A 57,207-nucleotide genomic window follows, 5' to 3' on the forward strand; every position below is an offset into this window, starting at 1 on the left:
GTTCCCGTGCCACGTCAGCCGACCGTTGAAAATCGCGGCATCGGCAATGGTCAACCGATTCGTTCGGTGCCGAGCAATCCGCCAACCTTCATTCCCAACCCGCCCCCACGGGGCACCGGCAGCAACCGTTGAACGGCAGGACTGATGTTCTGTCAGCCTTTCACACGAACAAAAGGAATCGTGCATGTTGCGTAAAACCCTACTAGCCACCTGCTGCGCCGCCGCGCTGATCAGTGCCCCGGCGTTCGCCGCCGCGCCCAAAGAGCTGAAAAGCGAGCAGGGCATTCTTGAAGTCACCACCATTGCCCAAGGCCTGGAACATCCCTGGGCACTGGCGTTTCTGCCTGATCAGAAGGGCATGCTGGTGACCGAACGTCCGGGTCATCTGCGTGTTGTGAGCAAGGACGGCAAACTGTCGGAGCCGATCAGTGGCGTGCCGCAAGTCTGGGCCAAAGGGCAGGGCGGCTTGCTCGATGTGGCGCTGTCGCCGGACTTCAAGCAGGACCGCATGGTCTATCTGTCGTACGCAGAAGGCGGCGGTGAGGGCGGCAAGGCTGGCACGGCGGTAGGGCGCGGACGGCTTTCCGATGACCTGAAGACGTTGAAGGACTTCAACGTGATCTTCCGTCAGGAACCGAAACTGTCAGTGAGCAACCATTTCGGTTCACGGCTGGTATTCGATCGCGACGGGTATCTGTTCATCACCCTGGGCGAAAACAACGATCGGCCGACTGCGCAGGACCTCGACAAGTTGCAAGGCAAAGTCGTACGCATCTTCCCGGATGGCAAGGTGCCGGACGATAACCCTTTTGTTGGCCAATCCGGTGTCAGGCCTGAAATCTGGTCCTACGGCCTGCGTAACCCGCAAGGCGCGGCGCTCAATCCGTGGACCGGCACGCTGTGGGAGAACGAGCACGGGCCACGTGGCGGCGACGAAGTGAACATCATCGAACGTGGCAAGAACTACGGCTGGCCGTTGGCGACCCATGGCATCAATTACTCGATGCAGCCGATTCCTGAGGCGAAGGGCAAAACCGCTGAAGGCACCGTGGCGCCGCACCATGTCTGGGAAAAATCCCCCGGGGTTACCGGCATGGCCTTCTATGATGCCGATCGCTTCACGCCGTGGCAGCACAACGCGTTTATCGGCGCACTGGTGTCCCAGGAACTGATTCGTCTGCAGTTCGATGGTGACAAGGTGGTCCATGAGGAGCGTTTGCTGGGTGAGTTGAATCAGCGTATCCGTGACGTGCGCCAAGGACCGGATGGCTATCTGTATGTGCTGACAGATGAAGAGAATGGCTCGCTTTACAGGCTGGGGCTGAAATAATTGCGTGCGTTGAATGATCCGACGCCTTCGCGAGCAGGCTCGCTCCCACATTGAAATGCAGTCTCCCTGTGGGAGCGAGCCTGCTCGCGAAGAGGCCCGCGCATCTTGCGCAGACTTCGGGCAGTCCCGCATTTGGCCGAACCGCCGCCCCCTTGCCTTGTTATAGTTCGAGGCTTATTTCCCAGCCCGGTAAAGGATCACTGCCATGACTCAATACTCCGCCTTCAGCGTCGAACTGGCCGACAACATCGCCCATGTGCAGATCAATCGCCCGGAAAAGATCAACGCAATGAACGCGGCGTTCTGGAGCGAGATTGTCGAGATATTCCAATGGATCGACGATACCGACGAAGTCCGCGTGGTAGTCCTCAGCGGTAACGGCAAGCATTTTTCATCGGGCATCGACCTGATGATGCTCGCCGGTGTCGCCAATGAACTGGGCAAGGACGTGGGCCGTAATGCGCGCCTGTTGCGGCGCAAGATTCTCAATCTGCAAGCCTCGTTCAACGCCGTCGACAACTGCCGCAAACCGGTACTCGCTGCGATTCAGGGCTATTGCCTGGGCGGGGCGATCGATCTGATCTCGGCTTGTGACATGCGTTATGCCGCCGAGGACGCGCAATTTTCCATCAAGGAAATTGACATCGGCATGGCCGCTGACGTCGGTACGCTGCAACGGTTGCCGCGAATCATCGGAGACGGCATGCTGCGTGAACTGGCTTACACCGGTCGCACCTTTGGCGCCGAGGAAGCACGCAGCATGGGCCTGGTCAATCGCGTCTACGGCGATAAGGACACGCTGCTCGAAGGCGTGTTCGACATTGCCCGTGACATCGCTGCGAAGTCGCCGATCGCCGTGACCGGTACCAAGGAAATGATCAGCTACATGCGCGACCATCGCATCGACGATGGTCTTGAATACGTTGCCACCTGGAACGCCGCCATGTTGCAATCCACCGATCTGCGCGTGGCCATGGCCGCCCACATGAGCAAACAGAAACCCGAATTTCTGGATTGAGTTAACCATGATCTCTCGCTGGACCACTGCAGTACTCGACACCGATCAACCCGGCGGCTGGGCCGTAGCGCGCAGCCCCGAAGGCTTCCTGTTCGATGACAACGGCGCACTGTTCCCGCGCGAGTGGCTCAAGCGCCAGGACCTTTCAGTCCTCGCTGAGCACGGGATTGGTCATCTCGACGGCGAACCGGTCTATCTGCTTGAGTTGCACAGCGTCAGCGATGTGCCCGGTTGCGGCTGGAAGGGGCTGCGAGCGTTCATGCTCGAAGGCGATCACACGCTGTACAAAGTGCTCGGTTATGCCGCGCAGATTGGCACTTGGGCACGAGAGCATCGCTTCTGCGGCAACTGCGGCCAGCCGATGACGCAAGTCCCGCGCGAACGAGCGATGTATTGCCAGCCGTGCGATCTGCGCAGTTATCCGCGCATTTCACCAAGCATGATCGTGCTGATCACCCGTGGCGACGAAATCCTTCTGGCGCGCTCGCCGCGTTTCGTCACCGGGGTTTACAGCACGCTGGCCGGTTTCGCCGAGCCGGGGGAATCGGCCGAGGATTGCCTGATTCGCGAAGTGCGTGAAGAAGTGCAGATCGAAGTGAAGAACATTCATTACATCGGCAGCCAGTGCTGGCCGTTCCCGCATTCGATGATGCTCGGCTTCCATGCCGAATATGCCGGTGGCGAAATTGTCTGTCAGGAAGACGAGATCGAGGACGCCCAGTGGTTCAACGTGCATGACTTGCCGCCGTTGCCGGCGTCGCGTTCGATTGCCCGTTACCTGATTGACGTCTATGTGGCGCGGCGCTTAGGCCACGCTGAACCAGTGTTGCCAGGCTAGACGCACGGTCAAGCCGAGCACGACGGTGATGAACACCGGACGAATGAATTTGGCGCCGCCGCTGATCGCGGTGCGCGCGCCAAAGAAAGCCCCGACCATCACCGACAGGCCCATGCACAGGCCAATGATCCAGTCGACCTGTCCGGAGAAGATGAACACCGACAGCGCCGCGATGTTGCTGACAAAGTTCATGCTCCGCGCCACGCCGCTGGCCTTGACCAGGTCGATCGGGTACAGCAGCAGACTGCTCACGGTCCAGAATGCGCCCGTGCCGGGGCCGGCCACGCCATCGTAGAAGCCGAGGCTGAAGCCCTGGGTCGATTGCCATTTCTTTTTGATCGGCGCGTCGCTGTCCAGCGGCGCTTTCGGCGTGCCGCCAAACAGCAAATACAGGCCACAGGCGAAAACGATCACCGGCAGCATCTTGTTCAGCCACTCGGCCGGCAGGTAATGCGCAACCACCGCGCCAGTGAGCGCGCCGACCAGGGTGCCGACAATCGCGTGGGTCCACTGGCGTGGATGAAACAGTTTGCGTTTGTAGAAGGTGAAGCTGGCGGTCGCCGAACCGAAGGTCGAGCTCAGCTTGTTGGTGCCCAGCACCAGATGCGGCGGCAGGCCCGCCGTCAGCAGCGCCGGCGTGGTCAACAGACCGCCACCGCCAGCGATGGCATCGATGAAACCGGCAAGGAAAGCAACAGCAGCCAGAATGGCCAGGGTGGTGAGGTCAACGCTGAGTTCGAAAGGCATGGAGTCGGCTTATTCGGCAAGGCGCAGAACGTGGGCTGCGGGGAGGGCGGTTATGTTACTCATTTCCAGGTATTGCGGCGAGCTATCGCTTTACCCGGATCGCGTCATTGAAATACCTGTTTAGCAGCGGTGGCTAGTTCGAATCAATATAAAAACCTGTCAGGTTTCACAGGTGCCAGATTTTGTATAGAAGGCCAGCATTGACCCTTCTCGCTGTTGTGCGAGTGAAAACGTACTTAAAGGAGAATGGGTGATGGAGATCATTGTTGACCTGCACGGAACTGATGAAACCGAACAAGACGCTCGGGACAAAACCATCAAAAACCGAACTGTAGCTGGAAAAATCCTGGTGATTACGAAGGTTCAGATGCGCCCGGCATCACACTCGGCAACGGTTACCTACGAGTATGAGACGGATCCGAATTTTGATTGGGAGGAAAAAACTGCGGAATATTAAGGCGAGGACAGGGAACTCTACCGGTAACCGGTCAGGAGAACTGATAGGAACAGGCCTGCTGGCGATGCCGATCGGTTATTCAACACATTCATCGAATGACGATCCGCTATCGCTAGCAGGCTAACTGCTCTCCCAGGGGATTTATGTGAATTTAGAGACCGAGTTCACTCAGCCCCGGATGATCATCCGGCCGGCGGCCCAGCGGCCAATGGAATTTGCGCTCGCTTTCCTTGATCGGCATGTCGTTGATGCAGGCATAGCGCTGGAACATCAGGCCGTTGTCATCGAACTCCCAGTTCTCGTTGCCGTACGAGCGGAACCAGTTGCCCGAATCGTCGTGCCATTCATAGGCATAACGTACCGCGATACGCGTATCGGAGTAGGCCCAGAGTTCTTTGATCAAGCGATAATCCAGTTCCTTCGCCCATTTGCGCGTCAGAAACGCCTTGGCCTCTTCGCGGTTGTTGGCAAACTCGGCGCGATTGCGCCATTTGGTGTCGAGGGTATAAGCGAGCGACACCTTTTCCGGATCGCGGGTGTTCCAGCCATCTTCGGCCAGACGCACCTTCTCGATCGCTGACGCATGGTTGAATGGCGGCAATGGCGGACGTACCTGGGCTGCAGTCGACATGTTCAATCTCCTGTTTCATTTAATGTATGAACAACAAGTCCGGCTTGTTGAGAGTTACAGGCCCAATAACTTTCGCGCCATGCATTGCGCATTATCGGCGGCACTGTGATCACCCATCACAAGCGCTACGGTAATGGCGCCTTCAATCAGGATCAGCAACTGTCTGGCCAATAGTTGCGGATCCTCGGCGCCATATTCGGTACATAGCTCGCTCACGTAGTCGAGCAGCTTCTGTTTGTGTTCTTTGGCCACCAGCCGCACTGGATCCTGTGGATCGCCGGTTTCGCCGCTGGTGTTGATAAAGGCGCAGCCGCGAAAGCCTTCCGAGTCGAACCAGCCCTTGAGCACGGTAAACAGGTTGAGCAGGCGATCGGCCGGGGTTTCGGCCTGGTGGACAGCACTTGTGAACCAGTGCATCCAGCGAACATCGCGTCGCTGAAGGGCTGCGACAACCAGTGTGTCCTTGTCGGCAAAGTAACGGTAAATGCTTTTTCTGGAGACGCCGGCGGTCTTCACCAGAAGATCCATGCTGGTGGCAGCGATGCCACTTTTGTAGATCAACTTTTCGGTGACATCCAGAATGATGTTGCGTGTGTCATTGCTGATTGATTCGCTCATGTGGCGAACAGTAGAACGACTGTTCTCCTTGGTCAAGCGAATTTCTTCGGCGTGTGTGAAAACGCTTTCGCGAGCAGGCTCGCTCCCACAGGGGAATGCATTTTAACGGTGGGAGCGAGCCTGCTCGCGAAGGGGCCATTACTGACACTGACAAGACCCGGCGCAGACGATGGTGTAAGCTCTCAAACTCTTCGGAATCGAACCTTGCGAGCCTTATGCCGTTGCTTTTCAAACGTTCTCTGCTGCCCAAACTGCGCAGCTTCGCGCTGACCGCCGAGGCGGTGAGCATTCTGTCCAGTGCTGCCGAATTCCGACGCTGCCTGCTCGAGCAAATCGCCGCAGCGACGCAGCGCATCTACATCGTCGCGCTGTATCTGCAGCAGGACGAAGCCGGTCAGGAAATCCTCGATGCCCTGCACGCAGCCAAGCTCAAGCGTCCCGAGCTGGAAATCGCCGTGGTGGTCGACTGGTTGCGTGCCCAGCGCGGTCTGATCGGCGCGGGCAAGCAGCCGGGCAACGCCGCCTGGTATCAGGACATGACCCGCACGCATCAGAGCGAAGTGCCGATCTACGGCGTGCCGGTGCAGACCCGCGAGCTGTTCGGCGTGCTGCACCTCAAAGGCTTCGTGATCGACGACAAGGTGGTCTACAGCGGCGCGAGCCTGAACAACGTCTACCTGCACAAACTCGACAAGTACCGTTTCGACCGTTACCACGTGCTGCACAGTCGCGAGCTGGCGGATTCGATGCATCACCTGGTCAAGCATGGCCTGATCGAATCGAAAGCCGTGCACCGCCTCGACCTGCCGAACCTGCCGACTACCCGCAGCCTGCGCAACGACATCGGCGACCTGCGCAGTCGCCTCAAGTATGCGACCTACGACACCGGCGCCGGCAGCACCAGCAGAGATGGGCTGTCGGTCACGCCACTGCTCGGCGTCGGCAAGAACAACCCGCTGAACCGGGCGATTCTCGAACTGATTGCCAGCGCGCAAAAGCAGCTGACCATCTGTACGCCATACTTCAACCTGCCACTGGGCGTGATCCGTGAGATCAACCGCGCGCTGGTCCGGGGCGTGAAGATCGACATTGTGGTTGGCGACAAGACCGCCAACGATTTTTACATTCCGCCGAGCGAGCCGTTCAAGGTGATCGCTGCGCTGCCGTATCTGTACGAGATCAGCCTGCGCCGCTTCGCCAAACGCCATCAGCACAGCATCGACAGCGGCCAGTTGAACCTGCACTTGTGGCGCGACGGTGACAACACCTATCACCTTAAAGGCATGTGGATCGATCAGCGCTACACCTTGCTGACTGGCAACAACCTCAATCCGCGCGCGTTTCGCCTCGACCTCGAAAACGCGCTGCTGATCGAAGACCCGAAAGGCGAGTGGCTGGAGCCACGGGCGAAAGAGCTGGAAAACATCTTCCGCCATACCACGCGGATCGATAACTTCCAGTCGCTTGAAACGCTGCCGGATTACCCGGCAGGGGTCGCGAAGTTTCTCAAGCGGGTGAGTCGGGTGAGGATTGAGCGGTTGCTGTACAGGATTCTCTAGAGCGTCCGGAATTGCTTTCGCGAGCAGGCTCGCTCCCACAGGGACATGCATTCCAACTGTGGGAGCGAGCCTGCTCGCGAAGGGGCCAGACCAGAGGCTAAAAAATCAGTTCAGACCCAACTTCCCGCGCATCATCGAAAGATCCTCCGCCAGCGTATTCACCGGCCCGACCAGCGCTTTGCGGTCGTTGTCCTTGACTTTGTCGTAGGTCTCAAAGCCGCCATCCGCCGTTTTGTACTTGGCGAGGATCTTGTCGACCGTGGCGAAGTTCTTGTCGACCTTGGCAACAAACGCCTTGTCCTGCTGTTCGATCTGCGGACGGAACAGATCAACGATCTTCTTCGCCCCGTCGATGTTGCCCTGGAAGTCGTACAGGTCGGTGTGGCTGTACCGATCTTCCTCGCCGGAAATCTTCGTCGCCGCGACTTCTTCCAACAGCGCAGCAGCGCCGCCGACGACCTTCTCTGGCGGGAAGGTCAGACCGGCCACACGGGTTTGCAGGTCCTGCACGTCTTTGTTCAAACCGTCGGCCAATGCATCCAGACCCTTGGTGGTTTTTTCCGCGAACAACGAATATTCGATGCGATGGAAGCCGGTGAAGTCTTCAGCCTGTACGCCTTTTTCGTGGTCATCGACGCGCGAGTCGATGGACGCATCGAGATCGCTGAACAGCTCGGCAATCGGCTCGATCGACTCGTAATAAACCCGCGTCGGCGCGTAGAGCTTCTGCGCGGTGGCGAGATCGCCTTTCTTCACCGCGTCGGTGAACTGCTGGGTGTGGCTGGCCAGCTCATCGAGTTTCTCGGTGACGTAAATCTTGTAGTCCGACACCGGCCCCACCAGATCCAGCGGCGCGGTCGCGGCGTACGCCGACAGCGGGGTGTTGAGCAAACCAAGGGTCAGCAATAACGCGAGTGGCGTCTTTTTCATGGGGCGGCTCCAGTGTCGGTTGGGTGTCATGCGGTTTTGTTTTGGGAGGTGGCAGCGAGTAACGAGCGACCGATGAAGTCGTCATCGCCGGTAGCGCCGGGCAGGGTGAAGAAGTAACCGCCGCCGACCGGTTTGAGGTATTCCTCGAGCGGTTCACCGTTGAGGCGGGTCTGCACGGTGATGAAGCCTTGTTCCAGGTCAGCCTGGTAACAGATGAACAGCAGGCCCATGTCGAGCTGGCCGTTCTTGTTGACGCCGTTGGAGTAGTTGAACGGCCGGCGCAGGATCAGATTGGCCTGAGTCGCGGCGGTGCGCGGATTGGCCAGGCGGATGTGCGCGTCGAGCCTGGTCAGCTTGCCGGCGGGGTCCTTGCTGTAATCCGGCACTTCGCTTTCGCTGTGGCCGCCGATGGGCGCGCCGCTGCTCTTGACCCGGCCGAGAATGCTTTCCTGCTCCTGCAACGGCGTGCGATCCCAGCGTTCGACGAAGTTGCGGATGATGCGCACCGCTTGATAACTGCCGTGGGCAGCCCAGTCCGGTTCGTCACTGTCCGGTTGTACCCAGACAATCCGCTCCATGGCCTTGGCGTCGTTGGAATCGGGGTTGGCCGAACCGTCGCGAAAACCGAGAAAATTGCGCGCCGACTGCGCCGGTACGCCGGGTTTGGCCGGGGCTTGCGGCGGGACGCTGCCTTCCTGTTTCCAGCGCACCAGCAGCAGGTCAGGCAGGTTCTTGACGATGTCGCGCAGGGCGTGAATGTTGGTGTCGGCGGTGTTGGCGCAGAACTGCAGGCTCAGGTCGCCATGGCAGCAATCGGCGTCCAGCGCGTCGTTGGGAAAGCCGACCATGCGTTGCAGACGCTTGGGCTTTGCCGCCGCGAGACCGAAGCGCTCGTCGAACAGCGAATCGCCGACGGAAACGGTGATGGTCAGATTGTCCGGGGTGACCACCGGGCCGAGGATGCCGGAGTCCAGCGGCGGCAGTTTCGGGTCGATCTGCGCGACCGGGCCGCCCTTCATCAAAAACGCGATGCGTTCGTTGAGAGTGCGGAACAGCCGCTCAAGGTCTTCGCGATCACTGGCCAGCACATCGAACGCCACCAGCATCCCGGAGGCCGGGCGCGGGGTGACGATGCCGGCCTGGTGCAAGCCGTGGAAATCGTGGCGGTCTTCGGTCTTGTCGCTGCTCGGCGCTTCGGTAACTTGCGCAGGCAGCGCGGCCATGGCCGGGCAACTCAGCGCCGATCCGGCAAGGGCGACACCGGCGGCGCCCATGCCCATCAGCACGCGGCGCCGTTGCAGGTTGAGAGGTTCTGAATCGTTCATCTGTCGTGGTCTTCTGCTTACAGGCCGGAAAGGCCGAGGGCGGGGTCGATGCCATCCAGTGCCGCGGCCAGAGCCTTGGCTTTGGCCGCGATCTGCTGGCGTTGCGCGGCGGTCACGGCGTCGTAACTGACGTAGCCATCGGCGGATTTGAAGGCGTTGAGCTGGCTGTCGAAATCGTCCAGCGCCTGGTCGATCTTCGGCAACAGCTCAGCAGCGGATTTGCTCAGCATCGGGCGCAACAGGTCGACGACCTTGCGCGCAGTCTGCGCGTTGGCGGCGAAACCGTTGAGGTCGCTGTGGCTGTAGCGTTCTTCTTCGCCGCTGCCGGCGCGCACATCGGCGAGGCTGTTGAGGTTGCGCACGACGATACTCACCAGTTGCTCCGGTGGCAGCGACTGCGCGAGCAACTGCTGCTTGAGGGTCGTGACGTCAGCGAGCAAGCGCTGGGCAATCGGCGCAACGTTGTCGAGATTGCGCTGCTGGAACAGCGCGTATTCGAGGCGATGGAAACCGACGAACGCCGGATCCTGCTCGCGCTTTTCAAAATAATCGGCGCGGGCATTGATCTGATTGTCCAGCTCGGCCAGGCGCTGCGCCGCCGGCGCCAGACGCTGATAAGCGGCACGTGCCGGCAGGTACAACGCTTGCGCCTGCGCCAGATCACCACTGGCGATCGCCTGGTTCAGCGCCGTCACCGCTTTGATCAACGCGCTGCCCTGAACGGCCAGATACACGCGAAACTCCGACAACGGCCCGACGAAGGCCACCATCGACGGCTTGGCCTTGGCCGCGGCATCCGAGGCTGCCGTCGGCGTCACGTGCAAGGTGCCGCGCGGGTTGCTGAGCAAGCCGCAGGTGATCGCATAGTCGCCCGGTTGCAGGTTGGCATTGATCACCTGGCTCAGGCCCGGCGCGATGTTTTCCCGCTCTTCGACCACCAGCACGCCGTCGAGAATTTCCCACTCGACCGCCCGCTCGGAGCGGTTGACGATGCGAAAACTGGCGCGGCCGGCGGGCACCGTCAGTGTGTTCGGCTCGCAACTGTGCGGATGGATGTTGACGACGATTTCGTCGTGGTTGTGCTGACGCTTGGCGGCGGCCATGTTCGAGGCGTACCAGAACAACCCGCCGGCGGCGATCATCAGCAGCACCGAGCCGGCCAGCGCCCAACGCAGGGCCGGAGGGGTTTGGGTAGTAGACATGAAGGGCCTTATTGGCTGGAAACGGAAGTGGTTGGCGTCGCCTGTCGAGGCGCGGGCATGAAGAACATCACCAGTGCCAGCAGCAGATAAATCAGGTACGCGCCCAAGGTGCTGACGGTCGGCGCATCCTGATAGCCGAACATGCCGGCCAGCACCGAGCCCAGCGGGCCGTCCATCGGCAGCGTCGCGCTGAAGTCGAACAGCACCGTTTGCAGGTGATTCCACAGCCCGGCTTCATGCAGCGCCTGCACCGAGTTGGCGAGGATCCCGGCAGCGACCACGAGGATGAACAATCCGGTCCACTTGAAGAATGCCGACAGATTCAGGCGCATGCTGCCGCTGTAGATCAGGAAACCGACAATCACCGCCAGGATCAGGCCGAGCAGGGCGCCGATCGGCGCGCCCGGGCCTTCGCTTTGCTGGAACACGGCGAGCAGGAAGAATACGGTTTCCAGGCCTTCGCGAGCGACGGCGAAAAACACCATGGCGATCAGTGCAATCACTTGATGCCTGGATTGCGTCAGCGCTTGATCCAGAGAGGCTTGCAGCGAGTGCTTGATCGACCGCGCGACCTTGCGCATCCAGAACACCATCGAACTGAGAATACCCACGGCGACCAGACCGACGACGCCTTCGAACAACTCCTGCTGCTTTTGTGGGAATTCAGCGCTCACCAACTCCAGGCCACCGCCGACCAGCAGGGCAAGGGCAGCAGCGAGGAAGACGCCGATCCACACCGCTGGCATCCATTGGCCACGGCCGGTCTGCTGCAAATAACTGGCAATGATGCCGACGATGAGCGCGGCCTCGATGCCTTCGCGCAACATGATCAAAAAGGGAACGAGCATTGGCGAGCCACAGCGATTTAGATAGGAGGCTAAGTTGTAACATAATGACACTCATTCCCAAATGGCATTCATTGACATTTAGCTGAACGTTAGCTGAACAACTGTGATTCCTGTGGGAGCGAGCCTGCTCGCGAATGCGGTATGCCTGTGACATTTGTTTATCTGACACATCGCGTTCGCGAGCAGGCTCGCTCCCACATTGGCCCTGCGGTGAAATCAGCAGCTGGGTTAAGATGCCCACCACCCAAAAAACAACAAGGTTCACCTCGCTCCATGGCGGAAAAAGACACCATTGCCATTCAACTGGTGCGCGAAGCGTTGCTGCAAAGCTGTGCCCCGGGCGCGGCGACGGATGAGGCGTTGACCAAGGTCGGCATCGATCCGGCTTTGTTAGCGGCCGATGAGGGCAGGGTGCCGGCCTCGCAATACGCCAGACTCTGGCGCCTGCTGGCACGACGCTGTGATGACGAGTTCTTCGGCATGGACCCGCGCCCGCTCAAATCCGGCAGCCTGGCGTTTTTGTGTCGCAGCGCCATGGCGCAACCGACGCTGGCGGCGGCGCTGGATACCGGTCTGACGTTCCTTTCGCTGATGCTGGAAAAACTGCCGGCGCAACTGGTGCATCAGCAGAGCCTGGCGGAAATCGTCCTGCTCGAAGACGACGCCGAACCGCGCCGCGCCTTTACCTATTTCACCTACTGGATGATCGTGCACGGCGTCGCGTGCTGGCTGGCCGGGCGGCGGATTCCGATTCTGGCGATTGAACTGCGCTGCGCCGAACCGGATTTCACTGACGACTATCGCGTGATGTTCTCGGAGAACCTGCGGTTTGAGCGCCCACGTACGCGGATGATTTTTTCCGCCGATTGCCTCGATCTGCCGATCAAACGCAGCGCCGAAGAACTCAGGCGCTTTCTCGCCCAGGCGCCGGCCAACATTCTGGTCAAGTACCGCGACCCCGACAGCCTGGCCAGCCGGATCAAGCAGGATCTGCGGCAAGTGCCCGCCGAGCATTGGCCGGAAACCGAGGCGCTGGCCCAGCAACTGTGCATGTCCGCCTCGACCCTGCGCCGGCGTCTGGCCGAGGAAGGGCAGACCTATCAGGGCCTCAAGGACAGTGTGCGCAAGGAGCTGGCAATCACCTGGCTGGCGGAGCCTTCGATCAGTTTTGTCGAGATTGCTGCACGGCTGGGCTTTGCTGATGCCAGTTCGTTCTACAAAGCGTTTCGCAAGTGGTCGGGGTCGAACCCGGGGCATTACCGGACGCTGATCCTCAATGAGGTGGTCTGACCCGACGCCTTCGAGAGCAGGCTCGCTCCCTCATTTTGGAAATGCGGTCCCCTGTAGGAGCTGCCGAAGGCTGCGATCTTTTGATCTTGTACTTGATGGTAAAAATCAAGATCAAAAGATCGCAGCCTCGTTGCACTCGTCAGCTCCTACAGGGCATGCGGCCGCAACCTCTTGGCCAAACCAGTCAACCACGTTGATAACTTTGACCATTGCCCCAAGCCCCGCGCGGCGCGACTATCCCTGTGTTGTTTACGGTTCCCAGCCTAATAAAAACACCGAGGGATTCTGGCAATGCGCGATTACTTGTCTGCCACCGAACAGTTCAACTATCAGCACACCGTCGATGCGTCGCTCAGCGGCACGCTGGCGGCACTCAACGCCTGCGTTGAATGTTGCGACCGCCATGCCTTGCCCGGGCGCATTGCGTTGTTCTGGGAAGGTCGCGACGGCTCAAGTGCGACTTACACCTTCACTGATCTGCAAGACAAAGCCGCGCGTTTCGCCAATTTCCTCCTCGCCCAGGGCGTGCAGAAGGGCGACAAGGTCGCCGGCCTGCTGCCGCGCAACATCGAATTGCTCATCACCGTGCTCGCCACCTGGCGCATCGGCGCGGTGTATCAGCCGCTGTTTACCGCATTCGGGCCGAAAGCTCTCGAACATCGCCTGAACAGCTCGGGGGCTAAAATCGTGGTCACCGACGCGGTCAACCGACCCAAGCTCAATGAAGTCAGCGCATGCCCGACCATCGTCACCGTTGGTGGCGCCAAAGGTCAGGGCATTGTTCGCGGTGATTTCAGTTTCTGGGCTGAGCTGGCCAACTATTCCAATGTCTGCGAGCCGGTATTGCTGACCGGCGAAGACCCGTTCCTGCTGATGTTCACCTCGGGCACCACTGGCCCTGCGAAAGCACTGTCAGTGCCGCTCAAAGCCATCGTCGCTTTCCAGAGTTACACCCGCGATGCGGTGGACCTGCGCCCTGAAGATGCGTTCTGGAATGTCGCCGATCCGGGCTGGGCCTATGGCATCTATTTCGGCGTCACCGGGCCGTTGGCGTTGGGGCACCCGATTACCTTCTACGATGGCCCGTTCACCCTCGAAAGCACCTGCCGGGTGATCAACAAATACGGCATTACCAATCTCACCGGCTCGCCCACTGCCTATCGTTTGCTGATTGCCGGTGGCGAGGAGTTCGCCAGATCGATCAAGGGCAAACTGCGCATCGTCAGCAGCGCCGGTGAGCCGCTGAACCCGGAAGTGATCCGCTGGTTCGCCGATAACCTCGACGTGGTCATTCACGATCATTACGGCCAGACCGAACTGGGCATGGTGCTGTGCAACCACCACGGCCTCGAGCACCCGGTGCATGTCGGCGCCGCTGGTTTCGCTTCGCCGGGCCATCGCATTGTCGTGCTCGATGAGCAGTACAACGAACTCGGCGTCGGTCAGCCGGGCATTCTTGCCATCGACCGCCCGCAGTCGCCGATGTGCTGGTTCGGCGGTTACGAAGGCGCGCCGACCAAGGCCTTCGTCGGCAACTACTACCTGAGCGGCGACACCGTGGAGTGGAATCCGGACGGCAGCATCAGCTTCGTCGGCCGCAGTGATGATGTGATCACCACTTCGGGCTACCGCGTCGGCCCGTTCGACGTGGAAAGTGCCCTGATCGAACACCCGGCCGTGGTCGAGGCGGCGGTCGTCGGCAAACCCGATCCGGAACGCACCGAACTGGTCAAAGCCTTTGTTGTGCTGAGCGCGCAGTACCGCGCCGCGCCGGAGTTGGCCGAAGAACTGCGCCAACACGTACGCAAGCGTCTGGCCGCGCATTCGTACCCGCGTGAAATCGAATTTGTCAGCGAGTTGCCCAAAACCCCGAGTGGCAAATTGCAGCGCTTTATCTTGCGCAACCAGGAAATCGCCAAGGCTCAAGAGGCCGCGGCGCACAGAGTTTCAGCTTGAATCCAAGGAAACACCGTCATGCAGATCGAGAACAAAGTTTTTATTGTCACCGGCGGCGCGTCAGGCCTCGGTGCCGCCAGCGCTGAATTGCTGGTCAGTGCCGGCGCCAAAGTCATGCTGGTCGACATGAACGCCGAAGCCGTCGCCGCTCAGGCGCAGCGCCTGGGTGCGCAAAGCGTGGTTGCCGACATCAGCAATGAAGCCGCCGCCGAAGCCGCTGTGCAGGCGACCGTTGCCGCATTTGGCAGCCTCAACGGCCTGATCAACTGCGCCGGCATCGTTCGCGGCGAGAAAATTCTCGGCAAGAACGGCCCGCACGCCCTGAGCAGTTTTGCTCAAGTGATCAACGTCAACCTGATCGGCAGTTTCAACATGCTGCGCCTGGCTGCGGCGGCGATCGCCGAGAGCGAAGCCAATGCTGACGGCGAGCGTGGAGTGATCATCAACACCGCCTCGGTCGCAGCGTTCGACGGCCAGATTGGCCAGGCTGCGTACTCGGCTTCGAAAGGCGCGATCGCCAGCCTGACCCTGCCGGCCGCCCGCGAGCTGGCGCGCTTCGGCATCCGCGTGATGACCATCGCACCGGGCATTTTCGAAACGCCGATGATGGCCGGCATGACCCCGGAAGTGCGCGACTCGCTGGCCGCCGGCGTGCCATTCCCGCCGCGTCTGGGCAAGCCTGCCGAATACGCCGCGCTCGTGCGCCACATCATCGAAAACAGCATGCTCAACGGCGAGGTGATCCGTCTCGACGGCGCCTTGCGCATGGCCGCCAAGTAAGGAGGATTAGTCATGACTATGTCCAATGATCCGATTGTTATCGTCAGCGCTGTCCGCACACCGATGGGCGGTTTTCAGGGCGAGTTGAAAAGCCTCACCGCACCGCAACTCGGCGCGGCGGCGATCAAGGCTGCGGTCGAACGCGCCGGTGTCGCCAGCGACGCGGTTGATGAACTGCTGTTTGGGTGCGTACTGCCCGCCGGCCTCGGTCAGGCGCCGGCACGTCAGGCTGCGCTGGGCGCCGGGCTGGATAAATCGACGCGCTGCACCACGGTGAACAAGATGTGCGGCTCGGGCATGCAGACCACCATCATGGCTCACGACATGCTGCTTGCCGGAAGTGCCGACGTGGTGATCGCCGGCGGCATGGAAAGCATGTCCAACTCGCCGTACCTGCTCGATCGTGCCCGCGCCGGCTATCGCATGGGCCATGGCCGCGTGCTCGATTCGATGTTCCTCGACGGCCTCGAAGATGCCTACGACAAGGGCCGCCTGATGGGCACCTTCGCCGAGGATTGCGCCGAGGCCAACGGCTTCAGCCGCGAGGCGCAGGACGCTTTCGCCATTGCCTCGACTACGCGCGCGCAACAGGCGATCAAGGACGGCAGCTTCAAGGACGAAATCGTCCCGCTGACGGTGACCGTCGGCAAAGAGCAGGTGGTGATCAGCAACGATGAGCAGCCGCCAAAAGCCAAACTCGACAAGGTTGCCTCGCTGAAACCGGCGTTCCGCGAGGGCGGCACGGTCACCGCAGCCAACTCCAGCTCGATTTCCGACGGCGCGGCGGCGCTGGTGCTGGTGCGCCAGTCCCACGCGCAGCAACTGGGCATCAAGCCGCTGGCGGTGATTCATGGGCATGCTGCGTTCGCTGATACCCCGGGCCTGTTTCCCACCGCGCCAATTGGCGCGATCAAGAAACTGGTGAACAAGACCGGTTGGGCGCTGGATCAGGTGGATCTGTTTGAAGTCAACGAAGCGTTTGCCGTGGTCGGCATGGCGGCGATGACGCACCTGGAGATTCCCCACGACAAGCTCAATGTGCACGGCGGCGCCTGCGCGCTGGGCCATCCGATCGGCGCCTCGGGAGCGAGGATTCTGGTGACGTTGCTCGCGGCACTGCGGCAGAAACAGCTCAAGCGCGGCATTGCAGCGATCTGCATTGGCGGCGGCGAAGCCACGGCCATGGCTGTGGAATGCGTTTACTGAACCAAACATCTCGCTGTAGGAGCTGACGAGTGCAACGAGGCTGCGATCTCTTGATCTTGTTTTCACAATCAGGATCAAGATCAAAAGATCGCAGCCTTCGGCAGCTCCTACAGCTGACTGTTGTGCGACTGACATTCAAGGACTCACCATGATCCCCAACGAAGACCAGACCCAGATCCGCGGCATGGCCCGGCAGTTTGCCGAGGAACGGCTCAAGCCGTTCGCCGCCGATTGGGATCGCGAGCACCGTTTCCCCAGGGAAGCCATCGCCGAGATGGCTGAGCTGGGCTTCTTCGGCATGCTCGTGCCGGAGCAGTGGGGCGGCTGTGACACCGGCTACCTCGCGTACGCCATGGCTTTGGAAGAAATCGCCGCCGGCGACGGTGCCTGCTCGACGATCATGAGCGTGCACAACTCGGTCGGCTGCGTGCCGATTCTCAAGTTCGGCAATGACGATCAGCGCGAGCGCTTCCTCAAACCGCTGGCCAGCGGCGCGATGCTCGGCGCCTTCGCGCTGACCGAACCGCAGGCCGGTTCCGATGCCAGCAGCCTGAAAACCCGCGCCCGGCTGGACGGCGATCACTACGTGCTCAACGGTTGCAAACAGTTCATCACCTCCGGGCAGAACGCCGGCATCGTGATCGTGTTTGCCGTGACCGACCCGAGCGCCGGCAAGCGCGGGATCAGCGCCTTTATCGTGCCGACCGACTCCCCAGGCTACAAGGTCGCGCGGGTTGAAGACAAACTCGGCCAGCACGCGTCCGACACCTGCCAGATTCTTTTTGAAGATGTGAAAGTGCCGGTGGCCAATCGGCTGGGCGAGGAGGGCGAGGGCTACAAGATTGCCTTGGCCAACCTTGAAGGCGGCCGCGTCGGTATCGCCTCGCAAGCCGTCGGCATGGCCCGCGCCGCGTTCGAAGCCGCCCGTGATTACGCCCGCGAGCGTGACACCTTCGGCAAGCCGATCATCGAGCATCAGGCCGTAGCGTTTCGCCTGGCGGACATGGCCACGCAAATTGCCGTCGCCCGGCAAATGGTGCATTACGCCGCAGCCTTGCGTGACAGCGGCCAACCGGCGCTGGTCGAGGCGTCGATGGCCAAGCTGTTCGCCTCGGAAATGGCTGAAAAGGTCTGCTCCATGGCCTTGCAAACCCTTGGCGGTTACGGTTACCTCAACGACTTTCCGCTGGAACGCATCTACCGCGACGTGCGCGTTTGCCAGATCTACGAAGGCACCAGCGACATTCAGCGCATGGTCATTTCGCGCAATCTCTGACAAGGAATTTTATTCATGACATACGAAACGATTCTGCTGGAAACCCGCGACCGCGTCGGCCTGATCACCCTCAACCGGCCACAGGCATTGAACGCGCTGAACGCGCAACTGGTCAGCGAAGTGAACCACGCCCTCGATACGCTGGAAGCCGATGCGCACATTGGCTGCATCGTCCTCACCGGTTCGAAAAAAGCTTTCGCCGCTGGCGCCGACATCAAGGAAATGGCTGAGCTGACCTATCCGCAGATCTACATGGACGATCTGTTCAGCGACAGCGATCGCGTGGCCAACCGGCGCAAGCCGATCATCGCCGCGGTCAATGGTTTTGCCCTCGGCGGCGGCTGTGAACTGGCGCTGATGTGCGACTTCATTCTGGCTGGCGACAACGCCAAATTCGGCCAGCCGGAAATCAACCTCGGCGTGCTGCCGGGCATGGGCGGCACCCAGCGCCTGACCCGCGCCGTGGGCAAAGCCAAAGCCATGGAAATGTGCCTGAGCGGGCGCATGATCGACGCGGTGGAAGCCGAGCGTTGCGGCATCGTCGCGCGCATCGTGCCGAGCGATGAGCTGCTTGATGAAGCGCTGAAAGTCGCTGCGGTGATTGCCGGCAAGTCACTGCCGATTGCGATGATGATCAAGGAGAGCGTCAACCGCGCGTTCGAGGTCAACCTGACCGAGGGCGTGCGTTTCGAGCGGCGGGTGTTTCATGCCGCGTTTGCGACGCAGGATCAGAAGGAAGGGATGGCGGCGTTTATTGCCAAGCGTGAGGCTGAATTCCAAGGCAAATAGATGCGGTGCCTCAGCTGACGCTTTCTCGAGCAGGCTCGCTCCCACAGGGATGTCTACCGTCCAATGTGGGAGCGAGCCTGCTCACGAAGCTTTTACAACTGATAGTTCTTCAAATCCCGCGCAATCACCATCCGCTGTATCTCGCTCGACCCTTCATAGATCTGGGTAATCCGCGCATCGCGGTAGTACTTCTCGACCGGGTAGTCCTCCAGATAGCCATAGCCGCCATGAATCTGGATCGCCGACGAACACACCTTCTCGGCCATTTCCGATGCGAACAGCTTGGCCTGCGAAGCCTCGGACAAGCATGGTTTACCCGCCGTCCTCAGCCGCGCCGCATGGAGGATCAGCAACCGCGCGGCGTTGATCTGCATGTGCATGTCAGCCAGCAGATTGGCGATGCTCTGGTGCTCGATGATCGGCTTGTCGAATTGCACCCGGTCTTTCGAGTAGGCCAGCGCCGCTTCAAAAGCCGCCCGGGCGATACCCAATGCCTGCGCGGCGATGCCGATGCGTCCGCCTTCAAGGTTGGACAGGGCAATCGCAAGGCCCTTGCCGCGTTCGCCGAGCAGATTGGCCTCGGGGATGCTGCAGTTGTTCAGCGTCACCGCGCAGGTGTCGGAGGCGCGGATGCCCATCTTGTGTTCGGTGCGATCGACGATGAAACCCGGTGTGTCGGTCGGCACCAGAAACGCTGACAGGCCTTTTTTGCCGAGATCCGGATCGGTTACCGCGAAGACGATCGCCAGTTTCGCCCGCTTGCCATTGCTGACAAATTGCTTGGCACCATTGATCACCCATTGGCCGTCGCGCAGTTCGGCGCGGGTGCGCAGGTTGTGTGCTTCGGAGCCGGCCTGGGGTTCGGTCAGACAGAAGCAACCGATGGTCTGCCCACTGGCCAGATCGGCCAGCCAGGTCTGTTTCTGTTCGTCGCTGCCGTAGTTGAGCACCGGGCCGCAGCCGACCGAGTTGTGAATGCTCATGAACGCGCCGGTCGCGCCATCACCGGCAGAGATTTCCTCAACCGCCAGCGCGTAGGCAACGTAATCGACGTAAGTGCCGCCCCATTCTTCCGGCACAACCATGCCGAGCAAGCCCAACTCGCCCATCTTCGCCACCAGGGCGTCGTCGATCCAGCCAGCCTTTTCCCAGGCCTGGGCGTGGGGCGCGATTTCGCCACGGGCAAAATCCCGGGCCATGTCGCGGATCATCACTTGTTCTTCAGTCAGTTCGAGATCGTGCATGGCTCAGCTCCCGCTCTCATCAAAACCATGGAAGTAACTCGCCACCTGCGCAGCGTCCAGCTCGGCAACGGTCGGCGGGTTCCAGCGCGGTGACTTGTCCTTGTCGATCAGCAGGGCGCGCACGCCTTCGATCAGGTCGCCTCGGGCAAACCACTGGCGGTCCAGATGCAGCTCCAGAGCAAAGCAATTCTCCAGACTCAAATGTCTGCCGCGACGGAGCATTTCCAGGGTCACGGCCATGGCCAGCGGTGAGCGGGTTTCCAGCAGATCCGCCGTGGTGACCGCCCATTCATGGCTGTCGGCGACAGTGACGGCGCGCAATTGCTCGATCATGCTCGGCACGTCGGGCAGGGCAAAGAAATGGTCGATGGCCGGGCGCAACACTTGGAGGGGTGCATTGGGCAGAGTTTGCACGGCGTGCTTGGCCAGCAGGTTCTGCAGCGACTTGAGCGGCGTGTCCTGCCACTCCATCTGGTCGAGCTTGTCGTCGAGCAGCGCCAGTTTGCTGCTGTCCAGATACCAGTCGGCGAGGCCGCAGTACAGCGCATCGGCGGCGCGAATCTGCACGCCGCTGACGCCCAGATAAATGCCCAGCTCACCGGGGATGCGCGGCAGGAAGTAACTGCCGCCGACATCAGGGAAATAACCGATGGCCACTTCCGGCATCGCCAGACGGCTCTTTTCGGTGACCACACGCAGATCGGCGCCTTGCACCAGGCCCATGCCACCGCCGAGGACGAAACCGTCCATCAGGGCCAGCACCGGTTTGCGGTAGTGATGAATGGTCAGGTCGAGGGCGTATTCCTCGGCGAAGAAATCTTCGTGCAGCGTGTCGCCGCTCTTGTAGCTGTCGTACAGCGAACGAATATCGCCACCGGCGCAGAAAGCCTTTTCACCGGCACCGCGCAATACCACGGCGTGAACATCGGCATCAGACGCCCAGGCATCGAGCTGCTGTTGCAGCAGACGCACCATGTCGAGGGTGATCGCATTGAGGCCCGCAGGGCGGTTGAGGGTCAGGTGGCCGATATGGTTGCGCACCTCGGCCATCACGTCGTTTTGCATGGCATCCATGGACGGGGTCCGCCGGGATGAAGCCTGAGCTGTCATCAGTAACTCCCTGCTTTTATTGTCTTTATTCGAAAAGCCCGCGCGCGGGCGTTAGCGGATCGTAACAGTGCAAATTTGTCGTGTACAACGGGGATATGTGCAGGGGGAATCTGCGTTTTTCTCTTAGCGCCGCTGTCCGTGTAGGAGCTGACGAGTGCAACGAGGCTGCGATCTTTTGATCTTGTTTTTTGAAATCAACAGATCGCAGCCTCGTTGCACTCGTCAGCTCCTACAAAGGGATCATCTGAACGTTTCGGTAATGCTGCGGCGCTTGGCGTGCAGTTCGCTGGCGTGAATAAGGCGTTCGAGGTCTTCGGGGGTGACGTCGATGAAGGCTTCCATGTCGGCCAGCGCCAGTTTCAAGTCTTCGGCGGTGATCGCCTGGCGGTCGACCGGGACCACTGGCGGAGCCGGGTCAGCAGCGCGTTTCGGATAACGGATGCGGGTCAGGTTGTTATAGGCCAGCGCGCTGACGAGCATGCACAGCGCGCCGAGCATCACCGGCTCCATGGCTTTCCAGTCCATGGCGATGGTGGCCGGGTCGGCCAGCACCAGCGTCAACGCCAAGGCGCCGGCCGGTGGGTGCAGGCAACGCAGCCAGCACATGAGAATCACCGCCATGCCGGCAGCAAGGCAGGCGCTGCCCAGCGTACGGCCAAGCACATGGGCGACCAGCAAGGCGACCACGCCAGCACACAGGTAGCCGCCGAGAATCGACCATGGCTGGGCGAGGGCGCCCGAGGACACGGCGAACAGCAGCACCGCCGAAGCGCCGAGCGGGCCGACCAGGTGAAACGCAACGTCATGGCCGAACACCTGCGCGCACATCCACACGCTGAACAGCGTGCCCAGGCCCATGCCGATCGCGGCACGGCTCCATTCAGTGGGGCGGGTGTTGATGGCAGCGGGCAACCAGCGAGCAAGCATGTAGAACTGATCCTTTACAAAATCCGGGGCAAAAAAAAGGACTTGTCCGGCAAATCCGGAAAGCCCTAGAAGCGTTCCAACATTGGGGGAGGAACGCGCGTAGTTTGCCGATCAAAATCGATGCTGACAAATTCATATAAATGCAGTTTTAGTGCACTATTTTTGCATTGAAGCGGTGCGCCGCGCGCTGACGAAGCACAGATAACCGCCCAGCGCCGCCAAGCCGCTCAGGGCGTAGAACATGCTTGGCGCAGGCGTGTGCATCAATAGAAATCCGCACATTACCGGGCTGGCAGCCCCGCCAAGCGCTGACAGGTTCTGCGCGCCGTAGTAACTGCCGCGCAGTGCCTCCGGGGCGAGGGTGTCAACGAACAGGAAGTCGGCGGGGTAGATGATCATCTCGCCCAGGGTGAAGATGAACATCGCCACGCACCAGCCGAGCAGGCTGTCCGCCACACTGAAACCGATCAACCCGACGATGAACAGCGCGGTACCGCCGGCGATCCAGTGACGCAGGTGTTCGCGACTGAGCCAGCGACCGACCTGGTATTGCAGCAGGATCACTGTGATTGCGTTGCAGGCGAGCAGGGCGGCCATGGTGTCGAGCGTCTGTTGCTGGGTGTGGGTGACCAGCAGGTATTGCGACAGGTACAGCGTAAAGCGCCCGTGCACCAATGTGCTCAGCAGGCAACCGAGGGTGAACAGCACCATGGTGCGGTCGTTTTTCAGGATCATCAGCGTGTTGAGGAAACTTTGCGGCGCACTGCCGGAAGTTATCGGACTGGCATCCCTGGTCGCGCCGAGCAGCAGAAAAATACTGCCAATGGCGATCGCACCGGCAACGATGAACGGCGCGGACGGCTGCACCCCGGCAATCACCACGCCAATCATCGGGCCGACGGCATAGCCGATATTGGTCAGCGTGTAATTGAGGGAAAACGCCTTGACCCGCTGGCCCACCGGCAGCTGTTCACTGAGGATCGCCTTGGAGCCGATCAGGAACAGAGCCGACGCGGTTTCGCTGATGATCAGCACCAGGGTGACCACATACAGATTCTGCGCGAAGGTCAGCAGAATCAGGCCGATACCGCTGGAGAGCATGGCCAGGATCAGCAACTGCCGCTTGTCCAGCTTGTCGATGATGTAGCCACCGTACAGCGACAGCAATGTTGCGCTGAACACGGCGATGCCGAGCAGCAAGCCGACATCCTGCGGATTGAGGCCAAGCTTGTTGCTGAGGAACAGTGTCAGCAACGGGCTGACCAGGGCGCGGCTGATGACCACGGTCAGCGAGCTGATCATCAACCGGCGGATGAACGGCGAATAGATGGCCACGGAAGGGGAATGTCCTTATTCGGGAAGCGTGGGCGAACGCCATCCTCTCTGGGCAGCCGCCACCGGTCAAGCTGATACACCAGCGTCCCTGGGAACACATGATTTCCCTGTGGGAGCGAGCCTGCTCGCGAAGGCGGCGGATCAGTCACCTCCAATGTCGCTGACATACCGTATTCGCGAGCAGGCTCGCTCCCACAGGGTCTGTGTAGCTCACAATTTGCAATGACTCCCACAGGGCCAGTTCAAGCCACATCCGAAGCCGCCGGCCACTGCCGCAAGGTGATCGGCAACTTGCACGATTCACCGCGCCCCATCGGGAAATACTGAAAGCCATTGCGCGTCAGGCGCTCGGCGTCGTACAGGTTGCGGCCGTCAAAGATCACCGGGCTGTTGAGGCGCTGTTTGATCAGCTCGAAATCCGGAGCCTTGAACTGTTGCCATTCGGTGCAGATGATCAACGCATCGGCGCCGGCCAGTACCGATTCCGGCGTGCCCATCAGCATCAGTTTTGATTCGTTTGGATAGAGCTTTTGCGTTTCGACCATGGCCTCCGGATCAAACGCGCGCACGCTGGCCCCGGCAGCCCATAAGTCTTCGAGCAGAACCCGGCTCGGCGCGTCGCGCATGTCGTCGGTGTTGGGTTTGAACGCCAGGCCCCACAGGGCAAAGGTCCTGCCGCGCAAATCACCCCGGTAGAACGCGTTGATGCGCTCGAACAGCTTGTGCTTCTGGCGCTGGTTGATCGCCTCAACCGCTTGCAGCAGATCACTGGAGCAATGTGCCTGCTCGGCACTGTGAATCAACGCGCGCATGTCCTTGGGAAAACACGAACCGCCGTAGCCGCAACCCGGATAGATAAAGTGATAGCCAATCCGCGTATCGGCACCGATGCCCTGGCGCACTGCTTCGATATCTGCGCCAAGGTGCTCGGCGAGTTCGGCGATCTGGTTGATGAAGCTGATCTTGGTCGCCAGCATGCAGTTGGCGGCGTATTTGGTCAGCTCGGCACTGCGCAAGTCCATGAACAGGATCCGGTCATGGTTGCGGTTGAACGGCGCGTACAGATCGCGCATCACATCGCGCACTTCAGTGCCTTCGCAACCAATGACGATGCGATCCGGTCGCCGGCAATCAGCAACCGCTGAACCTTCCTTGAGAAATTCCGGGTTGGAGACAATATCGAATTGCAGCAGGCGGCCAATCTTGATCAGGGCCTTTTCGATGTGGCTGCGCAAAGCGTCGCCCGTGCCCACCGGCACCGTGGACTTTTCCACCACGATCAATGGCTGCTCGCGATGTCGGGCAATCGCGTCGCCAACCGAGAGGACGTAGCGCAGGTCCGCCGAACCATCCTCGCGTGACGGCGTGCCCACCGCGATGAACGCCACACGCCCATGCAACACCGCAAACCGCTCATCGGTGGTGAATTGCAGGCGTTTCGAATCCAGGCCTTCACGCACCAGACTGGCCAGCCCCGGCTCGTAAATACTGACGTGCCCCTGGCCCAACTGCTCGATCTTCTGCGCGTCGACATCCATGCACACGACCTCGTGACCGACCTCGGCCAGCACCGCCGCCTGCACCAGACCGACATAACCACTGCCAAACACCGTGATCTTCATGCCGCACTCCTGCTCGCAGTTCCCTGCACTGAACATAAGAGCGCGATGTTTCAGTTCGCCTACTGCTGATGAACCAGCAAACAGACCGTTCGGGGAATGCCCGATTGACTTTTACCGCCTCGAACGGCAGGTTGTCGGCCTTTCGCGGTAACCCCTGTCATCGAGTCATGCCGTTTTTTGCGTTTCATTTCATGCATTTATTGTTTTTGTTGAATCGTTTTTTATTTCAAGGCCGTTTCGTTTGAGTGATTTGTCGAGTACCCAACCTGCACCGTCCAACAACAATCCGCTGACCGTTTACCTGGCGCGACTGGCACCTTCCAGCCAGTTGACCATGCGTTATGTGCTGCAAGACGCCGCTGACCGCCTCGGTTTCGAGGACGTCGATATCGAAGAAATCCCCTGGCACGGCCTGCAACCGGAAGACGTGGTGGCGCTGGTCGCCGCTTTGCGTGCCGATGGTTATGCACCGAACACCTCGTCGCTGTACGTGAACGCCGTACGCGGGGTGATGAACGAAGCATGGCGCATGAGCCTGATCAGCCAGGATCACCTGCTGAAGATGCGTTCGGTCAAGGGCATAGCCGGCACACGGCTGTCCCAGGGGCGCAACCTCAAGCGCACGCTGATTCATGAACTGATGGAAGTCTGCGCTGCCGACCCGCGCCCGCAGGGCTTGCGTGATGCGGCGGTGATTGCGCTGCTGTACGGCACCGGCATGCGCAAGTCGGAATCGGTGGATCTGGATCTGAGCCAGGTCGACTTTCACGAACGCAGCCTGACGGTGACCGGCAAGGGCAACAAACAGTTGATCAAGTACGCGCCGGCCTGGGCCTTTGCCAAGCTCGATGCCTGGCTGGAACTGCGTCGTTCACAGCTCAAGGAAGGCGAGAGCGACGATGCGTTTCTGTTCAACCGTATTCGCCGGGGCAGCCACATCACCCGCGAGCGCATCACCAAACACGCGATTTACTACATTGCCCGCCAGCGCGGTACGCAGGTCGGGGTGAAAATCATGCCCCATGACTTCCGTCGTTCATTCATCACCCGGGTGATCGAAGAGCACGACCTGTCGATCGCGCAGAAACTGGCGCATCACAGCAATATCCAGACGACTGCCAACTACGATGTGCGCGATGACAACGAGCGGCGGCGGGCGGTGGATCGCTTCGATTTGTAAACGGTTTCAGGTCTGCGGCGGGCAGCGCGAGCCGCTCGCACCCTGCGCGATGTGCGCAGCGAGGCGTTTGACGTTGTTCTGTTGCGCGGTTACCAGTTCGTCGATGCTCGGCCCTGAAGGCGTCTGCAAGACCGAGCGACAGCTCAGCAGCGCCGCGTCCGCCGCACCTAATGGGCGCACTCGCCATTTCACGTCGATCAAGGCGTACTGACCGGGAATCGAATCGAAGCGCTGCACGTCGATTCGCACGGAAGCGCGCTGCTGGCCGACGCCGACGCCGCCGCTCAACTGATCGACCAGCGCGCCGCGCAACTCATCGGCAAGGGTGGCGCTCCACCAATCGGTATCCAGGATGGCCACGCCGCTGTTGCCTTGGCGAATCACGATCTGAGCGCGATCGACCTGCGGCGGCACGCTGATGCTTTCGATGGCGATATCGGCGCCGTTGCGGCTGGCCCCCGGTTGCGCCGGGGTCAGCGTATGGAAGCTGATCGGGTCGCTACGGCACCCGACCAGCAGCACCAGCGCAGCGAGCAGGGTGATCTTCAACGGTAAAACCATGGATTCAGCTCCTGTGCTCAATTGCGTGGCGGTCCTTTGAGGTCCAGCGGCGCGGCGTTGTCGGGGCGTCCGCGAATCAGCGACTCAGGGTGGCGACCGAGGTAATCCGACAGCTCTCGCAACGAGCGCGACATGCGCCCGAGCTCGTCGAGGGTCTCGGTGAGTTGCTCGCGCTGCGGTGAATCCTCGGCCAGGGTCGAATTGGCGGACTGCAAGGTCTTGCTGACGTCGGCGAGGGTGCTCTGTACGCCCGGCAGGGTCCTGGCGTTGAACTGCTTCAGGCCTTTGCGCAGCTCGACCAGATTGCCGTCGAGGTTGCTGGCGATGCGCTCCACTGGCAGCGCGTTGATCTTGTTGACCATCGCCTCGAGTTTTTCCTGCAATTGCTCGAGGCTGCCGGGGACGGTCGGAATGGTGACCGGCCGTGCCGTAGGGTCAAAAGCGACTTTCGGCGCTTTGGGGTAGAAATCCAGCGAGATATACAACTGACCGGTGAGCAGGTTGCCGTTGCGGGCCTGGGCGCGAAGGCCATTTTCGATGAACGTGCCGATCAGGCGCGCCCCGGTGGCCTCATCGTTTTCGTCGCCATGGTAAGCCTTGAGCATCTTCGCGTGGGCGCGACCCAGGCGCTGCGGATAGATGACGATGCCGACATTCACCGGGAAGGTGCGCTTGACCTCGTCGAAGTCGAGATTGACTGCCACCACCCGGCCGATTTCAACTCCGAGGAACTCCACCGGCGCGTCAACCTTGAGCCCGCGCAAGGCTTGATCGAAGCGCAGCGACAGATATTGTGCCTTGCCGTTGGGCGGCGCGAGGGCGGTGGTCTGGTCGGCGAACAGTTCGAAACCCTTGTCTTCACTGGCTGGCGAATCGTTGGGGCTGTAATCCGGAGCGCGGAAAGCGATGCCGCCCACCAGCAGGGTCGACAGCGACTCGGTTTTCACCGCAAAGCCGTTGGCCCCGACATTGATGTCGATGCCGCTGGCGTTCCAGAAACGGGTGTTTTCGGTGACGTAGGCGTCATTTGGCGAATGCACGAAGACTTCGATGTTGACCCCTTTGCCGTCCTGGTCCAAGGCATAGGACACCACTTGGCCGACCGGGATCTTGCGGTAATAGACGGGGGAGCCGATGTCCAGCGAGCCGAGGTCGGCGGTGTGCAGGGTGAAACGCTTGCCCGGTTCGCCATAGGTGATCGGCGGCGGGTTCTCCAGACCCTTGAAGTTTTTTGAGCGGGTATTGGCCTGGCCAATGTCGGCGCCGATGTAATCGCCCGACAGCAGCGTATCGATGCCCGACACACCGCCGGCGCCGATGCGCGGACGTACCACCCAGAATTGCGAGTCCTCGCGGGTGAAGGCTTCGGCCTGCTTGGCGAGTTTGATCGTGGCGTTGACGTGTTTATGGTCGTTGGCCAGTTCAACATCGGAGACATGGCCGATGACTACGTTGCGGTACCTGACTTCGGTCTTGTTGGCGGTCAGGCCATCGCCGGTCTTGAAGGTGACGGTGATCGTCGGGCCTTCCTGGAGGATGTTGTGAATCACCAGCGAAATGCCCACCAGCACCGCCACGATCGGCACGATCCATACCAGCGAGATACCGAATCGGCGGGTTTTGATCGGCGCCTGACCGGGTGCTCGCGGCTCGTCGCTGGCTGACGACTTCATCCATGTCCTCCTCAATTAATCGGGCACTGAGCGTCAGGAACGCAAAAGCACTTCATCAATATAGAAGTGCTTGGCGATAGAGCAAATGTGCATAGCTGGCGTGGAACGCGATTGCGGTGCAAGGAGCTGCCGAAGGTTGCGACCTGATCGTTCCCATGCTCTGCGTGGGAATGCAGCCCGGGACGCTCTGCGTCCCAAGATCGCAGCCTTCGGCAGCTCCTGCAGGGGCCAGAGTCGTGGCGGGCTCAGCCGAGCATTTCGCGCAGGCGATACCAGAACATGCCCAGCGCCAACAACGGCGAACGCAACGCCGGGCCGCCGGGGAACGTCATGTGCGGCACGCTGCTGAACACGTCCATGCCCTGGCTATGCCCGGCGTGAATGGCTTCGCCCAGCAATTTCGCGCACCAGTGGGTGACGTTGAGGCCATGGCCGGAATAGCCCTGCGCGTAAAACACGTTCGGGTGCTGTTTGAGCCGGCCAACCTGGGGGAAACGATTGGCGGTAATACCGATCTTCCCGCCCCATTGGTAGTCGATGCGCACGTCGGCCAGTTGCGGGAACACCTTGAGCATTTTCGGTCGCATGTAGGCGGCGATATCCGCCGGATCGCGCCCGGAGTAATGACAAGCACCGCCGAACAGCAGACGTCGATCCGCCGAGAGACGGTAATAATCGAGCCCGACTTTTTGATCGCACAGCGCCAGGTTCTGTGGAATCAACTGCGCGGCACGGCTTCCGTCCAGCGGCTCGGTGGCAATGATGTAACTGCCAGCGGGCAGAACCTTGCCGCTGAGTTTCGGCTCAAGGTCATCCAGATGCGCGTTGCAGCCAAGCACCAGGCTGCCGGCGCGCACTGAACCGGTGGCGCAGCGCACCTCGACGGTCGGGCCATGGAGGATTTCCAGCACCGGACTTTGCTCAAAGATCCGCACGCCCAGCGACGCGGCGAGACGCGCTTCGCCCTGAACCAGATCAAGCGGATGCAAATGGCCCGAACCCATGTCGATCAATCCGCCGGCGTACACACCGGCGTCGACCACTTGCGCACGGATCTGCTCCGGCCCGACCAGCCTGGTTTCGTGGGCATAGTCGAGTTCGGCGAGGCTGTCCTGTTCCTGCTTGAACGCGGCGAATTGCGCGGCGGTGTTGGCCAGTTCGCAAAAGCCCCAGCGCAGATCACAGTCGATGGCGTTTGCAGTGATGCGCTGGCGCACCAGCTCCACCGAATCGATGCCGGCGCGCTGCAGATAGCGCACGCCGTCCTGGCCGACGTAGCGAGCGAAACCCTCGACTTCATGGCCGATGCCGCGAATCAGCTGACCACCGTTGCGCCCGCTGGCGCCCCAGCCGATCTGTCGCGCTTCGAGCAGCACCACCGACAGACCACGCTGCGCCAGTTCAATCGCCGTGTTGACGCCCGTGAAGCCGCCGCCGATCACGCAGACATCGGCAATCAAATCTCCGTCGAGCGCAGCGTAGGGCGTGGTCGCCCGCGCAGAAGCGGCGTACCAGGAACGGGTGTGTTGTACGCTGTGCTGATTCATTTGTTCGACTTCACTTTGCTCCACGACCGGGTCATCAGACGCATGATCGCCTGGGGCGGGGTCGAGGAAATGTAGAGTTTGTCGAGCACCGACTGCGGCGGATAAACCTCAGGATTGTTGACCAGTTCCTGATCCATGAACGGCTTGGCCGCAGGGTTCGGGTTGGCGTAGCCGACGGTGGCGCTGACCTTGGCGATTACTTGCGGATCGAGCAGGTAATTGATGAAGGCGTGCGCCTCTTTGGCGTTGCTCGCGTCGGCCGGAATCGCCAGCAGATCAAACCACAGGTTGGCGCCTTCCTTGGGAATGGCGTAAGCGATATTGACGCCGTTATTCGCTTCCTTGGCGCGGTTGGCCGCCTGGAACACATCGCCGGAGTAACCGAACGCGACGCAGATGTCGCCATTGGCCAGGTCCGACACGTACTTGGAAGAATGGAAATAGGTGATGTACGGACGGATGCTCAGCAGCTTGGCTTCGGCCTTTTTGTAGTCTTCAGGGTTTTCACTGCGCGGATCCATGCCCATGTAGTTGAGGATGGCCGGGAAGACTTCGTCGGCGGAGTCCATCATCGACACACCGCACTGGCTGAGCTTCTTAAGATTCTCCGGTTCGAACAACACGGCCCAGGAATCGATGTGGTCGATGCCGAGCACTTGCTTGACCTTGTCGACGTTGTAGCCGATGCCGTTGGTGCCCCACAGATAGGGCACCGAGTGCTCATTGCCTGGATCGTTTTTCTCAAGCAATTCAAGCAGTTTCGGGTCAAGGTTCTTCCAGTTTGGTAACTGCGAGCGATCAAGTTTCATGAACGCGCCGGCCTTTACCTGACGGGCGAGGAAGTGGTTGGACGGCACTACCACGTCGTAACCGGTCCGGCCGGCGAGGAGTTTGCCTTCAAGCGTTTCGTTAGAGTCGAAGACGTCGTAGATCACCTTGATCCCGGTCTTGCTCTGGAAGTCGGCGAGGGTGGTTTCGCCGATGTAGTCGGTCCAGTTGTAGACGCTGACCTGGGGCTCGGCGTGGGCTGCTGCACTGAACAGCACGCTCAGCGCGACGGGAAGTATGGATTTCAATGGACGCATATCGACACCTCTTGGATTTATTGGAATTCTCAGGCGCTGCACAATCCCATGTGGGAGCGAGCCTGCTCGCGAAAGCGGTGTTTCAGTCGACATCTATGGTGAGTGTGCCGACGTCTTCGCGAGCAGGCTCGCTCCCACAGGGACGGGCGCGCCGTCAGACGCTGAGCAGCAGGAACTCTCGCTCCCAGGAGCTGATCACGCGCTTGAAGTTTTCATGCTCGGCGCGTTTGACCGCGACGTAACCGCGGACGAATTTGCTGCCCAGGTATTCGGCGACTTTCGGGCAGTCTTCCATCTGCGTCAGGGCTTCTTCGATGGTGATTGGCAGGCGCAGGTTGCGGCGTTCATAGGCCCGGCCTTCGACCGCCGCGCTCGGCTCGATCTTCTCGACCATGCCGATGTAGCCGCACAGCAGGCTCGCGGCAATCGCCAGATAGGGGTTGGCGTCGGCGCCGGGCAAGCGGTTTTCCACGCGCATCGATTCAGGCCCGGAAGTCGGCACTCGCAGGCCGACCGTGCGATTCTCTTCGCCCCATTCGACGTTGACCGGCGCCGAGGTGTCCGGCAGGAAACGGCGGAACGAATTGACGTTCGGCGCGAACATCGGCAGCACTTTCGGGATGTATTTCTGCAAGCCACCGATGTGATGACGGAACAGCTCGCTCATGTTGCCCTCGGCATCGGCAAAGATCGGCTGACCCGTCGCGATCTCGACCACACTCTGGTGCAAGTGCATGGCGCTGCCGGGCTCGTCGCCGATCGGTTTGGCCATGAACGTCGCGGTGACGTTGTGCTTGAGCGCTGCTTCGCGCAGGGTGCGTTTGAACACGGTGATCTGGTCAGCCAGATCCAGCGCATCGCCGTGGCGGAAGTTGATTTCCATCTGCGCCGGGCCGTCTTCGTGGATCAGCGTGTCGAGATCCAGACCTTGCAGTTCGCACCAGTCGTAGACGTCTTCGAACAGCGGATCGAATTCATTGGCGGCATCGATCGAGAATGACTGGCGACCGCTTTCCGCACGACCCGAACGACCCAGTGGTGCCTTGAGCGGCAGGTCCGGGTCTTCACAGCGTTGGGTCAGATAGAACTCCATTTCCGGCGCGACAATCGGCTTCCAGCCCTTGTCGGTGTAGAGCTGCAGGACTTTCTTCAGCACGTTGCGCGGCGACAGTTCGATCGGGTTGCCGAATTTGTCGAAGGTGTCGTGGATGACGATGGCAGTCGGCTCGATTGCCCAAGGAATGACATACACGGCATCGGAAACCGGCTTGCAAACCATGTCGATGTCAGCCGGGTCGAGCAGGTCGTAGTAGATGTCGTCGTCGACAAAATCCCCGGTTACCGTTTGCAGCAGCACGCTCTCCGGCAGGCGCATACCGCGCTCATGCAGGAACTTGTTGGTCGGTGCAATCTTGCCGCGGGCGATGCCGGTCAGGTCGCTGACCACGCATTCGACTTCGGTAATCTTGTGATCTTTCAGCCAGGTGAACAGCTGATCGAAAGGGGCGTTCATAAAGACCTCGTTATTGGTTTTGTAGACGCCGGGGAGGGCGGGTTTCATCTTCCGCCCCTTCCCCTGTGGCGCGTTGGCGACTATCTTGGGCGCGGCTTGCGATTCCATCTATCCACTTTCAGCAGCACCAAAGCGCACCAAAAGAGTGCGCAGGGTCACCCCATGACAACGTGCAATCCGCTTCAGGTTCAAGCGTTCAATACCGCCGATGTGGCCGAGCAAATCCGCGCTACACCGGGCTGGGTCCAGCATTACCAGCAGATGTCGCCGGGGCATTTCGCTGGGCAGATTCGCTATCTGGATCTGCAGGGCGTCGAGGTTTACGAAGAACAGATGAACACCCGGGTCGAGCAGAATTTCAGCGCGCCATCCGGGGCTCTGGCGTTCTGTTTTGATCGCAGTGACAACGCGCTGTATCTGCTCAACGAAGAGAGCCGCAACATCTGGATCACCCCGGAGAACTACCGTGAAATCGCTGTGGTGTTCGGTCCGGATTTCGTCCGCGAGCACGGTTTGCAAGTGGCAAAGCTCGAAGGTTTGTTCATGGCGCCGCTGAACTGCGGACAGAACGCTTTGTTCACCGGCTGGTTAAGCTCGATTCTCACGAAGTTGTCGCAAGTTGCTGATCCACTTGATAAAGATCGCCTGACTCGGCAACTGCTCGAGGACTGCCTGTTCATCCTCGACAACGCTCAAACCCGTCTTGATCGCGGAGGATTGCAGCAGCGCAACAACGAACGCCAAATCATGAAGCGAGTAGGGGAGTGGGCGGCTGATTCGCCGGAAGACACGGTCAATCTGCTCGAACTTTCCCACGTTGCCGGCGTACCGCTGCGCCAGTTGCAGCAGGCTTTCAAGGCCTACACCGGGATGACCCCGAGCCATTGGTTACGCCTGAGGCGGTTGAACAGTGCGCACCGTGAATTGCTCAAGCGTCGGCCGACGGAAACCACTGTTGCGGAAGTGGCGATGCGCTGGTCGTTCTGGCATCTGGGGCGGTTTTCCAGCAGTTACCGCGCGCTGTTCAAGGAGCTGCCGAGCGAGACGCTCAAGCGCTGAGCAGCAAAAAGGCTTTGTGTCCTCGCAGAAGTTAAATAGAATCAGTCTCATTTGAATCTACCTTCGCGCAGGGTCTCTTGAGATGATTGAAGCCACGTCACCGTCGGAGCAAAGCCTGCAGCAGTTGTACCGCGAGCATCGCGGCTGGCTGGAAACCTGGCTGCGCCGGCGCATGGGCAATGCGTGGGATGCGGCGGACCTCAGTCAAGACACCTTTGTCCGCGTCCTGTGCAACGCGCCGCCACTGGCTGAATTGCGCGAGCCGCGCGCGTATCTGCTCACCGTCGGCAAACGGCTACTGAGCAATTTCTACACGCGGCGCCATCTGGAAAAAGCCTACCTCGATGCCTTGGCGCAATTGCCGGAAGCGTGCGCACCGTCGCCGGAGCAGCGCTGGTTGCTGCTGGAAACCTTGCAGGCGCTGGATGAATTGCTCGATGGCTTGCCACGTGCGGTGCGGCGGGCATTTCTTTGGAGTCAAATCGAGGGCCTTGGCTACCGCGAGATTGCCGAACGCTTGCAGGTTTCCGAGCGCACGGTGAAACGTTACATGGCCCAGGCGTACGAGCATTGTTTGCTGGTGGATCTCTGATGCGCGTTGCACCCAATGATGAAATGCGGGAAGTGGCGCGGGCAGCGGCGCAATGGCTGGCACTGCTCGAGTCCGGTGGTGCCAGTGATGAAGATCACGCCCGATTGCAGCATTGGCGCGCCAGTGACAGTCGCCACGAGAACGCTTGGCAGAAAATCCAGCAGCTTCGCCAGCGTTTCGCAGTTTTGCCGCCGACACTGGCCATGGCCACGCTGGATCGGCCGGATCCGGCGCGGCGCGCTGCTCTCAAGCGTGCCTTGGGCGTGGCGGCGCTGGTGCCGGCGGTGTGGTTGATCGGACGCGAGCTGCCGCTGGAGGTGTGGCGCGCCGATTTGCACACCAGCACTGGCGAGCGGCGCAAAGTGCAGTTGGCCCAGGATTCGTCATTGCAACTCAACACCGACAGCGCGGTGAATGTCGATCTGCCTGCACGTCAGCTGACGCTGATTCGTGGCGAGATGGCGCTCAACGTGGCGGGCGATTCAGCCTTTATCGTCAACGCGCCTTATGGGCGGATGATCGTCAATCACAGCGACATCTCGGTGCGCCTCAATGCGCGCGATTGCCAGGTCTGCGTGCTGCGTGGTTCGGTGCAATTGCAGCCACTGCACGGCCCGACGCTGGTATTGCAGCAGGGCCAGCAAGTCAGCCTGCAAGCTTCGGGCGCGGGAGCGGTGACGGCGTTCGATGCGTTGATGCCCGGGTGGCGCGACGGTGTGGTGATGGCGCAAAACCAGCCGCTGGGTGATTTCCTCCGCGAGCTGAGTCGCTACCGCTCGGGCGTGCTGCGCTGGGATCCGGCGCTGGAATCGCTGCGCGTCACTGGCAGCTTTCGCCTCGACGATACCGATCAAGTGCTGGCACTGCTGGCTGCCAGTTTGCCCGTCGATGTGCATACGCGAACGCGATTTTGGGTGTCACTGGTACCGCGTGCAGAAAAAACCGGCTGAAGCCTGTCCCTTTTTTTCGCCTCACTGGTCATTCCAGGCAAGTGAACAAAATCGAGAGCTTCTTCCAATGCCCGCAGTATTTCCAGGTCGTTTGCGTCCGTTGTTGCAGTTGAGCCTTTTGCTGAGCCTGAGTGCCAGCCCCGTGTTGATCCAATCGAGCTGGGCCGACGATGGCAGTCGCCGCAGTTATCAGGTGCCGGCCGGTAGCCTGAGTACAGCGCTGACGCGCTTCGCCGGTCTCGCCGGCGTCAATCTTTCGGTGGATCCGGCACTGGTCAGCGGCCGCAACAGCAATGGTTTGTCCGGTGAATATGGCGTGGAGGAGGGGTTCAGCCGGTTGTTGCTGGGTTCGGGTTTGCAGCTGCAACCGGTCGGCGATCAGGCTTATACGCTAGTGCCCGCAGCGCAAGGCAGCACCTTGCAGCTTGCGCCGACATCGATTCTCGGCGCGAGCGGTTCAGCGGATGCCGACGTGTTTGCTGGCGGTCAGGTTGCACGGCGTGGCTCGCAAGGGCTGTTGGGCTCCAGGGATTTCATGGAAACCCCGTTCAGCATGACCACCTACACCAGCGAAACGGTGAAAAACCAACAGGCGCGCACGCTCGGCGATCTGATCAGTACCGACCCTTCGGTACGCGCCACCAACCCGGCCGGTGGCCGCTATGAGCAATTCACCATTCGTGGTTTCAGCCTGTTCAACAGTGATGTTGCCTACAACGGCCTCTACGGAATCTTGCCGACTTACACCATTGATATGGAAATGGCCGATCGCGTCGACATCCTCAAAGGGCCGAGCCAATTGATCAACGGGATTTCGCCACGGGGCAGTGTAGGAGGGGGGATCAACGTCGTGCCGAAACGCGCGACCGACAAGCCGATCACCTCGCTGACAGCCAATTACGCCTCGAACAATCAAGTCGGCGGCGCGGTGGATGTCGGACGGCGTTTTGGCGAAGACAATCAATTCGGGGTGCGCTTCAACGGGGTCAAACAGTCCGGTGATACCGAATGGGATCATCAGAGCGTCGATCGCGACATGGCGGTACTCGGTCTGGATTTCCGTGGTGAACGCTTGCGACTTTCCACCGATATCGGCCACACCGAGCGCGACACCGACGCACCGCAGGAACGCGTGCAAGTCGCGGCCGGTGCCAAGGTGCCGAGCGCCAATGATGTGCGTGATAACTATGCGCAACCCTGGAGTCGGGCGCGCACCAAAGACACTTTCGGCACGCTCAACGGCGAGTTCGATGTCAGCGATTCAGTCATGCTGTATGGCGGCGTCGGCGCACGCAAAAGCAATCACGACTTCTTGCGCCACGCGGTTTCGGTGACCAATGACGCCGGCGACTTCAGCGTCCAGCCGCGCGACTTCACTCGCGACGAAAACGTTCGCACGGCTACCGCTGGGGTGCGTAACTGGTTCCAGACCGGACCTGTCAGCCATGAAGTGAACCTGGCGGCCAACTACTTTTATATGGACTTCGAAAACGGCGGCGCCCGTTACGCAGCCGGGCGCAGCAATCTCTACGACCCGGTGGAAATAGCCAGACCCGGCACGCCGACCCGCAATGACGCCAGGGTCTACACCGAAAATCGCTTCAGCGGCGTGGCCTTGTCCGACACGCTCGGTTTCTTCGATGATCGACTGCTGCTGACTCTGGGTGCGCGCTGGCAGCGGGTCAAAGTCGATGACTGGAGCGACGGCATCAAGGGCGACACGGCTTACGATGAGGAAAAAGTCTCGCCATCGGGTGGCATTCTGTTCAAGGCAACCGACAAATTATCGCTGTACGCCAACTACATGGAAGGCCTCAGCCAAGGCAAAGTCGCGCCATCGACGTCGATCAACGAAGACGAAATCTTCCCGCCATTCATCAGCCGCCAGGTCGAAGTCGGCGCCAAGTACGACGCCGGCTCATACGCGCTGACAGCAGCGGTGTTTCGCATCAAACAGCCTGCCTACGAAACCAATGCGACCACACGAGTCTTCGGCCCGAACGGCAAACGCGAAAACAACGGCGTAGAACTGAGCGTGTTTGGCGAACCGCTGAAGGGCTTCCGATTGCTCGGCGGGGTGATGTATATCGACAGCGAACTGACCGATACCACCAACGGTACATTCGACGGCAACCGCGCACCGGCGACACCGAAATACAACGTTAACCTTGGTGCAGAGTGGGACGTGCCGACTGTGCAGGGTTTGACACTGACCAGTCGTGGAATCTATTCGAGTTCGCAGTATCTGGATCAGGCGAATGATAAGGAAATCGACTCCTGGGAGAGGTTCGACGTAGGTACACGCTATGCTTTCAAGCTGGACGAGAAAACGATCACCTTGCGCGCCAATGTCGAAAACGTTCTGGATAAACGCTATTGGAGCTCGGCAGGCGCCTCGGATGACAGCGAACCGGGATTGACGCTTTCGACACCGCGCACGTATCTGCTGTCAGCGACGGTAGACTTCTAGTGGAGTAGGGTAAGTGCGTCGATCATCTTCGAAAATACGTTAACTACACTAAATGACCGTTTAGTTGAGCTAACAGAAATTAGTCGCGAAAGCGGCCGAGGTAATGACTCAGCCCACCCAGTCGCATCTCTACATGGCTTTTCGTTATGAGCGATAACGCGAATGGGCCTAAAAAACTGTTATTTCTTACAGTTTTAAAATTGCTCTGAGGCGCAAAGGATAGTCGCTACGTAATGAGCACATTCCTCCAAGGAGCAAACTCCATGACAACGTTCAGCGATGACCAGCTCTTGAACCTGACTCCAGAGCAATTGAAACAATTAACACCCGCGCAACTGGCACGCCGAAACAATTTAATCAACGAACCGGTGGATCAGCGTGCTGTTACGAAGATTATTAATGCGCAAACGACCGAGCCTATAAACCCGGTGACTGACGAGTAAATTTTCCAGAAGTGTAGACGAGGCGTTCCAACCAGCTCAGAAATCCCGTTACGGTAAGTAGCGGGATTTTTTTCAGTTGAATGATCGAAAGGGGAAATCTGCGGCATACCGGAGGTAGAGGTTTGGCAATATTTATCGTGGCAGTGGATTTCGATTACGCGTGGCAATCACGACAACCATGCGAAGCCCGTAACATATTGTTACGTGTAATGTATATTATGTTAAATGCCGTATGCAGCATCGTCTGGGCTTAAACTTATCCAGCTGTGACGCCTGATGAAAAAGTAGAAAATGACTGATTAAAAAAAATACCAAGATATCAGTGAGATGCAGCATTCTCCGCTGTCAAGGTTTCCCTTGCCCCCCTCGTTAACGGTTAAAAAAGGAGAATCCTGATGAGGCTTTTGCCTGTTTAAAAAGCCTAAAAAGAAGACTAAATACTGTGCTATTTTTCAAGAGTACTCGTGACTTCCTTTTAGACCAATGGGATCGTCAATGTCAAAAGTCATAGACCCTCGGCCTGTCCTTGCTGGTCCCGAAAGTATGTCTCTCGATCTCGGGCTGTACTACGCTCGCTACCCCTGCATCGAAGCCTTCCTCAGTAGTCTCTCCGCTAATCTTGATGTAGAAACGGACTTAAAATGCGCTATCCGCTTTCTTGCATATCATAGTCACCCGCTTGGAACCTTTAATAATTACCGAACATTCGTTGAACGTTTGCTCCTATGGAGCTGGATTGTCGCCGAAAAAACTGTACTGACACTAGATAAAGAGACGTTTACGAATTTTATTACTTTTTGCAAGATGCCACCTTCAAATTGGGTTGGATTTTCTACAACCGCTAGATTCGCTCAAGTCGATGGTAATTCGGTTTTCAATGAATCATGGCGGCCTTTCAATATTCGAGCATCTAAAGATGTAGGGGCGCGCAGCCCTAAAGTGGAAACCTTGCGTTTCATTCGTAGCGTTTGTAGTTCATTTTATGGTTTTCTCTGCGAGGAAGATGTGATAGCGATAAATCCAGCTATATCATCACGAACTTTCTATGGAAGAGGAATGCGCGCTACTTACCCTGTGGAACGATATTTAACTTCCGAGCAATTAGGTCAGGTTCTGCAAGCGCTAGAATTTCATGCGCTGGGTGATCCTGCTGGTGAGCGTGCTCTTTTTATAATAGCAGCAACGACTCTTATGTGTTTGCATGCTGCAGACCTTGCAAATGCTGATAACTACTGCCCATGCATGAATTGCTTTGTTCTAGACGATGCCAGATGGTGGTTGATACTAGAGGCGCCAGGTCGGCTGCTAAGGAAAGTTGAAGTCACTCCAGAGTTCCTGCCCTACTTGAGACGCTATCGAAAAAGCCGAGGACTACCCCCGTTCCCAGAGCAGAACGAAGAAATCCCTATCTTGGAGGCTAGTCACGGGCGCCCCGGTCTTTCCGTGCGACAAATACGAAGCATTGTTAAAGAAGCGCTTATGAAAGCTCATGCAAGCATTACTTCTACAGACAAAGGCGGTGAGCACTGGAATATCCTGCTTGGTGGCAGTATGCGTTTTTTGAAAGAAAGCGGCGCAAAGATTCGTGCGCAAAGCTTCCGCCCTGCCGAGTTGCAGAAATATCTAGGCATTTTCAGCTTGGCTTATACCTATGGAAGGTATTATGGTTGATAGAGCGTTCCCCGCTAGCTTAAATTCCTGGCCTATAAGCTTCTCTGGCGGGACGCCCGGCAGACTCATTTCTCCCATTTAAAAATCCGACTCCAATCGTAACTGCATGTTATTAAACGTATTATTTGTAAGGATCATGGGGTTACAGATTTTAAGAAGGACAGCGAGGATTGATCGGAGAAATCTAAGCAATATCCGATAATCACCAGACCCGGATATTGCTCTATACTACGCTGAAAGACCGATATAGACGCATTCGCCCAGGTTGAACCACTTCATGTCGCAGCATCCCCAGCCGCTTTTCGAGACCTTTGATCGCTTCCACGAACTCAACTTTCTTCACCTCAATGGCGAGCTTCCAGCGGTTCGGGACTTCCTCCATGGTTGTGCCGATGAGCTCCAGGCCGTCGAGGGCTATCGCGCCGTTCGGGGATTTCTGAAGTCCTACGCCGGCAACGAAGCCACGTTCAACTCCTATCGAACCCACGTCGAGCGGCTGCTGCTCTGGTCCCTACTGGTGGCTGTCAAGCCCCTTGTTGAACTGCGTCGCCGGGACGCCGAGGCCTTCATGGAGTTCTGCCTCAACCCGCCCGCCGACTGGATAGGTCCGGTCGTAAAGTCCCGCTTCCTGCGCGTGGGTGGTCGCAAGAAGCTCGACACGGACACCTACATCGTCAATTTGCAATGGCGACCTTTCAGTCACACTGTGGCCAAGCGCGAACGCAAGATTGCCGAAGAGGCCGTTGCCGCCCTTCCCTCCCGTCCCTACCGCTTGTCCCAGGGATCGGTGGCTCAGGTATTCGCAGTCTGCGGCAGCTTCTTCCAACACGCGATTGATGAGGGTCTCACCGAGGTGAACCCCTTCCGGGCGGTAAAACAGAAATCCATCTACAAGCAACGCAACACCTTGGATGTGGCGTCACGTTCCCTGACTCCGCTGCAGTGGAGCTACGTGATCGAGACTGCCGAGCAGATGGCCGCGACCGACCCGACACACGAACGCACTCTGTTCATCGTTGCGACTCTGTTCTCCATGTACCTGCGAGTCTCCGATCTGGTCGGGCGTGACAACTGGACGCCTACCATGGGCGACATCCGCCGCGATAGCATGGGCAACTGGTGGTTTCATGTGGTGGGCAAAGGCAACAAGGCCGCCAAGATCAGCATCCGCGACGAATACATCCAGAACTACCTGATACGCTATCGCCAGCATTTACAGCTCTCCCCCCAGCCATCTGCCCACGAGAAAACACCGTTGATCAGTTCCCTGAAGGGGCGTGGTGGGCTATCTGATCGACATATTCGCCTGCTGCTCCAAGGGCTATTTGATCGCGCTATGGGGCGTATGGCTGAGGAAGGCTGGAGCGATGACGAAATAGACCAGTTGCGTTCAGCTTCACTGCATTGGTTACGCCACACCTCCGCAACCTTTGATGCACCATATCGAGAGATGAAGGACCTCCAGGCTGACCTTCGTCACAATAGTCTCAGCACTACCCAAAATACGTACTACAACTCGCTGGACGAACAACGGGCACACTCGGTGAAAAGCCTTCCAATCAGACGTTAGACGCCCATTAAACACACACTTGTTTAGCCATCGCGCATAGCTTGAGAACGAGAAAATTTTCCTTGGCTCAGGTGATGGGTGAGTTATGCAACCAGCGCATGCTCGACCTCGACTCGCGGACATGCCATCTGCTTGCTGGCGCGTTTCTGCGCCAGCAAGAAATCAGGAGGTCGCGCTTCCGTCGTCATTGAAAAAGTCATCACGGGAGATGCGTCCGAAATCGCTGAGGTCTTGGTCTTACTGGTCTTCAGCGACCGTCTCGAAGATCGTCGATCATTGCAGCCTTCGTGCTGTACTTGGCTCCGAGATGTACCAGCCTCTCGATGTTCGCGGCAGTGAAGAACTGGTGGCCGGCAGCGATGACTCTCTGTGCTTTGATAATCCCGTGCAGGACTTCACCCACCCATTTCGCAGGCTGCGATCTTCAGGCGTTGGGGTTCGACAAGGCCCGGTCTCATCGTACGGGGCGTCCTGATTATGATCCGGCTAATCTGCTCAAGATCTGTCAGTACGGCTACGTGCAGCGCAACCGTCACGTTCATTGAAAAGTATGGATGTGATGACCGGCGCCTCAGCACCTGCTAACCATCGAGTTGGCAGCCGCTTCGAGTCTCAAGGCTTTCTCATGATCCAACGCCTAGCCTAGGATCCGACTACGCACAGCGGATCGGCATCTATAGCAGCCGAGACCATGGTGGTTCCATATGCCGGTTGCGAGCGGTCAACCAGAGCACCACACCCGACATGGGTGCGGTGCTCAGTTCCTGATAGCAGTGGATCAGCCGGCAGTCGATTCCAGAGGTTTCTCCATCAGCGTGCAGACCTGACCCGGCCGGTGCCAGAGAAAACCCATAATGGCGGCGGCGCCCACCAGCCCCGGCAGCGCGAACGCCAGAAAGCTCGCCTGCAACGGCAGTTGCGCGGCGTGCAAAGCTCCGCCCAGCAACGGGCCGATGATGGCGCCAATACGGCCAATTCCCATCGCCCAGCCCAGACCAGTGGAGCGGATATGCGCGGGGTAAAATTGCACGGCGCAGGCATTGGCGAGGATCTGCGTACCGATAGTGCAGGCCCCGGCCACGCCGATCAGCAGGTAGAGCACCGGCAGCGGTGACTTCAGCGCCAATAGACTCAGCGACAGCGCACCGGTGGCGAAGAACGCCAGGAGTACCCGACCCAGGCCTATGCGATCTCCCAGCCAGCCGCCGCCGATTGCCCCGAAGATGGCGCCGAAGTTCAGCACCAGCAGGAACGCCAGGCTGGAGTTGAGGCCGTAGCCGGCAGCGTTCATAAGCTTCGGCAGCCAGGAACTCAGGGCGTAGACCATCAGCAGGCAGCAGAAGAAGGCCACCCAGAGCATCAGCGTTTTCAGTGCGCGACCATCCTGGAACAACTGGGAGATGGCCACCTTGCCCGCCTGCCCCTTTGCCAGATTGAGCCGGTCGTGCATTTTGGGCACGTAGTCGGGCTCTGCCCTGGCCAGCAGCTCTTTGGCGCGTTCGACCTCCCCCTGGCGCAGCAGGAAGTTCAACGACTCCGGCAGCTGGCGCACCAGCAACGGCAGCACCAGCAGCGGTACAACCGCCACGAAGAACACCGATTGCCAGCCCCAGCTGGGCATCAACGCCATGCCCAGACCCGCAGAGAGCATGCCCCCCACCGAGTAACCGCTGAACATGATCGCCACCAGGGTGCTGCGGATTTTCTTCGGCGCGTACTCGTTCATCAGCGCCACCACATTGGGCATCACCCCACCGATACCAAGCCCGGCGAAAAAGCGGCAAATGGCAAACTCCTCGGGAGTGCGCGCGAATCCGTTGATCACGGTAAAACCGCTGAACAGGACCACACAGGTCATGATGGTCTTGCGGCGCCCGATCCGGTCCGACAGTGGGCCGAAGAACAGTGCACCGAGCATCATGCCCACCAATGCGCAGCTGCCTAGCAGACCGGCCTGCAGCGCAGAGAGGTTCCAGGCTTGCATCAGCGACGGCAGCACCACGCCGTAGATAACCAGATCATAGCCATCGAAGATAATGATCAGCGCGCACCAGAACAGCACGCGCCCGTGAAAGGTATTGAAGCGGGCCCCGTCAAGCAGGGCGGAAACGTCGATATCACGCATGGCATAGCTCTTCTTGTCATTGTTATAGAGCCGGAACCGGCATCGAGGCCGATTCCGGTAGAACGACGCGCAACTAGGCGCAGTGGCTCAGGGCTGTCCAACCTAGTCGAGCGCGGGCATCTCGCACGTCAGCGTCGAGGTCGTGGTTCCACAACCAGTCGAAGCGGCTAGCCAAGGTAGCTCCCAGCGCCTGTTTGTCATCACCCACTGCCGGGTCACGCAGTTCGTAAAGTTCACCGGCTTCCCAGGAGGTACGCTGCACGCGGCAGGCACGCGGGCGGCGCAAGGCGTCGTAGGCAGCCAGCAACTCATCGAGGTTGCCGCGACTCACCTGAACATCTCCCAGCAGGCGGGCGAGGAAGTAGGCGTCCTCGAGCCCCTGCCCTGCCCCGGCGCCCTGGTGCGGCAGCATCGCGTGGGCGGCATCGCCGATCAGCGCCACACGGCCGTGGACATAACCAGGTAGCTCGGCGAGGTCGTGCAGAGCCCAGTAGGTTGGCGAGGGAATGCACTCCAGCAGGATTCGCGCAGCATCGCCCCAGCCGACGAAGGCGTCGAGCATCTCACGCTGGCTGGCCTGACGAACCCAGGGCGAATTCTCGGGCCAGGTGGGCGCGGGCTGACTGCGGTCAGATACGAAGGCCACCACGTTGATGATGCGCCCCCGCTTAACCGGAAAGGTAAGGATGTGGCCATCCAGGCCCAGGTACATCTGCGGCACGTCCACCAAGTGCTCGTCAACGCCAGCGGCACGGTAGGCCTCGCGCAGGTGCAGGCTATCGATCATGCCACGGTAGGCGCAGGTACCACTGAAGCGCGGCACGGCGGGCGGGGCCCCGATACCCTCGAGGACATGGCCACGAATAGCCGATTTGATGCCATCGGCGGCGATCAGCAAGTCACCGCGATATTCACTACCGTCGGTAAAGCGCACACAGGCCTCATCGCCGTGCTGCTCCACGCCCACGGCGCGCTTATTGAATCGGGCAATGCCCTCCGGCAGTCGGCTGGCGAGCACGTCGAGGAAATCCGCCCGGTGCACCGAAGACTGCCCCACGCCAGGAGCCACGCTCGCGCCAATGTAACCGGCGTCGACGCTGCGGCGCCATTCGAACCACACGTCCTGCCAGGGCTCGGGGGTGCGATCGGCAACCTGGGCGTAAGGCTCTGCAATGCCGAGACCGGCAATGGCTCGCACCGCGTTAGCACCGAAGGAAACGCCCGCTCCCACCTCACCGAAGGCCGGTGCGGATTCGAAGAGCTGGACGTCGAGATGGGAATGGCGGCACAGATCCAGTGCCAGGGCGACGCCGGAAATACCGCCGCCGATGATGCCGATACGCAGGGCAGGCTTGGTGATCATGTTTGTACCCATGATGTTGTTGTTGGAGTGAAGTCATCATGGGCGCACGAGAAATATTGATAAATACCGCAGCCTGCATACAAACTATTTCAAACCTGAATATTCCTACCAACCTATGAGGCAGACCATGGACCTGCGCGACCTGGATCTGAACCTGCTAGTGGTGTTCAACCAGTTGCTGATCGACCGCCGCGTCTCCACCGCCGCGGAAAGCCTGGGTCTGACCCAGCCCACCGTGAGCAACGCCCTCAGGCGCCTGCGTACAGCCCTGCAGGACGACCTGTTCGTGCGTACCTATCAGGGTATGGAGCCTACCCCCTACGCCCAGCAACTTGCTGAGCCAGTGTCGCTGGCCATCCATACCCTGCGCGAGGCGCTGAGTCGCCAAGACAGTTTCGACCCGCTAACCAGCGAACGCACCTTCACCATCGCGATGACCGATATCGGTGAAATCTACTTCACCCCGCGCCTGATGGATGCCCTCTCCCGCCTGGCACCAGGCTGCCGCATCAGTACCGTGCGCAACACCTCCGTATCCCTGATCGAGGCGCTGCAGAGCGGCACCGTCGACCTCGCCGTAGGCCTGCTGCCACACCTGCAGGCAGGCTTCTTCACTCGCCGTCTGTTCCATCATCGTTACGTATGCATGTGTCGCAAGGACCACCCCGTCACCAGCGAGCCGCTCACGCTGGAGCGCTTCTGCGCTCACGGTCATGTGCGGGTCATCGCCGCCACCACCGGCCACGGCGAAGTGGACGCACACATGGCGCGTCTGGGGATAGAGCGGGACATCCGTCTCGAAGTGCCGCACTTCGTCGCTGTGGGCCATATTCTCCAGCGCACCGATCTGCTGGCCACGGTACCCGAGCGCTTTGCCGAGTGCTGCGTCCAGCCCTTCGGTTTGGTGGCCCTGCCCCACCCCGTGCAGCTACCGGAAATCGATATCAACCTGTTCTGGCACGCCAAGTATCACCGAGACTCCGCCAACCGCTGGCTCAGGCAACTGATGTTCGAGCTATTTGCGGACTGACGGCGCCCGAAGTGCCTGACAGCCCATTGCCTGCCATGAGGGATCGGGCTGACTGCCGAGTCCTGCGACGGACTCAATACACGCAGCTCTCGCCCTGGCGCAGATACACCAGGGTATGGATCTCGCCGTGTGAATCCTCATAGACCATGGTCGCCTCGCCCACCTCACAGCCCTGAGGCATCTCGATCGAAATGACCCTGGCGACATCCATGGCCTGGCCATAATGGTATGGCTGCGCATCGTCGGCGACTGCCCACTGAGCGACAAGTGTCACGCCGATCATCCAGTATCTTGCTTTCATGCTGCACCTCGTAATGACTCGATGAGCATCAGCTTAAGGAGTGGTTCCGGCAAGAAACAGCGAACTCCAGGCAAGGTAGTTTTGCCTTTAGCGTAATAATCGAAGAGCGCTAAGCGACAGGGCATCAACCCTGGCCACACCGGTTTGCTCCCAGGGTCACGCCCAATAGGTGGGGTTTTCCACCAGGGTTCGATTACCGCGGAATACCAGGGGTAATTGCTCCTTGAGGAACTCCACCCAGGTTCTCACCTTGGCATCGAGAAAGCGCCGCGACGGGTACAGCGCATAGATACCCCGCTCGTGCAGGCGATGTTCGGCCAGCAGGCGTACCAGTCGGCCCTGTGCGAAGGCCTTGGCCGCTATCAGGTCCGGCAGTACGCAAATACCCATACCCTCTCCTGCCGCCTGGGCCATCGCCTCGGCGACGTTGACCTGAAATGTTTCTCCCAGACGGATCGCCCGCTCGACGCCGTTGTCGGTAAAGGTCCAGCTGTCGCCAAAAACCGGGTCGAGCAGGCGCAGGCAGCGATGCTGGCTCAGCTCGTCGAGAGTCATCGGAATACCGTGCTGCCCCAGGTAGCTCGGCGCCGCACAGACCACGCTGTAGGTAGTGCCGAGCAGTTGAGCGACCAGTTCGGAGTCGGGCAACTCCCGGGCCAGAGTAATGACCACATCCTGCCCCTCCTCGAGCAGGTCAGGGTGGCGCTGGGAGAGCGTCAGCTCAAGGTTCACTTCCGGGTAGAGCTCGCTATAGCGGGCGGCCAAGGGTGCAAGTAGATGGGTGCCCAAACCGGTGATCGCGTGCACCCGCAGGCGCCCCCTGGGCATCAGGTAGGCACCACCGGCCTCGGCGCCAGCGTCTTCCAGCTCGCTGAGAATATGCCGACAGCGCTCCAGGTAACGGCTGCCTACCTCGGTCAGCCCCAGCCGGCGGGTGGTACGTTGCAGTAGGCGTGCCTGCAGATGACTTTCGAGTTCGGACACCTGCCGCGACACCTGCGCGGTGGACAAGCCCAGCGTCTGTGCAGCAGCCGTGAAGGTGCCCGCGTCCACCACGCGAGTAAACACCCGCATTGCCTGAAAAACATCCATCTGACTGTTACCTATTTAGTAAGTGTTCTTTGCATAAGACGGCTATTTTTGCATGAAAGCATGGGAAATATACTGCCGCCTTCGCGGGCCGGCCCGGACTTTCCAGCGTGCGCCCGTCCCCCGACGCTTTGCTTAACCGAGGTATTCATGACTCCCGATCAACGATTTGCCCGCTGGGTTCAAATCGCTATCTCGGCCCTAGCCTGTTGCTTCATCTACTTCCTAACCGCCGACCTGAGCATGCCGTTGACACCACAGGCGCAGTTGACCCGACCGGTACTGAAGGTCGCGCCGCGGGTCGCAGGCCAGGTCAGTGAGCTGGCGGTGAGCAATAACCAGTACGTACAACCTGGCCAGTTACTGTTTCGCCTCGATCCGCAGCCATTCGAGCTGGAGGTGCAGCGGGCCGAGTTGGCGCTCGAACAGGCACACCAGGACAACACTGAACTCGATGCCCTGCTGGCCGCCGCCCGTGCCGAGGTCAGCGCGGCCCAAGCCAAGTCGAACGAGTCGGGCGCTCAGGCCCTACGCCTGTCGCGCCTGCTCGAACGCCAGCATGTCTCGCGCCAGGCCTACGATGCGGCCGAAGCGCAGCATCTGATGGCCCAGGCCCAACTGCGTACGGCGCAGGCCAGAGTCCGTGAACTGCAGGCCCGTCGCGGCGGCGCCGACGGTGCCAATCTACGGCTACGCCAAGCCCGCAATGCACTGCTCCGGGCGCACCTGCAGCGGGACTACAGCGAGGTTCGCGCCGAACGTGGCGGCGTGCTCAGCAACCTGCAGCTCACCCCCGGCACCTTCGTCGCGGCAGGAACGCCGGTGGCCGCTCTGGTCGAGGACCGCCTGGACATCATCGCCGACTTCCGCGAGAAGTCCCTGCGCTACATCGGCGTCGACACCCCAGCCGTGGTCGTATTCGACGCCCGTCCAGGCGAGCTGTTCAGCGCCCGGGTCAGTCATTTCGACGCCGGAGTCCGGGAAGGCCAGATCGATGCCAACGGCGAGCTGGCAACGCCCGCGCAATCCGAGCGCTGGGTTCGCGACGCGCAACGACAACGCGTGCACCTGGCACTCGATGAAGAGCTGCCGTTCCTGCTGCCCACCGGGGCTAAGGCCACGGTTCAGCTGAAGCCCTTCGACAACCCGCTGGTGAACCTCGCCGCTACGCTGCAGATCCGCCTGATCAGTTGGTTGCACTATGTCTACTGAACCCTCCGCGGCGGCACACACACTTGCCGAAAGGGCCACAGCGCCCCGTTTGTCACTGGGCAAGAACGACCTGCGCCAGTGTCTGCGCATCGCCACTGGCGGCAGTCTGGCCTTTGTCCTGTGCAAGCTGTTCGACCTGCAGTACGGTGCCTTCTTCTGCGTCTATCCGATGCTACTGCTCGGCCTGGTGCCGCGCCTGACTGCCCACCTGATGCGCCAGTTCTTCACCCAGGGACTGGTCGTCAGCCTGGAGGTCGCGTTGCTCTACGGTCTGTTCGGCGGCCGACCGCTGCTGATGATTCCGCTGGTGTTCTTGCTGTTTCTCTACCGTTTCGCGCTGATGGCCAGCGGCCCGAACTTCCTGTTCGGCGCCCTCGGCGCAGTATTTCTGTCGATCCAGCTGAACTTCGCCAGCTACCCGCACACCGACGTCATCGCCATGCTTGGGAGCAATGGCCTGGCCATCGTGCTGGCCGCAGCGATCGCCGTGCTGATGTTCTACCTGTTTCCCGACTGCGAGCCGCGCCCCGCACGCACGCCGCCGCCCAAAGACCGCGCCAGTCGGCGCCACGAGGCACTGCTCGGGGCAACGGTGGCGACGCTGTCGTTCAGCGTATTCCAGTGCCTGGATCTGCAGGACTCGCTGTCGGCTCAGGTCGCCAGCATCCTGCTGTTGTTTCCCATGCACTGGAACGGCTCACGCTTCGCCGGCCGTACCCGTGCGCATGGCACCCTGCTCGGCTGCGTGATTGCCCTGCTGATCATGCTGCTGCTCTATGATCACCACGACCTACTGCCGCTGGTCGCCCTGCTGCTATGGATCGCCGCCATGGTCTGCGCGCGCTGGCACATGCTGGAAAAGGGGGTGCCCGGCGTCGGCTTCGGCGCTTTGACCACCCTGGCCATCCTGTTCGGCCAGTCGCTTACGCCCAGCCACGACATCATATTTGCGACCCTCTACCGGCTGAGTTCGGTGTGTGTCTCGGTGCTGTTGACCCTGTTCGTCGTGTTCATGGTGCACCGCTTGCTCAACCGCTTTGTCACTACTCGCCACAGCAGCCATTGAAGCCAACAGCTGCGGCCACGGCGATTGTCAGATCAGCGCGCGTTTTTCCTGCTCGTACACAAAGCCGGCGACCGCGCACCGCTACAATTTGTTATCACGCGTGCAACACTTTCGCGGCAAGACGCGCTTGGCCGTGGATCCGAGCGTTTTACGATCATCTGGGAGAAATGATGCGAACGCGCGTGAACCGGCGAATCCACTTGCTCCGCCGGCCCCGAAACATCAGAAGGGATAAGGCTGATCAGATGGCTCAACAGTGACCCACTTGATTTCTGTGAACTCGTCAATCACAGCGCTTCCATCGAAACGGCCGTATCCACTCTGCTTCATACCACCATAGGGGGCCTGCGCTTCGTTTTGTACGGTGGCGCCGTTGATGTGGACACAACCTGCATCCAACCGACTTGCCAGCTCAAGCGCTTTGGAGACATTGGCGCTGAAAATTGCAGATGAGAGGCCATAAGCCGTGTCATTGGCCACTTCCAACGCCTCCTCTGCCCCGTCGACACGAACGATCGTGGTAATAGGACCAAAGGTTTCCTCGTCGTAGATTTCCATGTCCTTGGTCACGCGGTCGACTAGCGTGGGCTGCATCAAGGCACTGTCGGCGATACCGCCCGCGGCGATGACAGCCCCTTTGCCGAGCGCATCTTCGATCAGATGGTTGATCCGCTTTACCGAGCCCTGGGCGATGACCGGTCCGACTACGCAGGTCGGAGATGCGGTGGGGTCGCCAAGCTCCAGTTTGCCGATTCGCTCGGAAAACTTACTCACGAATTCGTCGGCAACACGCTGATCGACCACGAAACGCTCGGTCGACATGCAGATTTGCCCTTGATACAGGAACGAGCCGAATACTGCGGCATTCACTGCGCCGTCGATATCGGCATCCTCCAGCACTACGAAAGGAGCCTTGCCACCCAACTCCAACAAACAGCGCTTGAGATGGGACGCACAGGTTTCGGCGATCATGCGGCCGACCTTGGTGGAGCCCGTGAAGTTGACCCGGCGCACGGTATCGTGGGCCACCAACGCTTCGGTGACAGCCGATGCGTCTTCGGGCGCGGTAATCAGGAAATTGAGCACACCCGCCGGCAGGCCTGCCTCAATGAAGGCATCGGCCACAAGGGCATGAGTGCGAGGACTGTTTTCCGAGCCTTTGAAGATCACGGTATTGCCGCACGCCAGCGGATACGCGATAGCGCGAGCCCCCAGGATCACCGGCCCATTCCACGGCACAATGCTCAGCACGGTGCCCACCGGCTGGCGAAGCGTCAACGAGAAAGCGCCAAGCTTATCGGTTGGAATCGTCTCACCCTTGATTTGAGTAGTGAGCGCTGCAGCCTCGCGCAGCAGATTCGCCGATGCACCTACGTTGAACTGCGCCCAGAGCTGCGATGCGCCAATTTCCTCAGCCATGATCCGGCAGAATTCCGACATCTTGGCCTCGAGGACATCCGCTGCTGCGAGCAGGAGACGACGCCGCTCGGTCGGTCCGGTCTTGGACCATTTGCGGAATGCTCGCTCGGATGAGGCCGCGAGCCGTTTTGCGTCTTCCAGGGTGCAGGCAGCCGCAGTGCTGACCAGTTTGGCGGACACAGGGTCAAGCCGTTGGATCGTCTTGCCTCCGGTAGCGTCCAGCTTGATATTGTCGATTACCAGTTGTGCACTCATTTCTAGACCTTTTAGACAGTAGGAAAATTGTGTGACGCGACCGCATTCAGTCGGCAGCTCCGGGCATACGCAGAATGGGACTGCGCTGCGCAGCTGCGTCAGTGATTGCGCGACTACGCGTAGCCGGATCTGCTACCCGGCTATTGAAGATGGGCGTTGTGCCCACCCTGCGAGCCAACTCCAGGCGAGAAGGCATCACGTCCACGGCAATGGCGGAGTCATGCGGCCAGGGCCGCTTTCCAGCCTAAACGGCTGTAGGCCAAGTTCAGGTCTTGCTGCAGATCGTGATTCCACAGCCAGTCGAATCGGCTGACGAAGACTGCGTCACAACGATGGGGTCGCAAGGTGCCCACTTCAGCGATAGCCCGCTAACCCAGCAGCTCGACCATGTCCTGGGTCAAGGTGCGCTGCTCATTCAGGCGCCGAACGATGCGCTCGACCGTCTCCAGCCGCACCGCGGCGCCGGCACGCATCTCTGCCATGGCGCCCAGGGCCGCGGCGGACTTCTCCAGGCCGGTGCTGGTGGACTGGCCGATGTGTTCGACTCCCGTCCGCGCCTCCTGCGCCGACTTCTGCAGGCTGCCGGCGATCTGCTGGATCTCGCCGCTGGACTCGTTGGCGCGCTGGGCCAGGTGACGCACTTCGTCGGCGACTACGGCGAAGCCGCGGCCATGCTCACCGGCGCGGGCCGCCTCGATGGCCGCGTTGAGCGCCAGCAGGTTGGTCTGCTTGGCGATGTCCTGGATGCTGCCGACGATGGCGCCGATGCGCATCGACTGTTGCGACAGTTCGTCGAATACCTGATCGATGGTGCCCATGTAGCCGGCCAGCTCGCGGATCGCCGCCTCGCAGGCCTGGATGCTGGCGGCGCTGAACTGCACCTTTTCTCCGCCCGCGCGCGCCAGTTCAGTGGCGAAGAGCATGTCCTGCTCGGTGCGCAGGATGCTCTCGAGCAACTTCGCCAGGGGTGCGCGTAGCGGCAGGCCAGGGTCGGAAGGCGGCTCGGGAGCAGGCGCCGCCAGCAGCACCGGCGGTTCAGGCTCAGGCGCCGGTGGCGGCGCTGGCGCTGGCGCTGGTGGCGGCAACTCGACCAGGATCGGCGGCAACCTGTGGTAGAGCAGGCCGGCCAGGGTGACGCCGGCCAGCGCCAGGGCCGCCAGTGGGCCGTGCAGGCCGCTGTCCAACAGCAGCAGGCCGGCTGCGGCCAGCGCCGCCGTCGCTTGCAGCAACGCCGCCAGCGGCTTCTGCCAGTTTCGGGCAGGGGCGTCGGTCTTCTCGTTCATCGTCAGTCTCCCCGGCGTCACAGGCCAATATGTTCCTGGAGGATCTGCGGCTGGCACTTCAGCTCGACGCTGGGCCCGTCGAACACCACCCGTCCCTTGACCATGATCATGCTGCGGTCGGTCAGGTCGAGCAGCACGTTGACGTTCTTGTCCACCACCAGAGTGGCGATACCGCTGGCCTTGATCAGGCGGATCACGTCCCAGATCTCCTTGCGGATCAAGGGCGCCAGGCCCTCGGTGGCCTCGTCGAGGATCATCAGTTCGGGGTTGGTCAGCAACGCGCGGCCGATGGCGACCATCTGCTGCTCGCCGCCGGAAAGGTTGCCGCTCAGGTGGGAGAAGCGCTCGGCCAGGCGCGGGAAGGTCGCCAGCACCCGCTCCAGGTTCCAGTCGCGGCGCCCGTCCAGGCCCGGGCGGGCGGCCATGATCAGGCTCTCGCGCACGCTCAGGTTGGGGAACATGCCGCGGCCCTCTGGCACATAGCCGATACCGCGGCGGATGATCTGGTGGGTGGCGCGGCCGCTGCAGCGCTCGCCGCGGATCAGCACCTCGCCGCGGCGCGCCGGCGTCAGGCCGAGCAACGAGCGAATGGTGGTGCTCTTGCCCATGCCGTTGCGGCCCATCAGCGCCAGGGTCTCGCCCGGCTGGATCTGCAGGTCGACGCCATGCAGCACATGACTGTTGCCGTAATAGGTGTGCAGGCCGGTGGCCTGCACCAGGGCTTGTGCGCTCATCAGAATTGCTCCTCGCCGTCGCCCAGATAGGCCTGCTGTACCGCCGGATCGTTGCGCACCTGGTCCAGCGGGCCACTGGCCAGCAGCTCGCCGTTGACCATCACGGTGAGACGGTGGGCGATGCTGAACACCGCATCCATGTCGTGCTCGACCAGGACCATGGCGTACTGCTGCGACAGTCTGGCGAGCAGTTCGACCACCCGCGCCGATTCGTCCTTGCCCATGCCGGCCATGGGTTCGTCGAGCAGCAGGAAGCTCGGCTCGGTGGCCAGTACCATGCCGATCTCCAGTTGGCGTTGCTCGCCATAACTCAGGGCATCGGCCAGGGTGTCGCGGTGGGCGGCCAGGCCGCAAAGCTCCAGCGCCCGTTCGGCGCGCTCGCGTACCTCGACATAGGCCTCGCAGCGGCGGAAGAAACGAAAGGAGTTCTTCAGCCGCGACTGCGCCGCCAGCCAGCAGTTTTCCAGGCAGGTGAAGCTGGGAAAGATGTTGGTGCGCTGGAAGCTGCGGCCGATGCCCAGGTGCGACACCCGGTTGGGCGCCAAGCCGGTGATGTCGCGGCCGTGAAAGAGGATCTGCCCGGCGCTGGGCTGAAGATGGCCGGACAGCAGATTGACCATGGTGCTCTTGCCGGCGCCGTTGGGGCCGATGATCGCGTGTACCTCGCAGGGCGCCACGCTCAGGGAAATGTCGTTGACCGCACGCAGGCCGCCGAAGGCCTTGCTCAGTCCGCGGGTTTCTAGAACATGGGCGGTCATACGCCGGCCTCCTTCTTCATCGCGTCGGGGGTGGATACCGTACTTGCGTCGCAGGCCGTGGCTGTGCGCCGGTCGCAGAGCTGCAGCAGCAACCCGGCGAGACCGCGCGGCAGCAACAGAACCATGGCGATGACCACCAGCCCCATGGGCAGCTCCCAGTGCGGGGTCAGGCCGGCGAACAGATGGTGCAGGCCCTCGAAGGCGAAGGCGCCGAAGATGGCGCCGAACAGGCTGCCCATGCCACCGAGGATGACCATCACCAGGGCGTGGGCCGAGAGCTGCCAGCCGACCTGGTCGGGGCTGACGAAACCGTATTGGGTGGCCGAGAGCATGCCGGCGTAGCCGGCGATGGTGCCGGCAATGACGAAGGCCGCCAGCTTGTAGAACAGCGGGTTGTAGCCCATGGAACGGACCCGTTCCTCGTTGTGCTTGATGCCCAGCAGCACCCGGCCGAACGGCGCGCGCAGGAAGGTGCGCAGCAGCAGATAGACCAGCACCAGGGAGCCGAGCACCAGGTAGAACAGGCTGCGCGGGTTCTCCAGGTCGAGCAGATGCACCCCGGCGATGGCCACCTCGGGCTTGAGGAACAGGTAGATGCCGTCCGAGCCGCCGGCGAAGGCCGAGTCGTGGAACAGGTAATAGAGCATCTGCGAGAAGGCGATGGTCGCCATGATGAAGAAGATGCCCGAGGTGCGGATGATCAGCAGGCCCATCAGCAGCGCAGCTGCGGCGCTGACGCCCAGGCACAGCAGCAGCGCCAGCCAGAAGTTCACCGCCTCGAACTCCGGGGCGAACAACACCAGGCTGTAGCCGGCGATGCCGAAGAAGGCCGCCTGGGCCAGGCTGACCATGCCGGTCACGCCCACCAACAGGTCGAGGCTGAGAGCGACCAGGGCGAGAATCATGATGTGGGTCAGTTGCTGCAGGTGGAAGGATACTGTCGATCCCAAGCCATAAGCAATTGCTGTTGCTGTTGCTGTTGCTGTTGCTGACAGGACATGGACATGCCATAGCGATCCTACGTGTAGAAGGTCGGGCAAGCGACCAAGCCTTTCACTTCATCACGCGGCACTGCTGCTCGCCCTACGAAATCAATGCGGGTACTACACGTTCCGTAATAAGGGACTGTGGCACCATGCCATAAAGGAAGTTGCTTCGCCTCACCGACTGACGGATAGCGGTTGGTCAGGTCAACTTTCATGGCACGGAAGACGGGGTCACCAGCTACGCAGTTCTTACGACCTTATGTGCCTCTGCTTGAAGATTTCTGCCAGTGGCTATTACGACTGGAGGGATCGTGATCCAAGCCCCGAATGCTCGCCTGATTGCGACCGAGCGAATTCAATGATGGTAAGTACGCCAACGGCCTGCTTTGCCAACTGCCCTACCCGACCGATGACACGCGTTTGATCATTGCAGCGGCACAGGAGGGAATCAAAAGGCTGTAACGAGAGGGTTTCAGCTATGCCAAAGCCCAAGTGTTGCTGCTAGACCTGTGTAAGCGTGATGAGTACACACAGGATCTATTCGCACAGGAACAGCCAGCTCGAACAGAAAAGCTAATGAGCACATTGGATGCAATCAACGGTCGCTGGGGCGCCTTAAATCATCGCACCAAACCATCTTAGAGAGAGTTCACCGTCGCCCCTAACATGGCATAGGTGATGGATATCACCTTTATCCATACCAGCAGGACTGGCTGTGAAGGCAGCATTACTTCGCCTAATCTAGCGCGGCGGGATTAAAAAGGCGCAGAGCCTAGGTGTAGGACTCCGCGCAACGCTCAATCGTTAGAAATGTTAGGCACCTAGCTCGAACAGGGGGCGCTGTCGACGCGGATACAGGCCTCCAGACTCTGGTTGCGCGGCAACAGCCGTGAGAAGTAGACGGTGACGTAGAAATAGCCCGCGTCAATCTTTGTCTGCGCCACAACCGATGTAGCATGCCCGGGTTTTATAGACCGGGCCAAGATTAATGATGCTCGCCAAGTGGGGCCTGAGCGAGAATCACGTGCCTATTCGCCGGGCTCTTAGATACCACCCAGGCAGAGGTACTTGATCTCCAGGTAATCCTCAATGCCGTACTTGGATCCTTCGCGACCCAGGCCGGATGCCTTGATACCACCGAAAGGCGCAACTTCATTGGAGATCAGCCCAGTATTGACGCCGACCATACCGTATTCTAGGGCTTCGGCCACACGGAACACGCGCCCCATATCGCGGGCATAGAAGTACGAGGCCAGGCCGAACTCGGTGTCATTGGACATCGCGATCACGTCGGCCTCGTCCTTAAAACGGAACAGCGGCGCCAGCGGACCGAAGGTTTCTTCCTTGGCTACGGCGGCGTTATTCGGTACGTCAATGAGGATGCTCGGCTCGAAGAAAGTGCCACCGAGGGCGTGCGGCTTACCACCAGCGAGTAGCTTGGCACCCTTGCTAATGGCGTCGGCAATGTGCTCCTGGACCTTGGCCACCGCCTTGGCATCGATCAGAGGGCCGGTGGTGATACCTTCGTCCAAACCGTTACCAATCTGCAACTTAGCTACCGCGATTTTCAGCTTCTCGGCGAAGGCATCGTATACGCCGTCTTGGATATACAGGCGGTTGGCGCACACGCAGGTCTGGCCATTGTTGCGGTATTTGGAGATCAGTGCGCCTTCCACTGCCTTATCAAGGTCGGCATCATCGAATACGATGAACGGCGCGTTTCCGCCCAGTTCTAGCGACACCTTTTTAATGTCCTTGGCACATTCGGCCATTAGCTGGCGACCAATTTCGGTGGAGCCAGTAAAGCTCAACTTGCGCACGATCGGGTTGCTAGTCAGTTCGCTGCCGACTTCGCCAGCACTGCCAGTGATTACACTGAACACGCCTTTGGGGATCCCGGCACGCTCGGCCAGCACTGCCAACGCCAGCGCCGAATAAGGCGTTTGCGACGCTGGCTTGAGCACCATGGTACAACCGGCGGCCAGGGCCGGGCCGGCTTTACGGGTGATCATGGCTGCCGGGAAGTTCCAGGGTGTAATCGCTGCCGTTACGCCGATGGGCTGTTTGATCACGATCAGGCGTTTGTCCGGTTGGTGGCCGGGAATTACGTCGCCATACACGCGCTTGGCTTCTTCGGCGAACCACTCAAGGAAGGACGCCGCAGAAGCAATTTCGCCCTTGGCTTCGGCAAGTGGCTTACCTTGCTCCATGGTCATGAGACGACCCAGGTCGTC

49 protein-coding genes and 2 pseudogenes (2 of these 51 only partly in view) are annotated in these 57,207 nt (G+C 60.2%); 23 read left to right on the forward strand and 28 right to left on the reverse strand.

The features are described from left to right. The 4 genes from FEE99_RS18005 to nudC all read left to right on the forward strand — a co-directional run. Positions 1–132, forward strand: the 3' end of a protein-coding gene (locus FEE99_RS18005; RefSeq protein WP_041480395.1) for a hypothetical protein. 189 nt of this gene lie to the left of the window's left edge; only the last 132 of its 321 coding nucleotides appear in the window; the start codon falls outside the window, past its left edge; the stop codon is at positions 130–132. A gap of 52 nt (positions 133–184) precedes the next feature. Next, positions 185–1,330 (forward strand): PQQ-dependent sugar dehydrogenase, encoded by a 1,146-nt coding sequence (locus FEE99_RS18010; protein ID WP_041480394.1) that lies wholly within the window; start codon positions 185–187, stop codon positions 1,328–1,330. A 205-nt stretch (positions 1,331–1,535) separates the two neighbouring features. After that, on the forward strand, positions 1,536–2,348 hold the full coding sequence (locus FEE99_RS18015) for a crotonase/enoyl-CoA hydratase family protein (protein ID WP_041480393.1): 813 nt from the start codon (positions 1,536–1,538) through the stop codon (positions 2,346–2,348). 7 nt (positions 2,349–2,355) lie between these two features. Then, positions 2,356–3,186, forward strand: coding sequence for an NAD(+) diphosphatase (gene nudC, locus FEE99_RS18020; protein WP_041480392.1), 831 nt, complete (start codon positions 2,356–2,358; stop codon positions 3,184–3,186). Here nudC and FEE99_RS18025 read toward each other — a convergent pair. Beyond that, positions 3,154–3,933, reverse strand: coding sequence for a TSUP family transporter (locus tag FEE99_RS18025; protein ID WP_016774706.1), 780 nt, complete (start codon positions 3,931–3,933; stop codon positions 3,154–3,156). The two genes, nudC and FEE99_RS18025, sit on opposite strands and share 33 nt — an antisense overlap. Positions 3,934–4,186: 253 nt before the next feature. Here FEE99_RS18025 and FEE99_RS18030 point away from each other — a divergent pair, with 253 nt between their 5' ends. Further along, positions 4,187–4,390 carry a hypothetical protein gene (locus FEE99_RS18030; RefSeq protein WP_041480391.1) on the forward strand — a complete coding sequence of 68 codons (204 nt, stop codon included), beginning with the start codon at positions 4,187–4,189 and terminating at the stop codon, positions 4,388–4,390. A 151-nt stretch (positions 4,391–4,541) separates the two neighbouring features. On the opposite strand, the gene FEE99_RS18035 is transcribed toward FEE99_RS18030, so the two are convergent. Together FEE99_RS18035 and FEE99_RS18040 are read right to left on the reverse strand one after the other, a co-directional pair. After that, entirely contained in the window at positions 4,542–5,021 is a 480-nt protein-coding gene (locus FEE99_RS18035; protein ID WP_041480390.1) for a nuclear transport factor 2 family protein, read from the reverse strand. 54 nt (positions 5,022–5,075) lie between these two features. After that, on the reverse strand, positions 5,076–5,639 hold the full coding sequence (locus tag FEE99_RS18040; RefSeq protein WP_041480389.1) for a TetR/AcrR family transcriptional regulator: 564 nt from the start codon (positions 5,637–5,639) through the stop codon (positions 5,076–5,078). 215 nt (positions 5,640–5,854) lie between these two features. Between FEE99_RS18040 and pssA the strand changes: the two genes are divergently transcribed. Beyond that, positions 5,855–7,198 (forward strand): CDP-diacylglycerol--serine O-phosphatidyltransferase, encoded by a 1,344-nt coding sequence (gene pssA / locus FEE99_RS18045; RefSeq protein WP_041480388.1) that lies wholly within the window; start codon positions 5,855–5,857, stop codon positions 7,196–7,198. 105 nt (positions 7,199–7,303) lie between these two features. Here pssA and efeO (FEE99_RS18050) read toward each other — a convergent pair whose 3' ends face one another. The 4 genes from efeO (FEE99_RS18050) to efeU are packed head-to-tail and all read right to left on the reverse strand — an operon-like array spanning position 7,304 to position 11,503. Beyond that, complete coding sequence (gene efeO / locus FEE99_RS18050) at positions 7,304–8,128, reverse strand: iron uptake system protein EfeO (RefSeq protein WP_041480387.1); 825 nt, start codon at positions 8,126–8,128, stop codon at positions 7,304–7,306. A 26-nt stretch (positions 8,129–8,154) separates the two neighbouring features. Next, on the reverse strand, positions 8,155–9,453 hold the full coding sequence (gene efeB / locus FEE99_RS18055; RefSeq protein ID WP_041480386.1) for an iron uptake transporter deferrochelatase/peroxidase subunit: 1,299 nt from the start codon (positions 9,451–9,453) through the stop codon (positions 8,155–8,157). Positions 9,454–9,470: 17 nt separating this feature from the next. Next, on the reverse strand, positions 9,471–10,655 hold the full coding sequence (gene efeO / locus FEE99_RS18060) for an iron uptake system protein EfeO (RefSeq protein WP_041480385.1): 1,185 nt from the start codon (positions 10,653–10,655) through the stop codon (positions 9,471–9,473). Between the two features lie 8 nt (positions 10,656–10,663). Then, entirely contained in the window at positions 10,664–11,503 is an 840-nt protein-coding gene (gene efeU / locus FEE99_RS18065; RefSeq protein ID WP_041480384.1) for an iron uptake transporter permease EfeU, read from the reverse strand. Between the two features lie 273 nt (positions 11,504–11,776). Here efeU and FEE99_RS18070 point away from each other — a divergent pair, with 273 nt between their 5' ends. The 6 genes from FEE99_RS18070 (at position 11,777) to FEE99_RS18095 (ending at position 18,800) form a co-directional block, all read left to right on the forward strand. Next, positions 11,777–12,793: an AraC family transcriptional regulator gene (locus tag FEE99_RS18070; protein ID WP_041480383.1), complete on the forward strand. Its 1,017-nt coding sequence runs from the start codon at positions 11,777–11,779 to the stop codon at positions 12,791–12,793. Positions 12,794–13,084: 291 nt separating this feature from the next. Further along, positions 13,085–14,749: an AMP-binding protein gene (locus FEE99_RS18075; protein ID WP_041480382.1), complete on the forward strand. Its 1,665-nt coding sequence runs from the start codon at positions 13,085–13,087 to the stop codon at positions 14,747–14,749. An 18-nt stretch (positions 14,750–14,767) separates the two neighbouring features. Next, on the forward strand, positions 14,768–15,529 hold the full coding sequence (locus FEE99_RS18080) for an SDR family NAD(P)-dependent oxidoreductase (protein WP_041480381.1): 762 nt from the start codon (positions 14,768–14,770) through the stop codon (positions 15,527–15,529). Positions 15,530–15,541: 12 nt separating this feature from the next. Then, positions 15,542–16,735: an acetyl-CoA C-acyltransferase gene (locus FEE99_RS18085; protein WP_041480380.1), complete on the forward strand. Its 1,194-nt coding sequence runs from the start codon at positions 15,542–15,544 to the stop codon at positions 16,733–16,735. A gap of 148 nt (positions 16,736–16,883) precedes the next feature. Next, on the forward strand, positions 16,884–18,011 hold the full coding sequence (locus FEE99_RS18090) for an acyl-CoA dehydrogenase (protein ID WP_041480379.1): 1,128 nt from the start codon (positions 16,884–16,886) through the stop codon (positions 18,009–18,011). A gap of 15 nt (positions 18,012–18,026) precedes the next feature. Beyond that, a complete protein-coding gene (locus FEE99_RS18095; RefSeq protein ID WP_041480378.1) occupies positions 18,027–18,800 on the forward strand; it encodes an enoyl-CoA hydratase in 774 nt (257 codons plus the stop codon). A 92-nt stretch (positions 18,801–18,892) separates the two neighbouring features. Here FEE99_RS18095 and FEE99_RS18100 read toward each other — a convergent pair whose 3' ends face one another. The 5 genes from FEE99_RS18100 to FEE99_RS18120 all read right to left on the reverse strand — a co-directional run bounded on the left by FEE99_RS18100 (position 18,893) and on the right by FEE99_RS18120 (position 25,038). Continuing rightward, entirely contained in the window at positions 18,893–20,044 is a 1,152-nt protein-coding gene (locus FEE99_RS18100) for an acyl-CoA dehydrogenase family protein (protein ID WP_041480377.1), read from the reverse strand. Positions 20,045–20,047: 3 nt separating this feature from the next. After that, complete coding sequence (locus tag FEE99_RS18105; RefSeq protein ID WP_041480376.1) at positions 20,048–21,154, reverse strand: enoyl-CoA hydratase/isomerase family protein; 1,107 nt, start codon at positions 21,152–21,154, stop codon at positions 20,048–20,050. 240 nt (positions 21,155–21,394) lie between these two features. Beyond that, positions 21,395–22,081, reverse strand: a complete 687-nt coding sequence (locus FEE99_RS18110; RefSeq protein WP_041480375.1) for an HPP family protein — start codon at positions 22,079–22,081, stop codon at positions 21,395–21,397. A gap of 156 nt (positions 22,082–22,237) precedes the next feature. Then, complete coding sequence (locus tag FEE99_RS18115; RefSeq protein ID WP_041480374.1) at positions 22,238–23,416, reverse strand: MFS transporter; 1,179 nt, start codon at positions 23,414–23,416, stop codon at positions 22,238–22,240. 242 nt (positions 23,417–23,658) lie between these two features. Continuing rightward, a complete protein-coding gene (locus FEE99_RS18120) occupies positions 23,659–25,038 on the reverse strand; it encodes a UDP-glucose dehydrogenase family protein (RefSeq protein WP_041480373.1) in 1,380 nt (459 codons plus the stop codon). A 241-nt stretch (positions 25,039–25,279) separates the two neighbouring features. Between FEE99_RS18120 and FEE99_RS18125 the strand changes: the two genes are divergently transcribed. Next, positions 25,280–26,218 (forward strand): site-specific integrase, encoded by a 939-nt coding sequence (locus FEE99_RS18125; protein WP_305965242.1) that lies wholly within the window; start codon positions 25,280–25,282, stop codon positions 26,216–26,218. Positions 26,219–26,224: 6 nt separating this feature from the next. Here FEE99_RS18125 and FEE99_RS18130 read toward each other — a convergent pair whose 3' ends face one another. From FEE99_RS18130 to FEE99_RS18150, 5 genes are all read right to left on the reverse strand, one after another. Further along, positions 26,225–26,779, reverse strand: a complete 555-nt coding sequence (locus FEE99_RS18130; RefSeq protein WP_041480372.1) for a PqiC family protein — start codon at positions 26,777–26,779, stop codon at positions 26,225–26,227. Between the two features lie 17 nt (positions 26,780–26,796). Then, positions 26,797–28,452 (reverse strand): PqiB family protein, encoded by a 1,656-nt coding sequence (locus tag FEE99_RS18135; RefSeq protein ID WP_041480371.1) that lies wholly within the window; start codon positions 28,450–28,452, stop codon positions 26,797–26,799. A gap of 245 nt (positions 28,453–28,697) precedes the next feature. Beyond that, positions 28,698–29,999 carry an NAD(P)/FAD-dependent oxidoreductase gene (locus tag FEE99_RS18140; RefSeq protein WP_041480370.1) on the reverse strand — a complete coding sequence of 434 codons (1,302 nt, stop codon included), beginning with the start codon at positions 29,997–29,999 and terminating at the stop codon, positions 28,698–28,700. After that, the gene (locus tag FEE99_RS18145) at positions 29,996–31,084 is read right to left on the reverse strand and encodes a polyamine ABC transporter substrate-binding protein (RefSeq protein WP_041480369.1); all 1,089 of its coding nucleotides are present in this window, start codon (positions 31,082–31,084) and stop codon (positions 29,996–29,998) included. Before FEE99_RS18145 ends, FEE99_RS18140 begins: the two co-directional genes overlap by 4 nt. Before the next feature lie 154 nt (positions 31,085–31,238). Next, entirely contained in the window at positions 31,239–32,597 is a 1,359-nt protein-coding gene (locus FEE99_RS18150) for a glutamine synthetase family protein (RefSeq protein ID WP_041480368.1), read from the reverse strand. Positions 32,598–32,759: 162 nt separating this feature from the next. On the opposite strand from FEE99_RS18150, the gene FEE99_RS18155 reads away from it, so the two are divergent. From FEE99_RS18155 to FEE99_RS18185, 7 genes are all read left to right on the forward strand, one after another. After that, entirely contained in the window at positions 32,760–33,656 is an 897-nt protein-coding gene (locus FEE99_RS18155) for a helix-turn-helix domain-containing protein (RefSeq protein ID WP_041480367.1), read from the forward strand. An 82-nt stretch (positions 33,657–33,738) separates the two neighbouring features. Then, positions 33,739–34,248 (forward strand): sigma-70 family RNA polymerase sigma factor, encoded by a 510-nt coding sequence (locus tag FEE99_RS18160; protein WP_041480366.1) that lies wholly within the window; start codon positions 33,739–33,741, stop codon positions 34,246–34,248. Beyond that, positions 34,248–35,198 (forward strand): FecR domain-containing protein, encoded by a 951-nt coding sequence (locus FEE99_RS18165; protein WP_041480365.1) that lies wholly within the window; start codon positions 34,248–34,250, stop codon positions 35,196–35,198. The genes FEE99_RS18160 and FEE99_RS18165 overlap by 1 nt, the downstream gene beginning before the upstream one ends. 67 nt (positions 35,199–35,265) lie before the next feature. Continuing rightward, a complete protein-coding gene (locus FEE99_RS18170; protein WP_041480364.1) occupies positions 35,266–37,668 on the forward strand; it encodes a TonB-dependent receptor in 2,403 nt (800 codons plus the stop codon). Between the two features lie 263 nt (positions 37,669–37,931). Further along, positions 37,932–38,111 carry a hypothetical protein gene (locus FEE99_RS18175; RefSeq protein ID WP_041480363.1) on the forward strand — a complete coding sequence of 60 codons (180 nt, stop codon included), beginning with the start codon at positions 37,932–37,934 and terminating at the stop codon, positions 38,109–38,111. Between the two features lie 495 nt (positions 38,112–38,606). Further along, complete coding sequence (locus FEE99_RS18180) at positions 38,607–39,782, forward strand: integrase (protein WP_223194055.1); 1,176 nt, start codon at positions 38,607–38,609, stop codon at positions 39,780–39,782. 277 nt (positions 39,783–40,059) lie between these two features. Next, positions 40,060–41,352: a tyrosine-type recombinase/integrase gene (locus tag FEE99_RS18185; protein ID WP_028688854.1), complete on the forward strand. Its 1,293-nt coding sequence runs from the start codon at positions 40,060–40,062 to the stop codon at positions 41,350–41,352. 778 nt (positions 41,353–42,130) lie between these two features. On the opposite strand, the gene FEE99_RS18190 is transcribed toward FEE99_RS18185, so the two are convergent. Next, entirely contained in the window at positions 42,131–43,477 is a 1,347-nt protein-coding gene (locus FEE99_RS18190) for an MFS transporter (RefSeq protein WP_023629719.1), read from the reverse strand. Positions 43,478–43,550: 73 nt separating this feature from the next. Then, positions 43,551–44,840 (reverse strand): salicylate 1-monooxygenase, encoded by a 1,290-nt coding sequence (gene salA, locus FEE99_RS18195; protein WP_024075419.1) that lies wholly within the window; start codon positions 44,838–44,840, stop codon positions 43,551–43,553. A 127-nt stretch (positions 44,841–44,967) separates the two neighbouring features. Here salA and FEE99_RS18200 point away from each other — a divergent pair, with 127 nt between their 5' ends. After that, a complete protein-coding gene (locus FEE99_RS18200) occupies positions 44,968–45,870 on the forward strand; it encodes a LysR family transcriptional regulator (RefSeq protein WP_023629248.1) in 903 nt (300 codons plus the stop codon). A gap of 73 nt (positions 45,871–45,943) precedes the next feature. On the opposite strand, the gene FEE99_RS18205 is transcribed toward FEE99_RS18200, so the two are convergent. Both FEE99_RS18205 and FEE99_RS18210 read right to left on the reverse strand, forming a co-directional pair. Continuing rightward, a complete protein-coding gene (locus tag FEE99_RS18205) occupies positions 45,944–46,171 on the reverse strand; it encodes a DUF2790 domain-containing protein (RefSeq protein ID WP_023629249.1) in 228 nt (75 codons plus the stop codon). 156 nt (positions 46,172–46,327) lie between these two features. Beyond that, on the reverse strand, positions 46,328–47,263 hold the full coding sequence (locus FEE99_RS18210) for a LysR family transcriptional regulator (RefSeq protein WP_023629250.1): 936 nt from the start codon (positions 47,261–47,263) through the stop codon (positions 46,328–46,330). A gap of 147 nt (positions 47,264–47,410) precedes the next feature. Here FEE99_RS18210 and FEE99_RS18215 point away from each other — a divergent pair, with 147 nt between their 5' ends. Together FEE99_RS18215 and FEE99_RS18220 are read left to right on the forward strand one after the other, a co-directional pair. Further along, positions 47,411–48,472, forward strand: coding sequence for an HlyD family secretion protein (locus tag FEE99_RS18215; RefSeq protein ID WP_023663266.1), 1,062 nt, complete (start codon positions 47,411–47,413; stop codon positions 48,470–48,472). After that, positions 48,462–49,538, forward strand: a complete 1,077-nt coding sequence (locus tag FEE99_RS18220; protein ID WP_078451698.1) for a DUF2955 domain-containing protein — start codon at positions 48,462–48,464, stop codon at positions 49,536–49,538. The genes FEE99_RS18215 and FEE99_RS18220 overlap by 11 nt, the downstream gene beginning before the upstream one ends. 222 nt (positions 49,539–49,760) lie before the next feature. Here the strand turns inward: FEE99_RS18220 and FEE99_RS18225 are convergent, their stop codons facing one another. The 7 genes and pseudogenes from FEE99_RS18225 to gabD all read right to left on the reverse strand — a co-directional run. Further along, positions 49,761–51,212 carry an aldehyde dehydrogenase gene (locus FEE99_RS18225; RefSeq protein ID WP_023630205.1) on the reverse strand — a complete coding sequence of 484 codons (1,452 nt, stop codon included), beginning with the start codon at positions 51,210–51,212 and terminating at the stop codon, positions 49,761–49,763. A 368-nt stretch (positions 51,213–51,580) separates the two neighbouring features. After that, positions 51,581–51,973: pseudogene (locus FEE99_RS18230) on the reverse strand (methyl-accepting chemotaxis protein); the annotation flags it as partial. 539 nt (positions 51,974–52,512) lie between these two features. Then, positions 52,513–53,229, reverse strand: coding sequence for an ABC transporter ATP-binding protein (locus FEE99_RS18235; RefSeq protein WP_024075421.1), 717 nt, complete (start codon positions 53,227–53,229; stop codon positions 52,513–52,515). Next, positions 53,229–53,987, reverse strand: a complete 759-nt coding sequence (locus tag FEE99_RS18240) for an ABC transporter ATP-binding protein (RefSeq protein WP_023048108.1) — start codon at positions 53,985–53,987, stop codon at positions 53,229–53,231. Before FEE99_RS18240 ends, FEE99_RS18235 begins: the two co-directional genes overlap by 1 nt. Then, positions 53,984–54,892: a branched-chain amino acid ABC transporter permease gene (locus FEE99_RS18245; RefSeq protein WP_023048107.1), complete on the reverse strand. Its 909-nt coding sequence runs from the start codon at positions 54,890–54,892 to the stop codon at positions 53,984–53,986. The genes FEE99_RS18240 and FEE99_RS18245 overlap by 4 nt, the downstream gene beginning before the upstream one ends. Positions 54,893–54,918: 26 nt before the next feature. Beyond that, positions 54,919–55,230 (reverse strand): annotated as a pseudogene (locus FEE99_RS18250) (endonuclease); the annotation flags it as partial. 786 nt (positions 55,231–56,016) lie between these two features. Further along, positions 56,017–57,207, reverse strand: the 3' portion of a protein-coding gene (gene gabD / locus FEE99_RS18255; RefSeq protein ID WP_063542906.1) for an NADP-dependent succinate-semialdehyde dehydrogenase. 261 nt of this gene lie beyond the right edge of the window; 1,191 of the gene's 1,452 nt are visible here — the last part of the coding sequence; its start codon lies beyond the right edge, outside the window; it ends in the stop codon at positions 56,017–56,019.

The organism is Pseudomonas sp. ef1 (assembly GCF_007293365.2).
In the GTDB taxonomy this organism is placed as follows: Bacteria; Pseudomonadota; Gammaproteobacteria; order Pseudomonadales; family Pseudomonadaceae; genus Aquipseudomonas; species Aquipseudomonas siliginis.

Bases quoted from the DNA above. Each gene is read 5' to 3' on its own strand.
- FEE99_RS18010 (WP_041480394.1), top strand. From the start codon at position 185: ATGTTGCGTAAAACCCTACTAGCCACCTGCTGCGCCGCCGCGCTGATC.
- FEE99_RS18015 (WP_041480393.1), top strand. From the start codon at position 1,536: ATGACTCAATACTCCGCCTTCAGCGTCGAACTGGCCGACAACATCGCC.
- nudC (WP_041480392.1), top strand. From the start codon at position 2,356: ATGATCTCTCGCTGGACCACTGCAGTACTCGACACCGATCAACCCGGC.
- FEE99_RS18025 (WP_016774706.1), bottom strand. From the start codon at position 3,933: ATGCCTTTCGAACTCAGCGTTGACCTCACCACCCTGGCCATTCTGGCT.
- FEE99_RS18030 (WP_041480391.1), top strand. From the start codon at position 4,187: ATGGAGATCATTGTTGACCTGCACGGAACTGATGAAACCGAACAAGAC.
- FEE99_RS18035 (WP_041480390.1), bottom strand. From the start codon at position 5,021: ATGTCGACTGCAGCCCAGGTACGTCCGCCATTGCCGCCATTCAACCAT.
- FEE99_RS18040 (WP_041480389.1), bottom strand. From the start codon at position 5,639: ATGAGCGAATCAATCAGCAATGACACACGCAACATCATTCTGGATGTC.
- pssA (WP_041480388.1), top strand. From the start codon at position 5,855: ATGCCGTTGCTTTTCAAACGTTCTCTGCTGCCCAAACTGCGCAGCTTC.
- efeO (WP_041480387.1), bottom strand. From the start codon at position 8,128: ATGAAAAAGACGCCACTCGCGTTATTGCTGACCCTTGGTTTGCTCAAC.
- efeB (WP_041480386.1), bottom strand. From the start codon at position 9,453: ATGAACGATTCAGAACCTCTCAACCTGCAACGGCGCCGCGTGCTGATG.
- efeO (WP_041480385.1), bottom strand. From the start codon at position 10,655: ATGTCTACTACCCAAACCCCTCCGGCCCTGCGTTGGGCGCTGGCCGGC.
- efeU (WP_041480384.1), bottom strand. From the start codon at position 11,503: ATGCTCGTTCCCTTTTTGATCATGTTGCGCGAAGGCATCGAGGCCGCG.
- FEE99_RS18070 (WP_041480383.1), top strand. From the start codon at position 11,777: ATGGCGGAAAAAGACACCATTGCCATTCAACTGGTGCGCGAAGCGTTG.
- FEE99_RS18075 (WP_041480382.1), top strand. From the start codon at position 13,085: ATGCGCGATTACTTGTCTGCCACCGAACAGTTCAACTATCAGCACACC.
- FEE99_RS18080 (WP_041480381.1), top strand. From the start codon at position 14,768: ATGCAGATCGAGAACAAAGTTTTTATTGTCACCGGCGGCGCGTCAGGC.
- FEE99_RS18085 (WP_041480380.1), top strand. From the start codon at position 15,542: ATGACTATGTCCAATGATCCGATTGTTATCGTCAGCGCTGTCCGCACA.
- FEE99_RS18090 (WP_041480379.1), top strand. From the start codon at position 16,884: ATGATCCCCAACGAAGACCAGACCCAGATCCGCGGCATGGCCCGGCAG.
- FEE99_RS18095 (WP_041480378.1), top strand. From the start codon at position 18,027: ATGACATACGAAACGATTCTGCTGGAAACCCGCGACCGCGTCGGCCTG.
- FEE99_RS18100 (WP_041480377.1), bottom strand. From the start codon at position 20,044: ATGCACGATCTCGAACTGACTGAAGAACAAGTGATGATCCGCGACATG.
- FEE99_RS18105 (WP_041480376.1), bottom strand. From the start codon at position 21,154: ATGACAGCTCAGGCTTCATCCCGGCGGACCCCGTCCATGGATGCCATG.
- FEE99_RS18110 (WP_041480375.1), bottom strand. From the start codon at position 22,081: ATGCTTGCTCGCTGGTTGCCCGCTGCCATCAACACCCGCCCCACTGAA.
- FEE99_RS18120 (WP_041480373.1), bottom strand. From the start codon at position 25,038: ATGAAGATCACGGTGTTTGGCAGTGGTTATGTCGGTCTGGTGCAGGCG.
- FEE99_RS18130 (WP_041480372.1), bottom strand. From the start codon at position 26,779: ATGGTTTTACCGTTGAAGATCACCCTGCTCGCTGCGCTGGTGCTGCTG.
- FEE99_RS18135 (WP_041480371.1), bottom strand. From the start codon at position 28,452: ATGAAGTCGTCAGCCAGCGACGAGCCGCGAGCACCCGGTCAGGCGCCG.
- FEE99_RS18140 (WP_041480370.1), bottom strand. From the start codon at position 29,999: ATGAATCAGCACAGCGTACAACACACCCGTTCCTGGTACGCCGCTTCT.
- FEE99_RS18145 (WP_041480369.1), bottom strand. From the start codon at position 31,084: ATGCGTCCATTGAAATCCATACTTCCCGTCGCGCTGAGCGTGCTGTTC.
- FEE99_RS18150 (WP_041480368.1), bottom strand. From the start codon at position 32,597: ATGAACGCCCCTTTCGATCAGCTGTTCACCTGGCTGAAAGATCACAAG.
- FEE99_RS18155 (WP_041480367.1), top strand. From the start codon at position 32,760: ATGACAACGTGCAATCCGCTTCAGGTTCAAGCGTTCAATACCGCCGAT.
- FEE99_RS18160 (WP_041480366.1), top strand. From the start codon at position 33,739: ATGATTGAAGCCACGTCACCGTCGGAGCAAAGCCTGCAGCAGTTGTAC.
- FEE99_RS18165 (WP_041480365.1), top strand. From the start codon at position 34,248: ATGCGCGTTGCACCCAATGATGAAATGCGGGAAGTGGCGCGGGCAGCG.
- FEE99_RS18170 (WP_041480364.1), top strand. From the start codon at position 35,266: ATGCCCGCAGTATTTCCAGGTCGTTTGCGTCCGTTGTTGCAGTTGAGC.
- FEE99_RS18175 (WP_041480363.1), top strand. From the start codon at position 37,932: ATGACAACGTTCAGCGATGACCAGCTCTTGAACCTGACTCCAGAGCAA.
- FEE99_RS18180 (WP_223194055.1), top strand. From the start codon at position 38,607: ATGTCAAAAGTCATAGACCCTCGGCCTGTCCTTGCTGGTCCCGAAAGT.
- FEE99_RS18185 (WP_028688854.1), top strand. From the start codon at position 40,060: ATGTCGCAGCATCCCCAGCCGCTTTTCGAGACCTTTGATCGCTTCCAC.
- FEE99_RS18190 (WP_023629719.1), bottom strand. From the start codon at position 43,477: ATGCGTGATATCGACGTTTCCGCCCTGCTTGACGGGGCCCGCTTCAAT.
- salA (WP_024075419.1), bottom strand. From the start codon at position 44,840: ATGATCACCAAGCCTGCCCTGCGTATCGGCATCATCGGCGGCGGTATT.
- FEE99_RS18200 (WP_023629248.1), top strand. From the start codon at position 44,968: ATGGACCTGCGCGACCTGGATCTGAACCTGCTAGTGGTGTTCAACCAG.
- FEE99_RS18205 (WP_023629249.1), bottom strand. From the start codon at position 46,171: ATGAAAGCAAGATACTGGATGATCGGCGTGACACTTGTCGCTCAGTGG.
- FEE99_RS18210 (WP_023629250.1), bottom strand. From the start codon at position 47,263: ATGGATGTTTTTCAGGCAATGCGGGTGTTTACTCGCGTGGTGGACGCG.
- FEE99_RS18215 (WP_023663266.1), top strand. From the start codon at position 47,411: ATGACTCCCGATCAACGATTTGCCCGCTGGGTTCAAATCGCTATCTCG.
- FEE99_RS18220 (WP_078451698.1), top strand. From the start codon at position 48,462: ATGTCTACTGAACCCTCCGCGGCGGCACACACACTTGCCGAAAGGGCC.
- FEE99_RS18225 (WP_023630205.1), bottom strand. From the start codon at position 51,212: ATGAGTGCACAACTGGTAATCGACAATATCAAGCTGGACGCTACCGGA.
- FEE99_RS18235 (WP_024075421.1), bottom strand. From the start codon at position 53,229: ATGAGCGCACAAGCCCTGGTGCAGGCCACCGGCCTGCACACCTATTAC.
- FEE99_RS18240 (WP_023048108.1), bottom strand. From the start codon at position 53,987: ATGACCGCCCATGTTCTAGAAACCCGCGGACTGAGCAAGGCCTTCGGC.
- FEE99_RS18245 (WP_023048107.1), bottom strand. From the start codon at position 54,892: ATGATTCTCGCCCTGGTCGCTCTCAGCCTCGACCTGTTGGTGGGCGTG.